This is a genomic window from Parafrankia sp. BMG5.11 (assembly GCF_004337455.1).
The window spans coordinates 1-57,671 of record NZ_SJXI01000077.1 but is presented as its reverse complement, the minus strand read 5'-3'; the positions used below and the strand labels follow the sequence as shown (position 1 = coordinate 57,671).

The 57,671-nt window shown below is 73.3% G+C and carries 37 protein-coding genes and 2 pseudogenes; 13 read left to right on the top strand and 26 right to left on the bottom strand.

Annotated features, from left to right (window positions below; genetic code table 11):
* Positions 1 to 590: 590 nt before the first annotated feature.
* Both E0504_RS38680 and E0504_RS38675 read right to left on the bottom strand, forming a co-directional pair.
* The gene (locus E0504_RS38680) at positions 591 to 2,999 is read right to left on the bottom strand and encodes an AAA family ATPase (RefSeq protein ID WP_131626851.1); all 2,409 of its coding nucleotides are present in this window, start codon (positions 2,997 to 2,999) and stop codon (positions 591 to 593) included.
* A gap of 2 nt (positions 3,000 to 3,001) precedes the next feature.
* Positions 3,002 to 3,667, bottom strand: coding sequence for a hypothetical protein (locus E0504_RS38675; protein ID WP_071061321.1), 666 nt, complete (start codon positions 3,665 to 3,667; stop codon positions 3,002 to 3,004).
* A gap of 403 nt (positions 3,668 to 4,070) precedes the next feature.
* On the opposite strand from E0504_RS38675, the gene E0504_RS38670 reads away from it, so the two are divergent.
* Complete coding sequence (locus tag E0504_RS38670; protein WP_112106386.1) at positions 4,071 to 4,505, top strand: hypothetical protein; 435 nt, start codon at positions 4,071 to 4,073, stop codon at positions 4,503 to 4,505.
* Between the two features lie 10 nt (positions 4,506 to 4,515).
* On the opposite strand, the gene E0504_RS38665 is transcribed toward E0504_RS38670, so the two are convergent.
* The 3 genes from E0504_RS38665 to moaA are packed head-to-tail and all read right to left on the bottom strand — an operon-like array spanning position 4,516 to position 6,511.
* A complete protein-coding gene (locus E0504_RS38665; protein ID WP_112106385.1) occupies positions 4,516 to 4,875 on the bottom strand; it encodes a DUF6457 domain-containing protein in 360 nt (119 codons plus the stop codon).
* Positions 4,875 to 5,528: a molybdenum cofactor guanylyltransferase gene (locus E0504_RS38660; protein ID WP_112106384.1), complete on the bottom strand. Its 654-nt coding sequence runs from the start codon at positions 5,526 to 5,528 to the stop codon at positions 4,875 to 4,877. Before E0504_RS38660 ends, E0504_RS38665 begins: the two co-directional genes overlap by 1 nt.
* Positions 5,525 to 6,511: a GTP 3',8-cyclase MoaA gene (gene moaA / locus E0504_RS38655; RefSeq protein WP_071061326.1), complete on the bottom strand. Its 987-nt coding sequence runs from the start codon at positions 6,509 to 6,511 to the stop codon at positions 5,525 to 5,527. The genes E0504_RS38660 and moaA overlap by 4 nt, the downstream gene beginning before the upstream one ends.
* A 362-nt stretch (positions 6,512 to 6,873) precedes the next feature.
* Here moaA and ppgK point away from each other — a divergent pair, with 362 nt between their 5' ends.
* From ppgK to E0504_RS38635, 4 genes are all read left to right on the top strand, one after another.
* On the top strand, positions 6,874 to 7,701 hold the full coding sequence (gene ppgK / locus E0504_RS38650; protein WP_131626850.1) for a polyphosphate--glucose phosphotransferase: 828 nt from the start codon (positions 6,874 to 6,876) through the stop codon (positions 7,699 to 7,701).
* 359 nt (positions 7,702 to 8,060) lie between these two features.
* Positions 8,061 to 10,331 carry a septation protein SepH gene (sepH, locus tag E0504_RS38645; RefSeq protein WP_112106383.1) on the top strand — a complete coding sequence of 757 codons (2,271 nt, stop codon included), beginning with the start codon at positions 8,061 to 8,063 and terminating at the stop codon, positions 10,329 to 10,331.
* Between the two features lie 156 nt (positions 10,332 to 10,487).
* Positions 10,488 to 10,688 carry a hypothetical protein gene (locus tag E0504_RS38640; protein WP_020458878.1) on the top strand — a complete coding sequence of 67 codons (201 nt, stop codon included), beginning with the start codon at positions 10,488 to 10,490 and terminating at the stop codon, positions 10,686 to 10,688.
* Positions 10,689 to 10,843: 155 nt separating this feature from the next.
* A complete protein-coding gene (locus E0504_RS38635) occupies positions 10,844 to 11,962 on the top strand; it encodes a YihY/virulence factor BrkB family protein (protein ID WP_373693983.1) in 1,119 nt (372 codons plus the stop codon).
* A gap of 76 nt (positions 11,963 to 12,038) precedes the next feature.
* Here E0504_RS38635 and E0504_RS38630 read toward each other — a convergent pair whose 3' ends face one another.
* The 3 genes and pseudogenes from E0504_RS38630 to E0504_RS54560 form a co-directional block, all read right to left on the bottom strand.
* The gene (locus E0504_RS38630) at positions 12,039 to 13,811 is read right to left on the bottom strand and encodes an LCP family protein (protein WP_243657813.1); all 1,773 of its coding nucleotides are present in this window, start codon (positions 13,809 to 13,811) and stop codon (positions 12,039 to 12,041) included.
* Between the two features lie 549 nt (positions 13,812 to 14,360).
* A pseudogene (locus tag E0504_RS38625) lies at positions 14,361 to 15,352 on the bottom strand (CaiB/BaiF CoA transferase family protein).
* Positions 15,319 to 15,492, bottom strand: a complete 174-nt coding sequence (locus E0504_RS54560) for a CoA transferase (RefSeq protein WP_368672072.1) — start codon at positions 15,490 to 15,492, stop codon at positions 15,319 to 15,321. Before E0504_RS54560 ends, E0504_RS38625 begins: the two are co-directional and overlap by 34 nt.
* A 460-nt stretch (positions 15,493 to 15,952) precedes the next feature.
* Between E0504_RS54560 and E0504_RS38620 the strand changes: the two genes are divergently transcribed.
* Positions 15,953 to 17,359 carry an aminopeptidase P family protein gene (locus tag E0504_RS38620; RefSeq protein ID WP_071061332.1) on the top strand — a complete coding sequence of 469 codons (1,407 nt, stop codon included), beginning with the start codon at positions 15,953 to 15,955 and terminating at the stop codon, positions 17,357 to 17,359.
* A 257-nt stretch (positions 17,360 to 17,616) separates the two neighbouring features.
* Here E0504_RS38620 and E0504_RS38615 read toward each other — a convergent pair whose 3' ends face one another.
* The 5 genes from E0504_RS38615 to E0504_RS38590 form a co-directional block, all read right to left on the bottom strand.
* Complete coding sequence (locus tag E0504_RS38615) at positions 17,617 to 17,958, bottom strand: Lsr2 family protein (RefSeq protein ID WP_006542630.1); 342 nt, start codon at positions 17,956 to 17,958, stop codon at positions 17,617 to 17,619.
* Positions 17,959 to 20,198: 2,240 nt separating this feature from the next.
* On the bottom strand, positions 20,199 to 21,038 hold the full coding sequence (locus tag E0504_RS38605; RefSeq protein WP_131626849.1) for an ABC transporter ATP-binding protein: 840 nt from the start codon (positions 21,036 to 21,038) through the stop codon (positions 20,199 to 20,201).
* A gap of 156 nt (positions 21,039 to 21,194) precedes the next feature.
* Positions 21,195 to 25,469 carry a SpoIIE family protein phosphatase gene (locus E0504_RS38600; protein WP_131626848.1) on the bottom strand — a complete coding sequence of 1,425 codons (4,275 nt, stop codon included), beginning with the start codon at positions 25,467 to 25,469 and terminating at the stop codon, positions 21,195 to 21,197.
* The gene (locus tag E0504_RS38595; RefSeq protein WP_131626847.1) at positions 25,466 to 28,219 is read right to left on the bottom strand and encodes a bifunctional GNAT family N-acetyltransferase/acetate--CoA ligase family protein; all 2,754 of its coding nucleotides are present in this window, start codon (positions 28,217 to 28,219) and stop codon (positions 25,466 to 25,468) included. The genes E0504_RS38600 and E0504_RS38595 overlap by 4 nt, the downstream gene beginning before the upstream one ends.
* Positions 28,216 to 29,490: an acetoin utilization protein AcuC gene (locus E0504_RS38590; protein WP_243657812.1), complete on the bottom strand. Its 1,275-nt coding sequence runs from the start codon at positions 29,488 to 29,490 to the stop codon at positions 28,216 to 28,218. The genes E0504_RS38595 and E0504_RS38590 overlap by 4 nt, the downstream gene beginning before the upstream one ends.
* 272 nt (positions 29,491 to 29,762) lie before the next feature.
* Between E0504_RS38590 and E0504_RS38585 the strand changes: the two genes are divergently transcribed.
* Entirely contained in the window at positions 29,763 to 31,361 is a 1,599-nt protein-coding gene (locus E0504_RS38585) for an acetoacetate--CoA ligase (RefSeq protein WP_071061375.1), read from the top strand.
* Positions 31,362 to 31,558: 197 nt separating this feature from the next.
* Here E0504_RS38585 and E0504_RS38580 read toward each other — a convergent pair whose 3' ends face one another.
* Positions 31,559 to 32,833 (bottom strand): sigma-70 family RNA polymerase sigma factor, encoded by a 1,275-nt coding sequence (locus E0504_RS38580; protein ID WP_083390840.1) that lies wholly within the window; start codon positions 32,831 to 32,833, stop codon positions 31,559 to 31,561.
* A 1,480-nt stretch (positions 32,834 to 34,313) separates the two neighbouring features.
* Here E0504_RS38580 and E0504_RS38575 point away from each other — a divergent pair.
* Positions 34,314 to 35,714 (top strand): amylo-alpha-1,6-glucosidase, encoded by a 1,401-nt coding sequence (locus tag E0504_RS38575; protein ID WP_373693986.1) that lies wholly within the window; start codon positions 34,314 to 34,316, stop codon positions 35,712 to 35,714.
* A gap of 99 nt (positions 35,715 to 35,813) precedes the next feature.
* Here the strand turns inward: E0504_RS38575 and E0504_RS38570 are convergent, their stop codons facing one another.
* The 3 genes from E0504_RS38570 to E0504_RS38560 form a co-directional block, all read right to left on the bottom strand.
* On the bottom strand, positions 35,814 to 38,858 hold the full coding sequence (locus E0504_RS38570; RefSeq protein WP_131626845.1) for a vitamin B12-dependent ribonucleotide reductase: 3,045 nt from the start codon (positions 38,856 to 38,858) through the stop codon (positions 35,814 to 35,816).
* Positions 38,859 to 39,539: 681 nt separating this feature from the next.
* The gene (nrdR, locus tag E0504_RS38565) at positions 39,540 to 40,100 is read right to left on the bottom strand and encodes a transcriptional regulator NrdR (RefSeq protein WP_071061344.1); all 561 of its coding nucleotides are present in this window, start codon (positions 40,098 to 40,100) and stop codon (positions 39,540 to 39,542) included.
* A gap of 390 nt (positions 40,101 to 40,490) precedes the next feature.
* Positions 40,491 to 40,736 carry a LysM peptidoglycan-binding domain-containing protein gene (locus E0504_RS38560; protein ID WP_241831371.1) on the bottom strand — a complete coding sequence of 82 codons (246 nt, stop codon included), beginning with the start codon at positions 40,734 to 40,736 and terminating at the stop codon, positions 40,491 to 40,493.
* Positions 40,737 to 41,663: 927 nt separating this feature from the next.
* On the opposite strand from E0504_RS38560, the gene lexA reads away from it, so the two are divergent.
* The gene (gene lexA / locus E0504_RS38555) at positions 41,664 to 42,416 is read left to right on the top strand and encodes a transcriptional repressor LexA (RefSeq protein WP_071061346.1); all 753 of its coding nucleotides are present in this window, start codon (positions 41,664 to 41,666) and stop codon (positions 42,414 to 42,416) included.
* A gap of 115 nt (positions 42,417 to 42,531) precedes the next feature.
* On the opposite strand, the gene hflX is transcribed toward lexA, so the two are convergent.
* The 6 genes from hflX to miaB form a co-directional block, all read right to left on the bottom strand.
* Positions 42,532 to 44,034, bottom strand: coding sequence for a GTPase HflX (gene hflX, locus E0504_RS38550; RefSeq protein ID WP_112105053.1), 1,503 nt, complete (start codon positions 44,032 to 44,034; stop codon positions 42,532 to 42,534).
* A gap of 285 nt (positions 44,035 to 44,319) precedes the next feature.
* Positions 44,320 to 45,213: a diaminopimelate epimerase gene (dapF, locus tag E0504_RS38545; protein ID WP_235013687.1), complete on the bottom strand. Its 894-nt coding sequence runs from the start codon at positions 45,211 to 45,213 to the stop codon at positions 44,320 to 44,322.
* Between the two features lie 26 nt (positions 45,214 to 45,239).
* Positions 45,240 to 46,295: an EAL domain-containing protein gene (locus tag E0504_RS38540; protein WP_071061354.1), complete on the bottom strand. Its 1,056-nt coding sequence runs from the start codon at positions 46,293 to 46,295 to the stop codon at positions 45,240 to 45,242.
* A gap of 101 nt (positions 46,296 to 46,396) precedes the next feature.
* The gene (gene miaA / locus E0504_RS38535; RefSeq protein ID WP_112105055.1) at positions 46,397 to 47,353 is read right to left on the bottom strand and encodes a tRNA (adenosine(37)-N6)-dimethylallyltransferase MiaA; all 957 of its coding nucleotides are present in this window, start codon (positions 47,351 to 47,353) and stop codon (positions 46,397 to 46,399) included.
* A complete protein-coding gene (locus tag E0504_RS38530) occupies positions 47,350 to 48,135 on the bottom strand; it encodes a hypothetical protein (protein ID WP_071061356.1) in 786 nt (261 codons plus the stop codon). The genes miaA and E0504_RS38530 overlap by 4 nt, the downstream gene beginning before the upstream one ends.
* Positions 48,132 to 49,619 (bottom strand): tRNA (N6-isopentenyl adenosine(37)-C2)-methylthiotransferase MiaB, encoded by a 1,488-nt coding sequence (gene miaB / locus E0504_RS38525; protein WP_131626844.1) that lies wholly within the window; start codon positions 49,617 to 49,619, stop codon positions 48,132 to 48,134. The genes E0504_RS38530 and miaB overlap by 4 nt, the downstream gene beginning before the upstream one ends.
* Positions 49,620 to 50,130: 511 nt before the next feature.
* Between miaB and E0504_RS38520 the strand changes: the two genes are divergently transcribed.
* From E0504_RS38520 to E0504_RS38505, 4 genes are all read left to right on the top strand, one after another.
* On the top strand, positions 50,131 to 50,865 hold the full coding sequence (locus E0504_RS38520; RefSeq protein ID WP_071061385.1) for an amino acid ABC transporter ATP-binding protein: 735 nt from the start codon (positions 50,131 to 50,133) through the stop codon (positions 50,863 to 50,865).
* Positions 50,866 to 51,128: 263 nt separating this feature from the next.
* Complete coding sequence (locus E0504_RS38515; RefSeq protein ID WP_112105058.1) at positions 51,129 to 52,109, top strand: glutamate ABC transporter substrate-binding protein; 981 nt, start codon at positions 51,129 to 51,131, stop codon at positions 52,107 to 52,109.
* 169 nt (positions 52,110 to 52,278) lie between these two features.
* Complete coding sequence (locus tag E0504_RS38510; RefSeq protein ID WP_112105059.1) at positions 52,279 to 52,986, top strand: amino acid ABC transporter permease; 708 nt, start codon at positions 52,279 to 52,281, stop codon at positions 52,984 to 52,986.
* Positions 52,983 to 53,855: an amino acid ABC transporter permease gene (locus tag E0504_RS38505; RefSeq protein WP_112105060.1), complete on the top strand. Its 873-nt coding sequence runs from the start codon at positions 52,983 to 52,985 to the stop codon at positions 53,853 to 53,855. Before E0504_RS38510 ends, E0504_RS38505 begins: the two co-directional genes overlap by 4 nt.
* Before the next feature lie 53 nt (positions 53,856 to 53,908).
* On the opposite strand, the gene rny is transcribed toward E0504_RS38505, so the two are convergent.
* From rny to E0504_RS52685, 3 genes and pseudogenes are all read right to left on the bottom strand, one after another.
* Positions 53,909 to 56,494, bottom strand: a complete 2,586-nt coding sequence (gene rny / locus E0504_RS38500) for a ribonuclease Y (RefSeq protein WP_306769300.1) — start codon at positions 56,492 to 56,494, stop codon at positions 53,909 to 53,911.
* Between the two features lie 378 nt (positions 56,495 to 56,872).
* Positions 56,873 to 57,415: a recombination regulator RecX gene (gene recX, locus E0504_RS38490; RefSeq protein ID WP_112105062.1), complete on the bottom strand. Its 543-nt coding sequence runs from the start codon at positions 57,413 to 57,415 to the stop codon at positions 56,873 to 56,875.
* Between the two features lie 104 nt (positions 57,416 to 57,519).
* Positions 57,520 to 57,671: pseudogene (locus E0504_RS52685) on the bottom strand (DNA recombination/repair protein RecA); the annotation flags it as partial.

The window sequence follows — 57,671 nt, the reverse complement described above, 5'->3', positions numbered from 1 at the left end:
CAGTGGGCGACGCTGGCACGGCGGGAGGCACCGCGATGTCGGATGACCCAACTGCGTCCGCGCCGACCGACACCGTGCTCGGTAACCCGGTCGCGGGTGTTCTGAGCGCGGCGGCCGCACCGCAGCGCGGGCCGGCTCTCCAGGACGTCTGACACCCCGCGCCGGGGCTCGGAGATCACGGCTCGGGGCTCGGAGATCACGGCTCGGGGGTCCGAGATCACGGGTCGGGGTCCGAGGTCGGGGGTCGTAGATTGAACGCGAGGAGACCAGCCGTCCACGCGGTCTCGCCCGCGCAGGAGGCGAAGGCGGCCTCATCACCGCGGGACTGCCCCGACCACGGGACTACCCAGACCGCCATCTATCGGGCAAAACACCCCGAATATCGAGGGAACCCGCTCGCCCTTTGGCGCCCTTCTCGCCGTTTCGGGCCGGATTCCGCCGAATCTGGCTACAAAACGGCGAGAAGAAAACCAAAAGGCGAGTAGGCGCGCGGCCAGGGCTCCGACCGGCACCGACACCGCCCGACACCACCGAACACCGACACCGATCGGCACCGCCCGGCCAGTGCCCGTGGCGGGGCGGCGGCGACGTCAGTTGGCGGTGGAGGGGCCCTCCGGGAGTGCCCGTGGCACGGGGGGCGCCCCGCGGGCGGCTGCCCGGCCGAGTTCGGGAAGCTCCCGGAGATCGTCGTGGTGCATCCCGCGGTGTGCCTGAACCGCCGAGCGGTGGTAGTCCTCCGCGACGGCCATGAACCCCGGTTCCATGTAGCGGCGGCCGTCGACCGTCGGGCCGACCGTCCCCTCCATGATGGCCTCGACGTCCTCGCCGGTGATCGTCTTGTGGGTCTCCAGCGCATGGGTGAGGGACAGCACCTCACGCCGGTTCGCGGACAGGACGGCCTCGGTGCGGGCGTAGATCTCCCGCAGCTTGGCCTCGACCTGCTCACCGAAGGGCCGGTCCGAGTCGATGGACGCCTGGCCCATCTGGTGCTCGATCATGCTCAGCCGGGACGCGAGCGTCTCGCCCATCGCGGCCGAGGAGATGTTGCTCGACACCAGCAGGGTGGCGCTGCGCAGGTCACCACCGACACCCACGGTGTTGTCGCCGTCGAAGAACATCCGCTCGCCGGCGAGCGAGGCGAGGGAGACCATCACCTGGACCTCGATCTCCGACTTCCACATGAACATGCGGTCCTCGACCGCGACGTGCGCGACGAACCCGCCGACTCCGCCACGCCGCTCGATGGTCGCCAGGTCGATGACCCGTCCGCGCTGGGTGCGGTAGGCGACGACGGCGTGGCAGGCCTCGTGCAGCGCGATGCTGTGCCGCTCGCGGGCGATGTGCTCGTGGTCGTCGGCGAGGCCGTACTCCTTGACCACCCGGGCCCGCAGCATGTCCTGCCAGGTGATGATCTCGCGGCCGTCCTTGACGGCCTGCACCAGCGCCTCGTTCACCGTGTCCTTGATCGTGGCGCCGGTGGCCTCCGGGCTCATGATGGCGAGGCGCTCGACCTGGTCCGGGGTCAGCTCGTGGCGCACCTTGGCCAGGTAGCCCTCGAAGGTCCGGATCCGGCCCTCCTTGCTGGGGTAGCCGACCTTGTAGATGCGGTCGATGCGCCCGGGCCGCAGCAGCGCCTCGTCCAGCGACTGGGGCATGTTCGTCGCCATCATCACCAGGATGCGGTACTTCGGCGGCGGCTTCGGACGCATGCCGAGGGTCCGCCGGACGATCCGGTTGAGGAATCCGCGGGGCTTCTTCAGGCCGGACATCTCGGTGAGCAGGGCCTGCAGGGTCCCGTCGGCACCGGACCCGCCCATCCCCCCGCCCATGACGAAGTTCTCGCGCTGGGCGTGGTCGCGGGCGATCTGGGCCCGGGCGAACGAGTCCAGGTAGGAGAAGCCGTTGCAGGCGTCCACGGACTCCGCGCCCACCGGCACGCCGAACGGGTTGTGCCCGGTGGAGAAGGCCGCCGCTCCCGCGCCGAGCTTGCCGCCGCCGCTGAAGCCACCGGCGAGCTGACCACGGTTGCCGAGCGTGTCGGCCTCGTCGAAGAAGACGATCACGCCGCCGTAGCGCAGTGACAGCTTGCGCAGCTTGCGGAACAGCGACTTCACCTTCATGATGCCGACGCCCATGAACATCGCCGAGAAGGCGCCCGGGTCGACGAAGACGTAGGGCTTGCCCGTCTCGCCGGCCACCGCCTCGGCGATCAGCGTCTTGCCCGTGCCGGGCGGGCCCCACAGCAGAATGCCGCCGGGGACGTAACCGCCCCTGTCCTCGATCTCCTCGGGGCGCTCCAGGTAGAAGACGTTCTCCTGGACCCGGCTGACGACGTGGTCCTGGCCCCAGACGTCGGCGAAGCGGGTCTTGATGTCCTCGGGGAAGTAGACCTCGACGCCGCCCTTGGAGAGGAACCAGAAGATGGCGACGAACTGCCCGACGACGACCACCAGCAGCAGCACCATCTGCAGGACGAGCGGGATGGCCTTCCACGCCGCGCCGGGCAGGCCGACCGTCGCCTCGAAGATGGACTGGTCGACGATGCGCGCGTAGACGAACAGGAACAGCGCGAACGCGGCCACGACCTTCAGTGCCCGGCTGGCCCGGTACCGGTTCCAGTCGTTGAAGCGCAGCAGCCGGCGCTCGGCGCGGCCGAACACCTTGTCCGTCCAGAACACGTAGTACCGCGACGACCGCTCGCCGAGGAAGATGTGGATCTGGTGGACCACCTCGAGCCCGAACAGGGCCAGGATCCACCAGCTCGACCGCGACTGGATGCGGAACGCGTCGCCCCAGGTCATCAGCGGGTTGCCGGAGACGTCCGCCGCGACCACGAAGGCGAAGAGCGCGCCGAGCAGGAGCAGGAACTTGGTTCTGTCCCACAGCGCCGCGGGACGTCGGCGCGGCGCGGTCGAGGAGTCGGAAGCGGCGTCGCCCGCGGTGGTCTCCCCCGCGGGCGCGGAGGAACCCGAACTGGTCGCCCGGTCGGTTGCGCTCATGCCTACTGCCCTCGGTCCGTCGGCTTGATGGTGAACGAGCCCGTGACCTCGCCGATCTGCCCCCCGTGCTGGGTGTAGCAGAGCGCTGAACAGGCCAGGACGAGCTGGTAGAGCACGGTCTGGTTCTGATCCAGCAGGCTGGTCTGGTCGATGGTGACCAGCCCGGCCGCGGTGGCGACCTGGTAGATCAGGTGCACGCCGTGGACGCCGCTGTCCTGCGCCACCTTCTCGTCGGCCAGGAGCAGGAAGCTGGGCGCGAGGCGCGCGCCGTACGGGTCCTGGCGGACGGCCTCCTCCTGCGCCGCGACCGCGTCGTCGACGGTGACCACGAAGTTGCGCAGGTCGTTCGTGGAGACCGCATTGGCCTCCTCCGGAAGAAGATGCCGAACCTGGACGAAGCCCTTCGGCAGCGGCGCGTCGGGAACGAACAGACTGGTCTCGTCGAACTTCTCGGCGGCATCCAGCCCGACGACCCACTCGCGTGACATCAGGCCGCGCAACATCTCGGGGCTCACATTGCGGGCGTCGATGCCGAACAGGGCCGGCCCGGGCATCTCCTGATACGTCCAGGCCGCCGGCACCTTCAGGAACGCGCCGTCATCTTTGTTCGTCACATAGTCGTAACTAGACGCCCCGCACCCGGAGATCAGGACGAGCAGCGCCACCACCGCGGCGACGGCCAGTACCGGGGCTGACCTCGGCCTCGACCCTGGCCGGGGTCGTGGCAGCGGTCGCGGCCAGCGGCCACGACTTGTAACCTCCACGGCGATCCTCCAGCCTCGCGAGGTCGATCCCATGGTGCGACACCGGGCCATGGATACACCGTTGACCGGCGGGTCGGGCCATGGATCTCTCATTTCCCACGGTAAGTGTGACTCATTCCGGCGCACCGCCGAAGAGCCTTCACCGGAAAGAGGCATTGCGGGTACCCTCCGCTGTCACGGCCGGCTCCCCCGGTTCGCTTCCGACGTCGGGTTCCACCCTGCGTCGCGTCTCTGTCTGCCGCCAGTCGGGCGGTTGACAACACCCCACCGTCTGGACAGTTCCGGCGACGGGGGCACACTGTGGTGCATGGCGCATTACCGGCGCGGCCGCAAGGTTCCAGCGCTACCCCCGGTGCGCAGGCACATCGTCGGCGGCCTGACCGTGGTGGCCGTGTTCGTGATGGTTGGCCTGACGGTGTGGCGCCCACTCGCGGCGCTGCCGGCCCTCGTCGTCATCGCCGCTCTCGGCGTGCTGGACTACGTGATCGTCACGACGTCACCGGCCGCGCGGAACCTGCCCTCCGGCCCGCTGAGCGGCCGCGAGCTCGACTGGGAGTCCGGGCTGATCGAGGCCGCGCCCGGGCTCGTCGACGCCCCCACCCAGATGCTGCCGCGCCTCACCTTCGGCTACCCCCGCGACGACGCCGAGGAGGTCCCCGAACCAGACGCCGAGGACGTCCACACGATGGCCATCGACATGCGCGGCTACCTGGACGAGACCGGCCCCGTCCGCATGCACTAGCCGTCGTGCACTAGCCGTCGTGCCTGGAGTCGTGCTCGGGTAGGAGGGCCAGCACCGTGTCCGCGGCGGCTCGGACGTCGGCGGCGCTGCCGCCACGGCGGCCGGCGGCCAGCCCGACCAGGAACCCCGTCAGCGGGGCGGCGGGGCGCGCGACGCCGTGGGCGACATCCCGGGCGAGGTCGAGGATGAGCGTGGCGTCCACGGAACCGGGTTCCAGGCCGAGCGCGGTGCTCGCCCGGCTCACCCACTCGTCCAGAACATCGCCGAGACGCTGAGCCTCGCCACCGGCCGCCCCGGGTGCGGCCGCCGCACCAGTGCCTGCGGGGCGCTCGGCCGCCGAGGGCCCGCCCGCCTCGTTGTCGTCTGTCATCAGGGCATCGTGCCCGAGCCGTGCGTTCCGGGGACCGCCCGGGCCCGGGCCGCCGCCAGCGACGCCGGGTCGTCGCAGTCAAGGCAGGCGTCGGCGGTGGCGGGGACGGTCCGCACATCCCGCCCGGCCAGCAGCGAGCGCACCGAGCGGCCCGCCGGGTCCGCCGGCAGGGCGGCGCGCAGCGCGGCGGTGCCCCAGGCCGCCGCAAGGTACTGCGGCCGGCCCGCCGGATCGGCCAGCACCGCCACGTCGGCGTCACGGTGACCCGGTGGCTCGCCGCGCAGCGATCCGAGAAGGTCGGCGAGCTCCGCGGCGCCGATGAAGGGCAGGTCGACCGCGAGTACCGCTACCAGCGGGGCCTCGACGAGCCGCAGCCCGGCGGCGATGGCGGCGACCGGCCCGCCGCCCGGCGGGTCCTCGCGGGTCCAGCGGACCGACCGGGAACCGGGCCGGGCCGGGCGCGGCGGCCCGACGATGACGATCCGCTCGGCCGCGCCGGCGGCGGCGAGCACCCTGTCCAGCAGCCGCAGGCCACCGACAACGGCGCTGGCCTTGTCCTGGCCGCCGAGCCGCCGGGAGTGGCCGCCGGCGAGGACCAGTGCGTCCCACGGTTCGCCCAGCTCCCCCGACGGCGACGGCGAGAGTGACGTCACCCGCCGATCGCCGACATCGGCCGGGCCGGCTGGTGGAAGCCCGGCGTGTCGATGCCGTGGCCGGCGTGTTTCCCCCACACCGCGCGGACCCAGCGATCGGCGAGGTCGTCGTCGGTGGCGCCGGACCGCATCGGGCCGCGCAGGTCGGATTCGTCCCGGGCGAACAGGCAGTTGCGGACCTGCCCGTCCGCGGTGAGCCGGACCCGGTCGCAGGCCGCGCAGAACGGCGCGGACACCGAGCCGATCACCCCGACGGTGCCCGGCCCCCCGTCGACGGCGAACAGCTCTGCGGGTGCGCTCCCCCGTCCCGGCAACGCGGTCAGGACGAACTCCGCCTCCAGCCGGGTCAGGATCTCGCCGGCCGTGATCATCTCGGTGCGGCGCCAGCCGTGCTGGGCGTCCAGCGGCATCTGTTCGATGAAGCGCAGCTCGTAGCCGCGCGCGAGGCACCAGCGCAGCAGCGGCGCGGCCTCGTCGTCGTTCAGGCCACGGAGGAGCACCGCGTTCACCTTCACCGGGATCAGCCCGGCGTCGGCCGCGGCGGCGAGGCCGGCCAGGACGTCGTCGAGCCGGTTCCGGCGGGTGATCCGGGCGAAGCGCTCCGGGCGAAGCGTGTCCAGGGAGACGTTGACGCGGTCCAGGCCGGCGGCGGCGAGCGGGCCGGCCAGGCCGGCCAGGCGCAGGCCGTTGGTGGTGAGCGAGAGCTCGGGCCGGGGCGAGAGCGCCGCCATCCGCTCGACCAGGCGCACCAGCCCCGGACGCAGCGTGGGCTCGCCGCCGGTCAGCCGGATCTCGGTGACGCCCAGCCGGGCCACCGCGATCGTGACCAGCCGCAGGATCTCGTCGTCGGTGAGGAGCAGCGGGTTCGGCAGCCAGTCGAGCCCCTCGGCGGGCATGCAGTAGCTGCAGCGGAGGTTGCACCGGTCGGTCAGCGACACCCGAAGGTCGGTGGCGACCCGCCCGTGGGAATCGGTCAACCGCATCTCATCAGAGTAGGTGCCCTCAGAACAGGACACACGCGTTGTCCGGCCCACCCCGGGCGATCTCCGGTCCCGCCTGGAGCGGCATGGACGTCCGCCGGAGACCGGGCTCACCACCGAAAGCGCCCGCCGCCGCCACGGCTTCGGGCGGGCCTGCGAAACTACGACAGGCACAACCAGGCCAGGCACGGCTCGGCACGACGCGGCACCCGGGGTCCGGGGCACGACCGCTCGGCGCCCGCCGCGCCGGGCCTCACCGATTCCCTCGCCTCCGCCGGAGGTACCGGAGGTCGCGGGCTCCCGCCGGGAGGCCGCGCCGCCGCCAGGAGAGCGACGTACAGCGACACATGCGGGAGGACGGCGCAATGCGGGTCTTCGGGGTCGACATCGGTGGGACGGGCATCAAGGGCGCCCCGGTCGACATCGAGGACGGCACGCTGGCCGCGCCGCGGTTCCGGCTCCCGACGCCGCAGCCCGCGGACCCGGAGTCGGTCGCGCGGACCGTCGCGGAGGTCGTCGCGCACTTCGAGTGGACGGGCCCGGTCGGCGCCACGTTCCCGGCGGTGATCAAGTCCGGGGTCGCCCGCACCGCCGCGAACGTCGACGAGGCCTGGATCGACACCGACGTCTCCGCGGTGCTCGGCGGGGCACTCGGGCCGGCGCTGGCCGGCTCGGAGGTCGCCGTCATCAACGACGCCGACGCCGCCGGGGTGGCCGAGATGGCGTTCGGCGCCGGCCGTGACACCTCCGGCCTCGTCGTCATGACGACGTTCGGCACCGGGATCGGGACGGCGCTGTTCCTGCACGGCCAGCTCGTACCGAACACCGAGCTGGGGCACCTGGAGATCCAGGGCCACGACGCGGAGACGCGGGCGTCCGAGGCCGTCCGGGAGCGTGAGGATCTCTCCTGGGAGAAGTGGGCCAAGCGGGTCAACCGCTACCTGAGCACCCTCGAGGCCCTGTTGTGGCCGGATCTGATCATCATCGGCGGCGGCGCCAGCCGGAAGGCGGAGAAGTTCTTCGACCACCTCGAACTGCGCACGAAGGTGGTGCCCGCCCAGCTCCAGAACGAGGCGGGCGTCGTCGGGGCGGCGCTGTACGCCGGTGGTGACCAGACCCGCGCCCGGCCCGCCCCGCGCCCGGCCCGACGGCGCGGGCCGGCGACCCGGCCGCCCGGCGGCCGTCGCCCCTGAGCGCCGGCCCCGGCGCCCGGCGGGTGGGCACGATCATGCCGCCCGGCCGGGTGGGCGCCGGGGCGGTGATGCGTCACACCCGGGCACGGGACGGGCCCCCGACGTGTTCAGAACCCTCAGCGAGGGTCAGACTGTGCGTGTCGCCCGCCGCAATGCGACCGTCCGGCGCCATCGATGGCAGGCTGTCATCTACCGGGACGCATGGCAGCGAGGCGGTTTCGCGCGCAACTCGTGCGCCGGTGCGCCCTCGGGGTGTCCGACAGGGCACCCCGCACGCTCGGCCGCCGTGCGGCCGGCCCGGCACGGACACCGCGCCGGGCCGGCCGCACGGCAGGAGATCGACGGGAGGAGAAGGCGCCATGCGCGAGCTGCGGGCGGTCGCACTCAGCGAGGACGGCGGTTATCTCGTGCTCGCCGACGCCGCCGGGCGCGCGGATGCGGAACAGTTCCGCGTCGCGGTGGACGATCGGCTGCGCGCGGCGCTGCGCGGAGCCCGACGTAGTGAAGTACGCGCGGAAAGCGCGCTGACCCCCCGTGAGATCCAGGCCCGACTTCGGGCCGGTGAGACCGCCGCCGACGTCGCGCGGGCCGCGGGCATCCCGGTGGAGCGGGTCGAGCGCTACGAGGGGCCGGTGCTGGCCGAACGCGCCCGGGTGGTCCAGGAGGCGCGCGCCGCGCTGCTGCCCAAGGATCCGGGCGGGGTGCCCGGCCGTCCCCTCGGCGAGGTGGTCGACGCACGGCTGCTCAGCGTGCAGGACGACCCGGACACCGCCCAGTGGGACGCCTGGCGCCGGGTGGACGGGATCTGGCTGGTCCAGCTCACCTCGGACAGCAGGTGCGCCCGGTGGACGTGGGACCCGGTGGTGCGCCGGGTGCGCCCGCACGACGACGCGGCCCGGGCGCTGGTCGCCCCCGAATCGGCGGAGCCGCCCGCCCCGCAGCCGGCGCAGCCGCCCGTGCGCGCCGCCGGCCCGGCGCTGACCCTGGTGCACGACCAGGGCGCGGCGGCCACCTACCCGACGCAGTCCGCGGCCGGTGGACCCGGCCAGCAGCTTCCGGGAACGCAGCCCTCGACGGCTCCCCCCTCGGCCTTCCCCGCTCCGGCGGCTGTCAACGGGACGGGCTACCTCCCCAGCGCGGCTGCGCCGGGGTACGGGCCGTCGCCGGCCCAGGGGCCCGCGGGTGAGTCTCCGGACCGCCGCCCGGCCGAGCGGGCCGGCGACGACTACGCCACGGACCACACCACTCCTGACCACGGGGCGCCCGACTACGCGACCCCCCGCTACGAGAACACCGGCTACGAGAACACCGGCTACGAAGCCTCCGGCTATGGAGGCTCCGCCCAGGAAGCCGCCGGCCAGGACGCCGCGACGCGGGCGAACACGGGGCAGGGAGCCGGCGGCCACGGCACCTCGCCGGACCAGGCTGGCCCGGACGAGTACCAGGGCCCGGTGGCCGCCCCCACCGCGAGCCGTACGGCCGGCGCGGCGCGGCGCAGCATGCCCGGTGCGTGGCCGGCGGCCCAGGGTGGGGCCCCGGGCCTGTCCGGGCGGCACAGCGGCGCGGGAGGCCGGCGCACCACGCCCCCGAGCCGGTTCGGCTCCCGGGAGCGGGCCGTTCCACCGCCGACACCGGCGGCCGAGCCGAGGTCGCTGCCAAACCCGGATACCGAGTACTCCGAGGTGACCGCCACCGCCGTCGACGCGGCGGCGGCCAACGAGGCGGAGTTCGGCCACGCCGGCGCGGCTGACATGGAGTCCACCAGGACAGACCTGGTCGCGGTGGCCGAGGCGGCCCTCGCCCCGGCGCCGGAAGCGACCGAGCCCGGCATCCCGAGCGAGGACGCCCAGAACACCCCGGGCGGCTCGGCCGACCCGGAGGAGACCGTTCAGGCCGCGCACGCCGCCGGTCTGGACGAGGACGACGAAGACGACGACGAGGACACCGAGGACGGCGGCGACCGGTCGGTGAGCGAGGCCGCGCCCGGCGGGGCCGGGCAGCCTGCGGCTCCCGCGCCGACAGGGCAGCCGGTGCTCCGACCGGCCGCGATCGTGCCGCCTGCGGCCGCGGAGCCGGCACGGGAACCCACGACGCCGGTGGAGCGGGTGCCGCGCCGTCCGGCGGCCACCGCCGCCCGCCGGCCAGCTGTCGCCCGCACCGCTGGCGGTGCCCGTTCACTCGGGGCGCTCGCGGCAGCCGCTGAGGACCTGGACGGCGGCACTGCGGCCTCGGCGGCTCCGGCTGGTGGCGGCCGAGGCGCCGCTGCCCCGGGGCGCGGCGGAGCACCGCGCCGGCCGGCAGCGGGCCGGGCCACACCGGCCCGGGCCGAGGGCGGCCCGGCGGGCCGCCCCGCGCGCCCCGACTCCACCGCGGCGGAGCACTCCGCCGAGCCGTCCACCGCGGCCGACAGCGAGTTCGAGACCGCGGCGGAGACCACCGCCGCCACGGTCGACGACACCGCCACAGAGGCCGCCCAGCAGGCCGCACGGGCCGCCCAGCAGGCCGCCGCGGGCAACCGCGGACGGCAGCCGGCGGCAGGTCGTAGCGGCGAACGTCCCGCAGGCGGTCGACGCGGACGCAAGTCGGTGCCAGCATGGGACGACATCGTGTTCGGCGCCCGCCGGCCCTAGGAGGGGGTCGAACCCGAGATTCGTCACCGGTCCGCCACGAGGAGGCACCGGGGGCGGAGGCCGCTCTGGATGCAACGACGCCGAGAGAGCCGGCTGTGAGTAAACCGTCACATGGCCAGGCGGAACGTCTGGCCGCTCAACACAGTTGGAGAAGGTGTGACAGGGACTACCACGATGCCGACGCTGACCAACCTCGACCGTTGCGACAGGTGTGGCGCCCAGGCCTACGTCCGGGTCGTTCTGCCTGGGGGCGGAGATCTGCTCTTCTGCCGCCATCACGCGAAGTCTCACGACTCCAAGCTCCGCTCGGTCGCAGTCGAGTACCACGACGAGACCGACAAGCTGAGCGTCTCCTGACACGACTGACTCCCGAGGGCATGCCATGATCACATGGCATGCCCTCGACTCGTCACCGGCCCGGTGTCGTGGCCACCGGGCCGGTACGACGACCATCATCCGGCGCAAGGACACCCTCACCGGAACCGCGGGCCGATAGTCATACGGTGGGGCGCGTGTCCACCACTGGGAACGATGCGGTGCCGGCCATGGCCCCCCCAGCGGGTGGACCTGGTCCGACGGCCCGCCCCGGCATGCGGGACCCGGCCCGGCGGGCGCTGTTGGCGCTGCGCTGGTTACGGGCATGCATGGGTGCCGGTGGGCCCGACCGCGGCGCGGCGGTGCGTGATCTTGCCCGCCGGCTGCTGCAACCAAGGTCATGGGTCCCCTGGGGGGCCCTGCGCCTGGCGCGGACGACCGTCGCGAACGCCTGGCGGCACCGTGTTCTCGGTCTCGCCGCCGAAGCCGGCTTCTGGCAGCTGCTGTCGATGCCCCCGCTGCTCCTGGCGCTGCTGGGCACGATCGGCTACATCGGGGACCTCCTCGGCGGCGACGCCCTCGACAACGTCCGCCTGAGCATCCTGGACGGCGCCGACAACCTGCTGACGGCGTCGGTGGTCGACGACACCGTCCGGCCGACGATCGACGAGATCCTCTCCCGCGGCCGCCCGGACGTCATCTCCATCGGTTTCGTGCTGTCGCTGTGGACGGGATCCACGGCGATGGCGACGTTCGTGAACACCATCACGATCGCCTACGGCCAGCGGGAGCTCCGCTCGGCGGTCCGCAGCCGCCTGCTCGCGCTCGGGCTGTTCCTGGCCCAGGTGGCGACGGGCGTCCTGCTGCTGCCCGCGCTCGTCCTCGGGCCCGGCCTGCTGTCGGACATGCTCAACTCCGGCCGTCACCCGGTGGTCGACGACCTACTGAAGATTCTTTTCTGGCCGGTGGTCGGGGTGGTGTCGCTGGCGATGCTGACGACGCTCTACCACCTGGCGCTGCCCGTGCGGCGGTCCTGGCGCCGGGCACTACCCGGAGCGGCGCTCGCGCTCTTCCTGTGGCTGGTGGGCAGCTACCTGCTGCGGATGTACCTGGAGCTGGTCTTCAGCAACGAGCTGGTGTACGGCTCGCTCGGCGCGCCCGTCGCCGCGCTGCTGTTCTTCTACATCACGGCGCTGGCCGTGCTGCTCGGCGCCGAGCTGAACGCGGCGATCGACGAGCGCCCCCCGCGCCAGCGCCGCGTCCCGCGGCACGCCAAGGCCCGGCCAGACCGGCCGGGTTCGACTCCCCCACGTTAGGACTCAGCCCCCGCGGCACGACCCGGTCCCCCACAGCAGGGCCCGGGTCGTCCGCGACAGGGTTCGGCTCCCCGCGTCAGTAGGTGCAGCCCACCCCGCCGGACGGCTCGGGGGTGGCCTGGGCCAGGGTCACCGCGCCGCCCGCGGGCCGCCCGCCGGTGGCGCGCAGGTCCGCGGTGACCACCGAACCGTGGCCGGTACCGGACGCCGGCACTGCACCGGACGCCGGCACGGCACCGGACGCGGCCGTAGCGCCCACGGAGGCCGCCGAGGCCATCGAGGCCGCCGTCGAGCCGGACGGCGAGCCGGACGGCGAGCCGGACGGCGAGCCGGCGGGGTCGAGCGCGGGGGGCCCGGCGGCCTGCGGCGGGGAGCCGCCGATCCCGGCGAGCAGCGTCGTCAGCTCGTCGGTCTTCGCCACGAGCACGGACTGCCCGCCGGCCTGTGACGGCGTGGCCGGGACGGTCGCGAAGGTGACCCCACCGGTGCTGATGCCCTGCATCCGGACGGCGAGCAGGCGCAGATCGGTGAGCGAGGTGTGGTCGTCCAGGGTCAGCGCGGAGGTGGCCGCGTCCACGACGTCGAGCAGCTTGCGCGGGTTGAGCAGGGTTCCGGTGGAGGCGACCTCGCGGAACACCGCGCCGAGGAACTGCTGCTGGCGGTGGATGCGGTCGAGGTCGCTGCCGGGCAGGCCGTAACGCTGCCGGACGAAGGCCAGCGCCTGCTCACCGGTGAGCGTGTTGTTGCCGACCTGGCCGTGCCAGCCGGAATACCGGTCGTTGAGGTTGTCGAAGCCCTGTGCCTTGAGCTCGGGCGTCAGCTCCTTCACGCAGACGGTGACGCCACCGAGCGCGTCCGTCATCGCCTGGAAGCCCAGGAAGTCGATCTCGAGGTAGTGGTCGATCCGGATGTTGGTGAGCGTCTCGATGGTCCGGACCAGCAGGGACGGCCCGCCGTAGGCGAACGCCGCGTTGAGCTTGGACTTCTGCGCGTCGTGCTGGGTGCCGTCGGAGCCGGTGTAGCCCGGGATCTGCACCCACAGGTCGCGGGGGAAGGACACCAGGGTCGTCGAGCCGTCGGCGTCGAGGTGGGCGAGGATCGTGGTGTCCGAGCGCTGCCCCTCGGTCTGGCCGAACTCGCCCCCGGTGCCCGCGCGGGTGTCCGAGCCCACCAGCAGGATGTTCTGGGTGCCTCCGCCGGCGGCGGAGGGCCGCGCGGCCGAGTCGGAGAACGTGAGCTCGATGTGGTTCACCTTGCCGTCGTAGTGGCGCAGCACGGCCCAGCCGCTCGTGGCGACGACCAGGACGGCCACCGAGACGATGGCGGCCACCAGGGTCACCGTCCGGCGCACACCGCTCACCGGGCGGCGTGGCTCCTCCGCGGGCAGGTCCTCGCCCGGGGTGTCGTACGGCCCGCGCGGGCCGCCGTACCCGGGCCCCGGGCCGACCGGCGCACGGTATCCGCCGGGCCCGTCGTTCGGGGCGGGCCAGGTCCGCCCGCCGTCGGTGGCGCCCGGCGGAGGCAGCCGGCGGGTGGGCGGGATCGGCGCGGGAGCCGAGCGGGGCTCGTGGCGCGGCCAGGCTCCCGCCGGCCAGTTCTCCTCGCCGGCGGCCGGTCGGTCCCGTGCCGGTCGGTCCCGTGCCGGACGTCCCTGCACCGGACGTCCCTGCACCGGGCGGTCGCGCCTGTCCCGCGCCGGGCGCTCCTGCGGCGGGCGGCCGGGAACCGGTGGACGGCCCTGGCCCTGACCTGGGTACCCGGGGCGGCCGGATCCGGCGCCGGGCGGTGGACGGCGGCGGTCGCGCGGGTCCCGGCCGTCCGGATCGCCACTGTTCGGAGGCCAGGTCATGGCCACGTTCCCCTCGCTCACCCGCCGGGCACGAGGATCATCGTTCCCGGCGGTCCCGACAGGTTCACGCCGCAGACCGCCTGCCCGCCGCGCCGCCGGCCGCATCGAGGCGACGGCGGGGCGGTGGTCGGGATCTCGTCCGACGCTCACACCGGGTTGGCCGGTGCTGTACCACTCGGTACCCATCGGACCGCCGCGGCCAGCCCCCGGGGCCGCCGCCTGGGCGACCCGCGGACCTCCACGTCGGCCCATCACTGTTCTACCGGTGTTCCGCCGGCTTGCTCCGTTGTACCGGTATCTCTGCCGACATCCGACGGTGTTGCCTGTAGTCCGGCAGTCCGGTCGGTGCTGTCACCGCTTGTTTCGGGCCATCTGCGATATCGGGAACCGGGCTGCCCGTTCTGTCCCAGCCTCGCACGCTCCGGCGGGAGGCGGTAGCGACGGCAGGCCGACCCGCCGGCCAGGCCGATCAGCCGGGCCGGCCAGGCCGCGCCGGCAAGGCCACGCCGCGCCCGGCAGTCGGGACGGCCGGTCGGGCCGCGGGACGGGTCAGCCGGTGGCGGGGCCCGTGAACTCCGCCCGCACGGCGCGCCGTCCGCGTCGAGCGCGGGCGCGGGCGGCGGGACGTTCGAGCGGGTCCGGATATCCGGCGGCCTTGATGGGATTACCGGGCGGCGGGAGGCCGCCGGCCTCGATCACCATCCGGCGGGCGCTCGTCCGCGCGGAGTCGACCGCGGCCGGAACATCATTGATCGGACCACAGGGAACGCCCGCGGCCTGCAGTGCCTTCAACCAGTGGTCCGGCTCCTGCCGGCGCAGGGTCGCCTCGATCTCCGTCTTGAACGCTTCGCGTTCCCGGAGCCGGTCGCCGTTGGTGCGGAACCTCGGGTTGGCGGCGAGGTCGGGCCGCTCGACCACCGCGCACAGCCGGCCGAAGAGGTTGTCGTTGGCCGCGCAGATCATGATGCTGCCGCCCGCGCACGCGAACGTGTCAAAGGGGGCGATGGAGTAGTGGGCGTTTCCGATCCGTGGCGGAGTGACGCCGGTCGCGAGATATGACAGCGCGGCGCCCTCCAGCAGGGTGACCGTCGCGTCGAACATGGCAATCTCGAGATGAGTTCCGCGGCCGGTGGTGCTCCGGCCCTGCAGCGCGGCCCCGATGGCGCCGAAAGCATAGAGACCGGCGGCCGGGTCCGCGATCGGAACACCCGGTTTGACGGGCTCCTCGCCCGGGCGTCCGATGATCGACACCATGCCCGAGGCCGCCTGCACGACGGAGTCGTATGCCGGCCGCTCCCGCCACGGGCCCGTTTGCCCGAAGCCGGAGATGCTGACGTATATGAGGCGGGGATTGCGTGCGGTGAGCACATCGACGCCGAGACCCAGCCGGTCCATCACCCGGGGCGGAAGTTCTCGACCAGAACATCAGCCCGGTCGACGATCCGCAACAGAAGGTCACGGTCCGTCGTGTCCTTGAGATCCAGGACGACGGATTGCTTGCCACGGTTCACCCGCGCGAAGTACAGCGACCGGCCGTCCATGAACGGACCGTAGGTACGGGAGTCGTCCCGCCGCCCGGCCGTTCGACCTTGATGACCCGGGCACCGAGATCGGCGCACATCATCGTCGCGAACGGACCCGCCAAAACCCGGGTGAGATCGACGATGAGAAGTCCCGCCATCGGGCCGGCCGTGGTCGCCACGGCGAAGGGCGCTACCCGAGCACGGCGGAAGCGGCCTACCGTTAGCGGCATGAGTGCCCAGTCCCACCAAACACCAGCTTCACGCCCGGTCGCGGGGCGATCCCCCGGCGGTACGGCCGACGACGTCGCACACCGGACCACTCCCGCTTCGGGCGGCGCGGAAGTGGAACGCGTCGCATCTTCGCCGGACACCGGCACACCGGGGCTCCCGGTGCCCCCCGCCGTACCACCGGGGAAATCGATCCAGCCGGATCCGGAATCTCCGGAACCGACCATCGGGACAACCCGGGCACAGGAGCCGGCGGGGGTAACCATCGCACCGGGGACTCCCCCCACCGTCGCAGACAGTCCGACGACGGAGGAACAAGCCGCGGACGAACCGGGCAGGACCGGACAGGCTAAGCACGACGAGGAACCCCACGCGGCCTTCAGGCGTTTCATGGCGAGCGGCTGGGCGCCGGTGGATGACACCGTCGCGGTGCGTGACGACTGCGCCCCTTACACCACGAAACGGCGCTCGCTTCTGGCCACCCGATTCCCCACCGAAGCGCTTGTCATACCAAGCGGCGGGCTACACGTCCGGGCGAACGACACCGATTACCCGTTCCGCCCCGGCAGTGACTTCTTCTGGCTCACCGGATGTCACGAACCGGACGCCGTCCTGATCCTGCATCCCACCGCTGCCGGCGACCATGACGCCGTGCTCTATCTCGCTGACCGATCCGACCGATCAAGTTCCGCGTTCTACACGGACCGCCGTTACGGCGAACTGTGGGTGGGCCCCCGGCCCGGTGTACGGGAGACCACAGCGGCTCTCGACATCGAATGCCGGCCGCTGCCGGAGCTTCCCGAAGCGCTGGCCCGTCTCGCGCCCGCCAGGACCCGCGTCGTGCGCGGGCTGGACGCCCGGGTGGACCGCGCGGTGAGCCGGTGGTCGCCGACCGGCTCGTCCGCCGACCGGGACGCCGCGCTGGCCGAGGTGCTGTCCGAGCTCCGGCTGGTCAAGGACGACTTCGAGATCGCCCGGCTGGACGAGGCGGTCGCGGCCACCGTGCTCGGTTTCACCGAGTGCGTGGGCGAACTCGGCCGCGCGGCGACGCTCCCCAACGGGGAGCGCTGGCTGGAGGGAACCTTCTGGCGACGGGCCCGCGTCGACGGCAACGACGTCGGATACGGCTCCATCGTGGCCTGCGGCCCGCACGCCACGACCCTGCACTGGGTCCGCGACGACGGCCCAGTGCGGCCCGGTGACCTGGCACTTCTCGACATGGGGGTCGAGGGCCGCTCGCTGTACACCGCCGATGTGACGCGGACGCTGCCGGTGAGCGGGCGCTTCAGCCCGCTGCAGCGCCAGGTTCACGAGGTCGTCTACCGGGCCCAGCAGGCCGGGATAGACGCGGTCCGTCCCGGCGCCGCCTTCCTGGATCCGCACCGGGCCGCGATGCGGGTGATCGCGCAGGCGCTGCACGACTGGGGATTGCTGCCGGCCACGGTCGAAGAGTCACTCAACGAGGATCCGAAAGCACCCGGGGCCGGCCTGCACCGGCGCTACACACTGCACTCCACGTCGCACATGCTCGGGCTGGACGTGCACGACTGCGCGCAGGCGCGCGACGAGACCTACCGCGACGCCGCGCTGGAGGCCGGGATGGTGCTGACGGTCGAACCAGGGCTGTACTTCCAGCCGGACGACCTCACTGTTCCACCGGAGCTGCGCGGGATCGGCGTCCGGATAGAGGACGACATCCTGGTCACGCCGGATGGAAGTCGGAACATGTCAGCCGCGCTCGCACGCTCGGCCGACGATGTCGAAAAGTGGATGGCCGGCGAGGCCGCCAGGCACTGAAACCACACAGGATCCAGCCGGCCGGCCGCCCATTTGACCGCCCCCGAGCGTAGTACGGTCGTCGGCCGGCAATCGGCGATCCGTGGTCCGGTTCCTGCCCATCGGTCGATCGATGGGCAGGAACCGGGACGCGATAAGATGATCACGTCTTCTTCGGCCGCCGGCCCGAGGAGACCCACCGGCTATCACGGTGGTACTCGGGTAGTACCAGGGTCAACCGCTCGGCGCGTCGACCCGGAAAGCAGTCGCGACCCGGCTCAGTGAGCCTTGTCGTACGCCTCTACGATGTTCGACGCGATACGGCCCCGGTCACTCACCGTGTAGCCGTTGCTGCGCGCCCACTCGCGAATGTCGGCGGTGCGGTCGGTTCCACCGGTACGCCGCGAAGCGGCCCGCGCCCCGCGACGGCCACTGGCCGCCCGGCCACCGGAACGGCGGGCAGCGGTGACGAACGGCGCCAACGACTCCCGCAACTTGGTGGCGTTCTTCTCCGACAGGTCGATCTCATACTGTGCGCCGTCCAGTCCGAACCGGACCGTCTCGTCGGCCTCTTCTCCGCTGAGATCGTCAATCAACGAGACGATGGTCTTCTGAGCCATGCCACTCTCCTTCAGGTCAGCGGACCGCAGAAACTTACGGGTCTAGTATTACCACGAGAAGACGGTGAACTGTCACGCCTGGTTCGTCGGACGCGCGAGGCAACCGCGACGATGGCGCAAGTCCCCTCCGTCTTGGTGGGCTCGTGGTGGGGTGTCGACCGCACCCAAAGGAGCGGATCGACATCGACATGATAGAGGGATGATCATGTTCTTCGAATCACACCTTCCGGTTCGAAACGTCGACCCACGAACGACTCCACCGCGCCGCCCGCCAACCCGACGGCGGCCCACCTCGGGGCGCAGACGCCGGTACGCGGACGAGCGGCCACCTTCGTACGCCTGGCGGATCGTTCGATTGGCAGCCAAACGAGGAGCCGTGCCTGCGGCGACTTTGGCCGCGCTCCGGCGCCGGGAACCCACCGCCGTGTTTGGCAAAGCCGACCCCGGCGCCCGGTGAGTACGCCGGATTCCGCCCCTGACGCTATGCACCCGACCGGAGCGGACTACCGGCTCACCTGGGTGGTGGACGCGGCGAACGTGATTGGCGCACGACCGGACGGGTGGTGGCGGGACCGCTCGGCTGCGGCCGACCGACTACACAGGGACATTCTCGTCTTGCTCGCCCGGACCGTTGGCCACCGCGATCGGGCCGATGGGCCGTCACGCGTCCTTCTTGTTCTGGAGGGTGCCGCCCGAGCGGGTGTACCGGCCGGCCCGAGCACACCGAAGTTCGTACCCCCCACGGTCGGTACGGGCGATATATCCACCGGACAGTCGGAAGGCCAGCCTCCGCTTGTGCCGCCGGAACTGAAGGGCCCGTTACCCGGAATGGCCGGCGAACCCCCACGACTCCTGGTGATCCACGCTCCCGCGGGCGGGGACGACGCCATCGTGGATGCCGTACGCACCACGGCGGGACCGACTCTGGTCGTCACATCGGATCGGGCACTGGGGGATCGTGTTCGCGCCTTGGGCGCGCGGGTTGCCGGCTCCCGGTGGCTTCGGGATCGCCTCGACGAGGTCACCGCACCGAATCGCGAAAAATAACTATGTCAGGAATCACACCTATCTGAGAGGGAACTCCGCCCCGCCGAGCGCGGCACTCCGGACGGATGGTGTCCGCCCGGCGCCGGGCGGCACAACTCCCGACAGACACAGAGCTCCCGACAGACACAGAGCTCCCGCCAGACGCGGAACTCCCGCCAGACACGGCTCCCGGGCGGTGGAGTCCTGCTGGAGATACGCCGCCGAACAGGGGAACCCCTCGGAGATACGTCTCCGAACGACGCGGCCCTCGGGAGATGGGCCCAACGGGCCGCCGGGCCCCGGCGGGCGGGGCCGGCCGGTCGTCGGCGGAACCTGCCGGGCCGCCCGCGCGAAGTGGACTCAGCCGGGACGGAAGCAACCCCGATCGGGGGGTGCCGGCGGACAACCTCGGAAAGCCGCCGCAAAGGCCACAGGGACGCTCTGAGGGCCGCTACTGGCCCGCAGACACGGCCGCGCCGGGGACCCTGGACGGCGCGGGCGCGGCTGAGTCTCGGGCAGCCGAGATCCCGCCGGTGGCGGATCCCGGCAGATCCGCCACCGATCACCGAGCCCTCCGGCGGTGGCGCGCGCCGGCACGGCATCCGGTGGCGGTCCTGACACCTCCGGCACGTTCCAGGTAAAGCGCGCGGGTTATATGCGGGCCGCGGCAGGTGCTGGTCGGCCCGTCGGGCGCCGAGCTGCCCCGACCCGCCCGACGCCGTTGGGCGCCGGCCACCCGCCCCGTCCGTGCCTCCAGCCCCTGCCAGCCAAGCCGTCCGCGACGTCCGGTATGCGCAGCTTCTATCTGATTTGACTGGTGCCTAACTGCTCCTCTGGAGAAGCGTGGCCGTTGAGTGAGTCCATGGACTCACTCAACGGCCACGCTTCGGCACGGCGGAGTCGAGGTCGGGGAGGGAGTGGTGGTTGGCCTGGCGTGAGCGCCCGTGTCGCACAGGGTCGACCTGTGTCGTGGTGCGCCGGGCCAGACACCGCCTTTGCGGATGACCGCGGCGCTGCCGATGGCGCCTACCGGCCCAGGCATCTCGCGGCCGTTCTTTCTCCGCGCCCGCCCGCCTGCCCGCCCGCGCCGGCACGGCGCCGGCGCCGAAACGCGCTCAGGCCCGTCTCGCGGACCGTTCCGGTCGGTCCTGCGGACCGTTCAGATCAGCTCTGAAGCGCTCGGGGTCAGCGCCGGGTCGGTCATCGTGGAGCGCTCAGGCCGGCGCCGGCGCCGGCGCCGGAGCCGGCGGGCGCGGCCGGGGGGCCGGAGCCGCCAGGCGGGCCGCGTACCGGCCCGCCGAGGACGTTATCTCCAGCGGAATCCCGAAACAGGCCGAGAGCCGTTCGGAGAGCATGACCTCCGCCACCGGCCCGGCGGCGAGTACCTGGCCACGGCGCAGCAGAAGCGCGTGCGTCACGCCGACCGGGATCTCCTCGACGTGATGGCTGACCAACACGGTGACCGGGGCGACCGGATCGGCTGCGAACCGGGTCAGCAGCCGCAGCAGGGCCTCCCGCGCGCCGAGGTCCAACCCGCCGGCCGGCTCGTCCAGCAGCAGGAGCTCGGGGTCGGTCATCAGCGCCCGGGCGATCTGGACCCGCTTGCGCTCCCCCTCCGACAGCGTGCCGAAGGTGCGCTCGACCAGGCCCCGGCAGCCGAACTGGCCGAGCAGGTCCGCGGCACGGCGCAGGTCGACGTCGTCATACGCCTCGTCGGCGCGGCCCAGCACGGACCAGCCGGCGGTGACGACGGCGTCGAGGACCCGCTCGTCGGGCGGCGGCGCGTCGGTGAGCACCGGACTGACGACGCCGACGCGGTAACGCAGGTCATGCAGGTTCACCCGGCCCAGGCGCGCGCCGAGAAGATCGGCCGTGCCGGCGGTGGGGAACAGGCGGGAGGAGGCGATCTGCAGCAGGGTGGTCTTGCCCGCGCCGTTCGGCCCGAGCACCACCCAGCGCTCGCCCTGGTTCACCACCCAGCTCACGTCCCGCAACAGGTCAACCCCGTCGCGCCTGACCGTGACCTTGTCGAGGCGCAGCACCGCGTCCGGCATGGCGCTCACGTTACGCGAGGCGCGGCCCCGGCCGGAGGCGGGTGGACCTGCCGGCGCGAACACACCACCGTGCCCCCACCGGAGCACACCCGCCGGGCACAGCTCCGCCGCCCGTTGGGCGACGATCCCTCTCAGGTCGTCCAGCCGGGCTGGACGTCAGACCCGGCTCGGGTCGATCTCCGCCCACACCAGCTTGCCGTCGCCGACGGGCCGCACGCCCCAGCGCAGCGCGAGCCGGCCGACCAGATCGAGCCCGCGGCCGGTCTCGTCGTCGGGACCGGCCCGGCGGCGACGGGGCATCCGGCCGCCCGCGTCGCCCACCTCGACCAGGATGCGCCGGGCACCATTACCTGCCGAACCGCTACCTGCCGAACCGCTACCTGCCGAACCGCCACCCACCGAGCCGCCGCCCGCCGCACCGGCACCCGCCGGGCTCGACGCCGCCATCCGCCGTACCCGGACCGACAGCGGGGTCCGCCCGTGCACCAGCGCGTTGCCGACGAGCTCGGAGAGCACGAGCACCACGGTGTCGATCACCGGCGGCTCTGTCAGGGCGTTCTCCAGCGCCACCCGCACCTGCGCGCGGACCTGGCTGAGCCCCACCGAGGGATCGGCGGAGACGTCCAGCGGCTCGGCCAGCGGGTCCGGCACGGGCAGCCGGGCCAGCAGCAGCGCGACGTCGTCGCCGGGCGGCGGGCCGCCCGCGCCGACCCGCGCCGCGCAGGCGGCCCGGGCCAGGTCGCCGAGCCGGCCGTCCCACTCCTCGGCCGGGCGGGCCAGGACGGCGGCCAGGTTCGAGACCCCGGCGTCGATGTCCAGCCCGCGCCCGCGCACGAGTCCGTCGGTGAACAGGGCCAGCAGCGAGCCGGGCCCGAGCGAGACGGTGTACTCGGTCATCGCGTCGCAGGCGAGGCCGAGCGGGGTCGCGGCCGCCATGTAGAGCCGGGAGACCAGGCCGTCCGGGGCGACCACCAGGGGCGGCGGGTGCCCGGCGCTGGCGAGGGTCAGCAGTCCGGTGTCGGTCTCCACGACGGCGTAGATGCAGGTGGCGATCAGGTCCTCGCCGAGGTCGGCGACGAGCCCGTCGAGTTGGATGAGGACCTCGGCCGGTGGCAGGTCCAGTCGGGCGCAGGTGCGCACGGCGCTGCGGAGCTGCCCCATGAGAGCGGCAGCGCGCACACCGCGTCCCATCACATCGCCGATGACCAGCGCCACCCGCCCGGCGCCGAGGTCGATGACGTCGAACCAGTCGCCGCCGACCTGGTCGTCCTCGCCCGCGGGCAGGTACCGGGTGGCCAGGTCGAGGCCCGCCGGGGCCAGGGTGCGCGGCAGCAGCGCCTTCTGGAGCGCCAGCGCGTCGCCACCGTCGCGGCCACCGGCCTCGGCGCGTTCCAGGGCGGACGCTGTGCGGGCCGCGACCTCGGTCAGGAAGGGCAGGTCGTCCGTGGTGAAGGCGGGGCGCTCACCGGCGGCGATCGCCGTCAGCACGCCGGCCGGGCGGCCCCGGAACGTGATCGGCACCGCCGCGGCGCTGTGCCCCCCGGCCTCCCGTACCCAGCGGGCCAGCTCGGGGGTCAGGGCGCCGTCCAGGAACGGGGCGTCGGGGCTGGCGGGCAGGAGCACGGGCGCGGCGCCGACGGCGACCGCGGCGAGCGGGCCCGCCCCCGGCAAAACAAGCGCGGGAGCACCGGGCGGCGCCGCGGCGGTGAGTCCGTCACGGGCCGCGAACACCGCCGGACGCGACCCCGGCAATCCGGGCCCGGGCGCTACGGACGTCTCGGTCTCGTCCGCGGGCGGCAGCAGGTGGATGACGCAGACGTCGGCGATCTCCCCGGCAACCGCCGCGGCCAGCGCCGACAGAGCACGCTCCGGGCTGGTGGCCGAGGCCACCGCCTCGCCCGCACGGGCGAGCTGCTCCAGCCTGCGCCGCGCGGCGCCCGCCGCCGACTGCTGGACGTCCGCCGCCGCCAGCGCCGCCGTCAGCTCGGCCTCGGCCTCGTCGCGGTCCCGCCGGCTGCGCGCGGTGTCGGCGGCCAGCCGCTCGAACAGGGTCGCGCGCTCGAGGGCCTGCGCGCACTGCTCGGCCATCGCCATCAGGAACGCCTGGTCGTCGGTGTCGAACTCGCGCGGCGAGGGGAACCCGAGGTGGAGGACGCCGAAGGGCACGTCGGTCGTCGCGAGCGGCAGCAGCGCCCAGGCGTGCTCCGGCCCCGACTCGACCGCGCCGAGCAGGTCGGCAACGGGCCAGCGCCCACCGAGCTCGTCGCGGCTGCGCAGGAACAGCGGCCGCCGGCCGCGGATGACCTCGGCGAGCGGGTGGATGGCGCCGAGCCCGACCTCCGACCAGCGCTCGGCGTACTGCGCCGAGGTGCCGACCAGGGAGCGGAACCGGAGCCGGTCGTCGCTCTCGTCGATCAGCGCCACGCCGCGGCCCACGGCGCGCGCGGCCCGCCCGCCGCTGTCGAGCACCGCCGCGACGACGTCGTCGACGGTCACCGCCCGGCCGAGGGCGGAGGTCAGCCTCCACGACTGCTCACGGCGCCAGGTTGCCTCGTCCGGCACGCCGTCCTGCGCGGGTCGCGGGTCGCGGGCGGAACGGGCCTCGGTGACGTCGGTCAGCACACCGATCCACTCGGCCTGCGGCCCGTCCACCACGGGCACCAGCCGGGCGGTGATCGTCCGATGTGTCCCGGTGACGTCCGGGACACCGAACTCGGCGTCGAACGGCTCGCGGCGCTCGATCGCGCCGTGCCAGGCCCGGGCGACCCGCTCGCGGTCATCGGGATGGATCGCGTCCAGCCAGCCGAAACCGGCGGCCTGCGCGCCGTTCTGGCCGGTGGCAGCGCGCCAGCGGGGCAGGTCGGTGTCGAGCGCGCCGTCCTCGCCGGCGTGGAAGACGTCCGCCGCGGTGGCCTCGCCCAGCGCCCGCTCCCGGCCGACGGCGCGGGCGTGGTCCCGCTCGGCGGTCTTCGCGCGGGTCGCGTCGAGGGCGACGAGGACCGCGCCGGCGCGGGCACCGAGCCGGTCGGTGGCCGGATACCAGCTCGCCGACCAGGTCTGGTTCGGCCCGGCGCCGCCGGTGGCGACTCCGATCTCGAGGTCGGTCACCGCCTCGCCCGTGCGCAGGACACGGGACAGCAGGCCGTCCATCTCCTGGCCGATCTCCCCGAGGAGCTCGGACATAGTGCGGCCCAGGTGCTCGGCGGCCGGGCGGCCGTTGAGCCGCGCGAGGACGTCGTTCACCCGGATGTAGCGGCCGCCGGCGTCGTACAGGGCGAGGCCGACGGGGGCCTGGTCGAACAGGGCCTCCCGCAGCGCCAGCCCGGCGAGATCCGCGCCCTCGGACGCCCCGCCACCGCCCGGGTGGGACGGCCCGGCCGGGACCGGCCCGTCGTGACCCGCCCCGGTGGCGCCGACTCCGCCCGGGCCGGCCCCGGGGCCGGGTTCGAGGGCCGGCGGCCCCCAGGGCGTACCAAAGTCAGACGACGCCGGCCCGTGCGGCGGTTGCCCGGGTGGGAAGCCGGGTGTGACCGCGAAACCGGGCCCGAAGTCGCCGGGGAAACCGCGCTCGCCACCGGGCGACGCGGACGCCACAGGCCCGGCCTGCCCGTGCGCGGACGGAACCTGCCCAGACGGCGCAGGCCCGCCCACCGGGGGCCCGGACAGCTCCTGTCCGGGCGGTTCCTGCCCGGCAGCGGCCTGCCCTGCAGGTGTGGACCCCGACGGCGGGAACTCGGACGACGGCGCGGCCACGGTCGGCGGCGGTGCCGGCGGAGCGGACTCCCCCGGCGGGGGCACCGGCGGCGCCGGCGTGTTCTCGCCCGCGGGCGGTGACACCGACGGCGGCGGCCCCGGGATCAGCCCGGCCAGCGGCACGATGTCCGGCGATGAACCGGCGGGAACGCCTGCGGCGGGTAGCTGTCCCACTCCCCCGGACCCGGCGGACGGCGGCTCGCCCGGCGGCGGCGAGCCGGGCGGGGGCGGCGGCAGGCCGATCGAGGACGCCAGCGCCGGCGCGTCGCCGTCCCCCACGAGGGGCTCCCATTCGGAGGGCGTCCCCCGCGGGCCGGCGGGCATCGCCCCGCCGGTGACGTCAGCGTAGGAAGGCCAGCCGACCGGCCCGCCGGCCCAGCTGTTCCCACCCGCCCACTCGGAACCGGGAGCGCCGAGCCCGCCCAGGCCACCAAGCGCACCCGGCCCGCCGACGTCCCCCGGCCCACCAAGACCACCCGGGCCGCCAAGACCACCCGGGCCACTCAGACCGCCGAGACCGTTGAGACCGCCGGAACCGTTGAGACCGTCGCGGCCGCCGGGACCCGTCGGGTCCGGACCACCCGTCCCGGACTGCCCGTCGCCAGTGGCGTCATGGGCCTGCACGTCAGGGCCGGCGGACGGCCGGCCGGCGGGCTGCGCGGAGTACGGCGTGGTCATGGCAGACGATTGTGGACGGTGGGGACACGTTGTGCCGAACCGGCCCGGGGCTCCGGCCTGGCCGGCAGGTCCGCGACGGGGCGCCAGAACCGGCGCGGACCGGCGTCCGCGCGAGGGGTTGGCGGTGCTAGGACGATGTCCGCGGACAGCACGCTCACCCGGTCCACCGAGACGATCACGGGCTCGAGTGTGAGGTGCTTCACCCCGCCGATGTCATCCACGAGGCGGGCCAGCCGCAGGAGCAGATCCTCGAGCGCGGCGACGTCCACCGGCTCGGCGCCGCGGTAGCCGAACAGCAGCGGCGCCGCGCGCACCGAGCGGACAAGGCGCGCGGCGTCGGCGTCGGTCAGCGGGAGGATGTGGTGCACCCGGTCACCCAGCAGCTCGGTGGCCGGGCCGGCCAGCCCGAACGACACCAGCGGGCCGAACCGGGGATGCTGCTCGGCTCCGGCGACCACCGCGACCCCGCCGGGGACCATTCGCTGCGCGACGATCGGCGCGCCCGGCCCGAGCCGCTCGGCCAGCGAGCGCCACGCGGCGTGCACGGCCGCCGGGTCGGGCAGGTCCAGGCGCTGCCCCCCGAGGTCCGGCCGGTGCCGGTACCCGTCGGACAGCGCCTTGAGCACCACGGGCCAGCCGAGCAGGGCGGCGGCCTCGACCGCCTCATCAGCGCTGCCGACGACCCGGCGGGGCACCACCTCGATGCCGTAGCAGGCCAGGAGCTCGCCGGCCGCGCCATCGGTGAGGCGGCCGGTCGTCCCCGCCACGAGCCGGCGGGCCTCCTCGGCCCGCACCTGGGTGGCCGGCACCGCCCCGGAGGGCAGGGCCCGCCAGTGGGCGTAGCCGACAGCCCGGCGCAGCGCCGCGACCGCACCCTCGGGCGAGGGATAGGCCGGTATCGCGCCGAGCTCCGGCGACGCCTCCGTGGCCCGCACGGTCGCCAGCAGGGGCACCCGCACCAGCGGCGCGGCGGCGGCGGCGCCGATTCCCGCGGCCACGCCGACTCCCGCGGCCGCGAGGCCGGGCAGCGACGACGGCAGCCGCACCGCGATCACGAGCAGGGCGTCCACCTCGGCCGAGGCCGAGACGAGAGCGTCGCGGAACGCCTCGGCGGTGCTGCCGACCGGCAGCAGCACCTCCCGCACCGCGAGCCCGGCCGCGTCGGCCGCCCGGGCGGTGAACCGCACCAGGGCCCGCGAGTCGCCGACCACGGCGACCCGGTTGCCCCCCGGCAGCGGCTGGTTGGCGAGCAGCAGCGCCACGTCCAGGCCCTGCGAGACCCGGTCGACGCCGATCACCCCGGCCTGGCGCAGCAGGGCCTCGTCCAGCGGGGTGCGCTCGGAGAGCACGACCACGATCGGGGTGTCGCGGCCGAGCCGGCGCGCCAGCCGGGCGAACTTGCGCGGGTTCCCGAAGGTCTCCAGGTGCATCAGCGCCACACCCGTGGACGGGTCCGCCTCCCAGTACTGCAGGAGATCATTGCCGCTGACGTCCGCGCGGTCGCCCGCGGAGACGAAGACCGAGAACCCCAGCCGACGGCCCGCGGCGGCCTCCAGCAGCGCCCCGCCGAGCGGCCCGGACTGCGAGTAGCAGCCGATGCGGCCGGCCGGCGGCATCCGCTCGACCAGCGAGGCGTTCAGCCCCACCGCCGGGTTCTGGATGCCGAGGCTGGCCGGGCCGACCACCCGCATACCGTTCGCGCGGGCGTCGGAGGCGAGCCGCGCGTCGGCGGCGTCGTCCCGCTGGTCGGTCACCACGACCAGACCGCGCACGCCGTGCCGGCCGCAGGCGGCGACGACCGCCGGGATCACCTCCGCGGACACGCAGAGCACCGCGAGGTCGACGGGCCGCGGCGTGTCCTCCACCGAGGCGTACGCCCGGACCGAGGCGACGGCGCCCTCCCCCGCCGCGGCGGCCGGGTTGACCGGGTACACCGGGCCGTCGAAGCCGCCGGCGAGCAGGTTGCGCAGGACGATGTTGCCCAGCGAGGAGCGGTCCCGGCCGGCGCCGACGACCGCGATGGCCCTGGGGTGCAGCAGTCGGTTCATCGACGCGGCCTCGGCCCGGTGCTCCCGGGCGCGCATGACGTCCACCGAGCGGGCCGTCGGCGCGATGTCGAACGACAGCCGGACCCCGCCGGACTCCCAGGTGCGCGCCACGGTGTAGCCGGCGTCGAGGAACACCCGGATCATCTGCTGGTTCTCGCTGAGGACGTCGGCGTCGAAGCGGCGCACCCCGCGCTCGGCCGCGGCCGCGGCCAGGTGCTCCAGCAGCACCGAGCCGAGCCCGCGGCCCTGCTGGGCGTCCTCGACGAGGAAGGCGACCTCCGCGTCGGGCGCCGGACGGCCATCGGCGCCCCCGCGGCTTCCGGCAGCGTCAGGGGTGCCGGGGGTGCCGGGGGTGCCGGGGGCGTTCGGTGGACCGGCCGCGTCGGCGGCAGAGCGGGGGCGGCCCTCCCAGTGCGCGAGGGCGACGATCTCGCCACTGATCAGCGCCACCAGGGCGCCGCGGACCCACTGATCGACGTTGGTCGTCCGGGCGATGTCCTCGTCGCTGAGCCCGCGCCGGACGTTGAAGTACCGGAAGTAGATCGTCCGCTGGGACAGCCGGGACCAGAACGGCCGCAGCAGCGCCCCGTCCGACGGCCGGATCGGACGGATGTGCGCCGTCCCGCCGTCCGACAGGATGACGTCGGCCTCCCAGTGGGCGGGGTAGTCGCGCGGCAGGCCAGGATCGGGGCCGGCGTTCACCGGTCCACGAGCGGGTCGAGCCCGTGCGGCGGGAGCACCGCGCTGCGGGTCTGCGCGACCGAGCGGTCCAGCGGGTCGTCGGGGTCGCCCTCGCCGGCGTCCCACGGGTGGTAGGCGGCCGGGGCGCCGTCGCCGAAGGTCGACGGCATCCCGGCGGCGCAGACCGAGTCGTGGCCCGTCGCCGCGCGGACCCGGGCCGGGGCCGCGGCGACCCACTCCTCGGGCAGCGCCCGGGCCGCGTCCAGCGGGGTGTGCGCGGCGATCGCGACGAGCTGCGTCCAGGCCCGCGGCACGACGGCGTCCAGGGCGTAGCCGCCGCCGCCGCAGGCCAGCCAGCGCCCGCCGCACACCTCGTGGGCCAGCTGGTGCAGCGCCTCGTAGGAGGCGCGCTGGCCGTCGAGGGAGAGCCGCAGGTCGGCCAGCGGGTCGAGCGCGTGCGTGTCGCACCCGTGCTGGGTGACCAGGACCTGCGGGCGGAACGCGCGCAGCATCACCGGGACCACCCCGGAGAACGCGCGCAGCCAGCCGGCGTCGCCCGTCCCGGGCGGCAGCGCAACGTTCACCGCCGTGCCCTCGGCGTCACCCGTGCCGACCTCCCGGGCGAAACCGGTGCCGGGGAACAGCGACCGCCCGCTCTGGTGCAGCGAGATCGTGAGCACCCGCGGATCGTCGTAGAAGGCCGCCTGGACGCCGTCGCCGTGGTGCACGTCGATGTCGACGTAGGCGACCCGGCTCGCGCCGGCGGACAGCAGCCAGGCGATCGCGACGGCCGGATCGTTGTAGACGCAGAACCCGCTGGCCGAGCCGCGCATCGCGTGGTGCAGGCCCCCGGCCAGCGACACCGCGTGCTGGTGGGTGCCCTTCCACACCGCCTCGGCGGCGGCGAGCGTCCCGCCGGTCACCAGCGCGGCGGCGGCGTGCATCCGGTCGAAGACCGGGTTGTCGGCGGTGCCCAGCCCGAAGCGGCCCGCCAGCAGCGACCCGGCCCGCGACCCCGACGACGCCACGCGCACCGCACTGAGATAGGCGGGGTCGTGGACGAGCTCGATCAGGTCGTCGCCGGCCATCCCCGCAGAGGCGACGGTGATCCCCGGGGCGTCGAGCAGGCCGACGGCGCCGGCGAGATCCATCGTCAGCGCGAGCCGCACCGGGTGCAGCGGATGGGTCGGGCCGAAGTCGTAGTCGAGCATCGCCCTGTCCCAGACGAGGAGGGCCTGCTCACCCGCTCCCGGCGCGGCCGGCGAGGTCTCGGTGTTCGCGGACGTGCTCACACGACGACGGTAGCTCCGCGCGACGCCCCGCACGACTGTCCTGACGACACCCGCTGTGGCCGGAACAACCGTCCCGGCCGCGTGAGCGGGGGCCGACGCCGGGCCGGCGCGCCGGCGACACTGTGGACGGACGTCCAACCCGGGACACATTAGGGTCAGATCACGTGGCCGCAGACGAAGGACCGAAACACGACGAACCACGCGATGGGCGGGACGGCGGTGCGGGCCCGAGCGGACCGGGTGGCCCCCCGCGTCGGGTCGGCGAGGGCACCGTGCTGTGGGAGCCCCCGCCGCGACGGGTTGCCGAGGCCTCGGTGACGAGGTACCGGGAGTGGCTGGCGGACGAACACCAGCTGCGCATCGCCGACTCCACCCGGCTACGACTGTGGGCCGAGGCCGAACCCGGCCGGTTCTGGGACTCGATCTGGGAGTTCTGCGCCGTCGAGGGTGACCGCGGCGACGGGCCGGCGCTGACCGGCGCGGCCGTGCCCGACGCCCGCTGGTTCCCGACGGCCCGGGTCAACTACGCGGAGAACGCGCTCACCCGGCACGGCCCGGCCCCGGCGATCATCGCTGTCCGGGAGGACGGCGCGACCGCGGTGGTGAGCTGGGACGAGCTGCGCCGGCAGGTGGCACGGGCCGCCGCCGGGCTGCGCCGGCTCGGGGTCAGGCCCGGCGACCGGGTCGGAGCGGTGCTGCCGAACACGGTGCACGCGGTGGTGGCGATGCTGGCGACGGCGAGCGTCGGGGCGGTGTGGGCGTCGTGCTCACCGGATCTCGAACCGGCCGCGCTCGCCGAGCGGTTCATCCAGATCACCCCGCGGGTGCTCATCGGCGTCGACGGGTACACCCGCGGCGGCCAGGGCTACGACGCGATCCCGCCGCTGGCCGACCTGGCCCGGCGCCTGCCCAACCTGGCGGCCACGGTGCTGGTGCCCTACCTGTCCGCCGACGCCTACCCGCGGGCGGCGAGCGCAGACCTGCCGGGCCTGCTCACCTGGGACGACCTGCTCGCCGCCGAGGCGGAGCCGGCCTTCACCCGGCTGCCGTTCGACGCGCCGCTGTGGATCCTGTTCGCCGACGAGATCGCCGGCCCGCCCAGGCCGGTCGTCCACGGGCACGGCGGGATCCTGCTGGAACACCTGAAGTCGCTGGTGCTGCACCTCGATCTCGGCCCGGACGACCGCTTCTGCTGGTACGGCACGACCAGCGGCATGATGTGGAACTACCAGGTCTCCGGGTTGCTCACCGGCGCGACGATCGTGCTCTACGACGGCAGCCCGAGCCACCCGGACGTGTCCATCCTGTGGCGGCTCGCCGAGGCGGTGGACGTCACCTGCCTGGGCGTCTCCGTGGCCCTCGTCGAGGCCTGCCGGCGGGTGGGGCTGGTGCCGGGCCGCGTCGCGGATCTCTCGCTGTTGCGCACGGTCGGTGCGTTCGGGGCCCCGTTCACCCCCGAGGCCGGTGCCTGGGTCTACGACACGGTGAGCCCGTCGGTGGCCTTCGTCGCCATGAGCGGCGGCACGGAGGTCTGCACCGCGCTGGTCACAGGGCTGCCGACCGACCCGGTGCGGGCCGGCGAGGCGGGCCGTGCGCTGGGGTGCGCGGTGGCCGTCGTGGACCCGTCCGGCCGGGAGGTGCCCGGTGGCGGTGCCGGGGAGCTGGTCGTCACCGCGCCGATGCCGTCGGCGCCCCTGTTCGTGTGGGGCGACCCGACCGGCTCGTGGCTGCTCCAGAAGCACCTGGCGAGGTTCCCGGGCTGGTGGTGGCAGGGCGAGCGCGCGCGGATGACGCAGGCCGGCGGGATCGCCGTCGACGGTCCGCTGGACGCCCTCGCCGCGCCCACCGGCGCACGCACCGCCGGCGCATAGGCAGGGCAGCGCAGGGACGCGCAGGCGGACGGCACAGGCAGGCAAAGGGAAAAGCCGGATCCTCGCCCTCAGGCGAAGATCCGGCCTCCGACCACCCCTGCCGGAGCGGGACCGTATGGCCCACACCCCGGGCGGTCATGGGTGCCGGCCCGCGATGCCGGCGCCCACACGACGACCTCGTCCCAGACGCCGGCTCCTCAGTCGAGGAACTCGCGCAGCCTTCCGGCCACGGCCGGCTTGCGCAGCTCCCGCAGCGTGTCCCGTTCGATCTGGCGGATGCGCTCACGGGTGAGCCCGAGCCGGTTGCCGACCTCGGCGAGGGTGTGCTGCTTCCCGTCGGCGAGCCCGAAACGCAGCCGCATGACCTCGCGCTCACGAGGGTTCAGCGCACCGAGGACGTTGTCGATCTCGTCCTGCATGGCGCCGTAGGAGGCGGCGTCGGCGGGCGACGTCGCGTCCGAGTCCTCGATGAAGTCGCCGAGCACGGAGTCGCCGTCGTCACCGACGGACGTCTCCAGGCTGACCGTGTCCTGCGCGTAGCGGCGCAGTTCGACGACCTGCTCGATCGGCATGTCCAGCTCGAGCGCGAGCTCCTCGTCCGTCGGCTCGCGGCCGAGGGTCGAGACAAGCTGGCGCTGCAGCCGGGTGATCTTGTTGATCTGCTCGACCACGTGCACCGGGATACGGATCGTGCGGGCCTGGTCGGCCAGCGCGCGGCCGATCGCCTGCCGGATCCACCAGGTGGCGTAGGTGGAGAACTTGTAGCCCTTCGCGTAGTCGAACTTCTCGACCGCGCGGATCAGACCCAGGTTCCCCTCCTGGACGAGGTCCAGCAGCGTCATACCCCGGCCGCTGTACTTCTTGGCGACCGACACCACCAGGCGCAGGTTGGCCGAGACCAGCTGCTGCTTGGCAGCCTGGCCGTCGGTGACCAGCACGCCGAGATCCCGGCGCAGGTCGTCGGCCAGGTCCTGGTCGGTGTCGAGCTTGTGCTCGGCGAACAGGCCCGCCTCGACGCGCTTGGAGAGCTCGACCTCCTGAGCGGCGTTGAGCAGCGGGACCTTGCCGATCTCCCGCAGGTACATGCGGACGAGGTCGGCGGTGCCGGCGTGGTCGGCGACCGTGCGGCCGGCGGCCGGAGCGCCGGGGGTGACGCGCTCCTCTTCCTCTTCTTCGACGAGGTCGATCCCGGCGGCACCCAGGCGGGAGATCAGCGCGGGCAGCAGCTCGACGCCGATGTCGGCGGCCTCGAGAGCCTCACGGAGCTCGGAACGGCTGAGCTCGCCGGTCTCGCGGCCACGCGCGATGAGTTCCGCGACGGCGGAGACATCGAGCTCGTCGAGCTCGTCGGGGACCGCGGCCAGCGTGCGGCTTGGAGTGTTACGGACAGGAGAAGCGGAGCGACGGGTACGCCGCGGGCGCGGGCGTGACTCGTCGGTGCGCTCGGCTAGTTCCAGGGCAGGCAGCGTCATCAGTGGCAGATCCGATGGTCGGTGCGGGTGGGTCGTCTAGTTGCTTGCACGAGAGGTAACGACTGAACAGACGCAACCATTCCCCGTGAAGGCACAGCCGGACGTCAGCGATCGCCGGGCCTACTGGGAAGTGTAGACCCCTGCCATCGGGCCGCTGAACCCGCTGTCGCGAAGACTACCTGGCAGATCGTGTGCTGTGGCGGGAACGAGCAACTATCTCGACGACGCGCGACGTTCACCCTCGACTATCGGTGACCTTTCACAACGGAGAGTGGTTGCCGTGACACCTTAGGGAGCGCAATCCAGAGATCGGCGTCACCTTCACCGTGTTCGCGCGAGGGTACGGCGCCTCGCACGGTCACGCGACGGACTCCTTCCTCGACCCGGCCGGACGGCGCGGGGACGAATCGGATTACCGGCAGACCACGGCACTACCCGGTGGGCGCCCCTTCACGCACCCCCATGTGGTCCGGTTCGCCGATGTGGCGCGGGCCACGAGAAGCGATGGCCCGTTGACGGGCGAGCCCGACTCGCCCACGGACCGGCGCGGCGGCGGCACACCCCGCGGCGAACGCGCGACGCACACCGACCGCACCACCCCTCGCACCATCTGCGCACACCGCGCGGCCCACGCCGAGCACCGCGCCCGTAACACCGGTCACGCCAGCCCCGACGCACACCCCGCTCGCCACCGAACGGGATTTCCTCCCGTGGCCGGCAAGCCCTCCCGGAGCCGCCCGCCACGCGGCCGACCGGCAGCGAAGATCTTTTCGCCAGCCGACCAATAATTACCCTACGTAGCGAACCGCGGATCGCCCCGGAACGACGCGAAGAAGTTCGGGACGTGCGTGGCGGGCCGGGCCCGACAGCCGCCGGCGGCCCGGACATGCCCTCCGAACCGGACTTTTTCCTGCGCCGCCGGCCCGGAAACCGCGCGGAGCACCAGCTCGGTAACCCCACGGCAACGGCATCCCGTTAGCCGGGCCACACCGGGCACCCCCACCAGGCGAGTACGCCGCGTGACCGCTACTCTCTCACGATGTCGGTCTCCCCGATGCCCGCGCCAGCCACATCCAGCTCCAACCCACCCGCCGCCACGCCCAGCACCGCGACCGGCGCCGCGCCCGCGACCGTGCCCGACAGCACGACCACCGCGGCGCCGCGGAGGACACAAGCGGACCATCCGGGCGTACCACCGTCAGTGGTGGGCACGGGCACCAACCGGCCACCCTCGGACCACGCGGCGGTCGCCTCGCCGGTCGCCCCCGCCGCACGCACCGGGAGCGCCGACCCGGCCGGCACCACCGATGTGAGCCCCATCACTGCCGGCGCCGGCGGTCCCGGTACCCACACCAACGGGCACGGCGGACCCGGCGCGGCCGTCGCACCGGTCGCACCCGACACAGTCGTCGCATCCGGCACAGTCGTCGCACCCGACACAGCGGTGGACGCCCGCGCGGGCGCCGCGTCGGGCGGGGCGATCTCGCCGCCGGCCGCGGAAATCCCCCTGTCGGCGGACATCGCCGCGGTGCGCGAGACGGCAGTGGCGGTGCTGCGCGCCAACGACCTTGGTGACATCACCCGGCCGTCGCCGACGCTCTACCCGCACCAGTGGCTGTGGGACAGCTGCTTCATCGCCATCGGCCTGCGCCACCTCGACCCGGCGCGTGCCGCCGCCGAGCTGCTCTCGCTGCTGCGCGGCCAGTGGCCCGGCGGCATGATCCCGCACGTGATCTTCGCCGAGACGACCGACTACTACCACGCGGGTCCGCAGCGCTGGCGCTGCGACCGGGTCTGCACGACCGCCGGCGGGGTCCAGTCGACCGGCGTCACCCAGCCGCCGATGATCGCCGAGGCGGCCGTGCGGGTGGGCCAGGCGATGAGCAGGGAGGACCGGGCCGACTTCTACCGGCGGCTCGCACCGGGCCTGGTGCGCTTCCACGAGTGGCTCTACCGCGAGCGCGACCCCGACGACACCGGCCTGGTGACGCTGGTCCACTCCTGGGAATCCGGGATGGACAACACCCCCACCTGGATGGAGATGACCAAGCCGGTCGCTCCCCGGGCGGTGCGCGCGCTGCGCCGGATCAACGGCGACGACGCGCTCGACGCCCTGCGCCGCGACTCCAAGGAGGTGCCACCGGACGAGCGGCTGACCTCGGCGGACCTGTTCACGCTCTACCGGATCGTCCGCGAGCTGCGCCGCAGCCGGTACGACTTCCGGACGATCCGCTCCACCTTCGTCCCGCTCGTGCAGGACGTGGCCTTCAACGCGATCCTGGCCCGGGCCAACGAGCATCTCGAGACGATCGCGGCCGAGGCCGGGGTGCGCATCCCGCGCTGGCTGTCCCGTTCGATGCGCCGGACCCGCTCGGCCCTTAACGAGCTGTGCTCGGACGGTGTCTACTACAGCCGGAACTTCCGCACCGGCGAGCTGCTGCGCCACCACACCATCGCCGGCTTCCTGCCGCTGTACGCGGGCGTGGTGCCGGAGTCCCAGGTGGACGACATGGTGGACACGCTCATGTCACCGCGGTACTGGGCCCAGTACGGCATCGCCAGCGTGCCGACCGACGACCCCGCCTTCCTGCCTCGCTGCTACTGGCAGGGCCCGGTGTGGGTCAACATGAACTGGCTGATCGCGGACGGCCTGGACCGCTACGGCCGGACCGAGGCCGCCGCCGCGATCCGCCGCAACACCCTCGACGTGATCGTGTCGTCGGGATCGATGTACGAGTACTACTCACCGCTCGACGGTTCCGGCGCCGGCAGCAACCGCTTCTCCTGGACGGCCGCCCTGCTGGTGGACATGCTCGACAACGGCGCCCGCCCGACCTCCCGGGCCCAGGCGGCCATCCCCACCACCCGCACCCCCGCCTGACGGACGGAACCCGGAGGCCGCTGACGGCCGCCGGCGAGGTGAGGTGTCCCAGCGACTCGATGTGCCGCTGGGACACCTCACTTCTGGCTACGGAAGAGGTCAGCTGCAACCGCTGGTGGAGCCGCACTGCTCGCAGACGTAGCAGCTGCCGGCCGGGCGCATGTGCACACCGCAGGTGAAGCAGAGCGGCGCGTCGACCACCGTCTGGGCGGTCAGCGAACCGCCCGGCATGGCCAGCCGCAGCTCCTGCACGACCAGCTCCGGCCCGCCGCCCACGCCCGGTCCGGCCGCCGCCGGTCCGGCCGCCGCCGGCGCTGACCCGGCCGGCGCCACACCGGCGCTGGCTGCCGGGGCCGAGCCGCCCTCGACCGGGGCGGACGCCCGCAGCGACTCGATGTCGATCTCCGGCTCCGCCGCCACGGCCGGGCCGCCGCCGGCCTGGTCGGACAGCCGCCGCGTCCGCTCCGAGGCGGACAGGATGCCCAGCTCCGCGCGCTGCTCCTCGGTCAGGTAGTCCAGGGCCAGCCGGCGGAACAGGTAGTCCATGATCGACTGGGCGATCCGCACGTCCGGGTCGTCGGTCATACCGGCCGGCTCGAACCGCATGTTGATGAACTTGCTGACGTAGGCCTCCAGCGGCACGCCGTACTGCAGCGCGATGGACACCGCGATCGAGAACGCGTCCATCACACCGGCGAGGGTGGAGCCCTGCTTGGACATCTTGATGAAGACCTCGCCGAGGCCGTCGTCCGGGTAGGAGCCGGCGGTCATGTACCCCTCGGCGCCACCGACGCTGAACGAGACGGTCTGCGACGGGCGTGTCTTCGGCAGCCTGCGGCGGACGGGCCGGTGCTCACCGGGCCCGGCCGGCCAGTGCGGGCCGGGAGCGCCGGGGCCGACCGCGGGCTGCGCCGCCGCGGCGGACGGCGCCGCTGCCCCTGCCCCTGCCGCTACCGCGGCCGCGGCCGCTCCGGCGGCGGCCCGGGCGGCCACGTCGGAGGCCACCTCGGCCGCCGCGTCGGCGTCCCGCTTCGCGCCCTTCACATCCGTCAGTGGCTGGCCGACCTTGCAGTTGTCCCGGTAGATCGCGAGGGCCTTGAGGCCGAGCCGCCATCCCTCGAGGTAGATCTCCTCGACCTCGGCGACGGTGGCCGTCGCCGGCATGTTCACCGTCTTGGAGATGGCGCCGGAGAGGAACGGCTGGACGGCGGCCATCATCCGGACGTGGCCCATCGGGCTGATCGCGCGGTCCCCGATGGCGCAGTCGAACACCTCGTAGTGCTCGGTGCGCAGGCCGGGGGCGTCGACGACGTGGCCGTGCTCGGCGATGTACTCGACGATCGCCTCGATCGTCTCCTCGGCGTATCCCAGCGCGCGCAGCGCCGCGGGCACCGTCTGGTTCACGATCTTCATGCTGGCCCCGCCGACCAGCTTCTTCATCTTCACCAGGGCCAGGTCCGGCTCGATCCCGGTGGTGTCGCAGTCCATCGCCAGGCCGATCGTCCCGGTCGGGGCCAGCAGGCTGACCTGGGCGTTGCGCCAGCCGTGCTTCTCCCCCACCGACAGCGCGCGCTCCCACTCCTTCGAGGCCGCGGTGATCAGGCGGGCCTCCTCCGCGTGCACGGTGCGCACGGCGTCGTTCGCCGCCGAGTGCTTGCGCACGACCCGCCGGTGGGCGTCGGCGTTGCGGGCGAAGCCGTCGTAGGCCCCGACGGTGCCGGCGAGCTCCGCCGAGCGGCGGTAGGCGGTGGCGGTCATCAGCGAGGTGATCGCGGCGGCGAGCGCCCGGCCCCCGTCGGAGTCGTACGCGCGGGCGCTGGCCATGAGCAGCGCGCCCAGGTTGGCGTACCCGATACCGAGCTGCCGGTACGCCCGGGTCACCTTGGTGATCTCCGGGGTCGGGAAGTCCGCGAAGCAGATCGAGATGTCCATCGCCGTGATGATCAGCTCGACGGACGCGACGAACGTCTCGGTGTCGAAGGTGCGGTCCGGCCGCAGGAACTTCATCAGGTTCAGCGAGGCCAGGTTGCAGCTCGAGTTGTCCAGGTGGACGTACTCCGAGCACGGGTTCGACGCGGAGATCCGGCCGGACTCCGGGCAGGTGTGCCAGTCGTTGATCGTGCCGTCGTACTGGATGCCCGGGTCGGCGCACTCCCAGGCGGCCTGGGAGATCGTGCGGAACAGCCCGCGGGCGTCCACCGACTCGATCACCCGGTTGTCGAGACGCGCCCGCAGGTCGAAGGACGTCCCGTCGACCACGGCGCGCATGAACTCGTCGTTGACCCGCACCGAGTTGTTGGCGTTCTGGTACTGCACCGAGGCGATGTCGCGCCCGCCGAGGTCCATGTCGAACCCGGCGTCGCGCAGCGCGCGGATCTTGTCCTCCTCACGCGCCTTGGTTTCGACGAACTCGACGACGTCGGGATGGTCGACGTCGAGGACGACCATCTTCGCCGCGCGCCGCGTCGCCCCGCCCGACTTGATGGTGCCCGCCGAGGCGTCGGCGCCGCGCATGAAACTGACCGGGCCGGACGCGGTGCCGCCGGAGGAGAGGAGCTCCTTCGAGGAGCGGATTCGGGAGAGGTTGAGACCGGCACCGGAGCCGCCCTTGAAGATCAGGCCCTCCTCCCGGTACCAGTTGAGGATCGACTCCATGGTGTCGTCCACTGCGAGGATGAAGCACGCCGACACCTGCTGCGGCGCGGCCGTCCCGACGTTGAACCAGACCGGGGAGTTGAAGCTGAAGACCTGGTGCAGCAGCATCCAGGTCAGCTCGTGCTCGAAGATCTCGGCGTCGCTCTCCGACGCGAAGTAGCCGTGCTCGCGGCCGGCCGCGCCGTAGCGGAGCACGACCCGGTCGATGAGCTGGCGCAGCGACGACTCCCGATCGGGCGAGCCGAGCGCGCCGCGGAAGTACTTGCTGGCGACGATGTTGGAGGCGTTGACCGACCAGGCGGTCGGGAACTCCACCCCACGTTGCTCGAAGTTGACCGATCCGTCCCGCCAGTTCGTCATGACGACGTCGCGGGACTCCCACTCCACCTCGTCGTAGGGGTGGACTCCAGGCGTGGTGCGAACCCGCCGGATCTTCAGCCCGGCCACCTTCGCGGCCGATCTGTTCCCCTTGCCGCGGGTCTCGGTCATAGCGCTCCTCGTGTTCGCGTTCGATGGGTTCAAACAGCGGCCACCGGACTTACGTGCCCGGATCAGGCCTGGTCAGGCATGGTCCGGGCAGGTCCGGCCCGGCGCCGGCAGTGCAGGGCGGGATGGCCGGATCAGCTGTTCCGCTGATCGGCCGGGGCGTGCGTGGGGTCTGGGACGGTATGTGGGGCCTGAGGCCGTGCCGGATCTGGCGGGCACGGCGGCGTATCCGAGGTGGCCGGTCCGGCTGGTGGCGCTCGATGCCCGTGGCCGCGCCGGACGGGATCGGGTCGGGGGCGGGGCAGGGGCGGGGCAGGGGCACTGGTGGTCGGGTCCGAACATCAGGTGCAAAGGTGCTGGCCGCGGCGCATGCGCCGATGCCTGTATTACGTGCGCCGCGGGCGGCTCCCGTGGCCTCGCGCAGTACACGGACCACCGCGGCTCCGAGACCGTGTGGCTCCGGCTCCGCACCGACACGGCTCCAGGCTGGTTCCATTCCAGGTCGTTACACGGACCTGGACGCTCGCCGGACCGCGCCTCGACGCCTCCCCCGCTCCCGGCCCGCGATGCCGGAGCCGGCAGGCGGCAGGCGGCCCACCTGCCCGGGTTCGTGAGGCCGGCGCGGATCAGGCTGGGTCACTCATGGACGCCCGGATCCCGGTTCCGGGACCTCGGGCCGGTACGTCAGGGGCCGGCCGCCGCCCGTGGGCCCGTGGTCACCGGAACGACGACAGCCGAGGCCCCGGTGGCCGCCGGCATCGCGGTCGGCTTCCCGGCGACGGGCGACTCACCGCCGCCAGCCGACTCGGCACGCAGGGCCGCGATCGCCGCCTCGAAGTCGCCGAGCGACTCGAACGCCAGGTAGACGGAGGCGAAGCGGAGGTAGGCCACCTCGTCCAACTCCCGGAGGGGGCCGAGGATCGCTCGGCCGACATCCTCGGCGGCCACCTCCGCGGAGCCCGAGGAACGCACCGTCTCCTCGACCCGCTCCGCCAGCAGCGCCAGATCGTCCGACCGGACGGGGCGACCCTGGCACGCCTTGCGCACTCCCACGATCACCTTCGCGCGGCTGAAGGGCTCGGTGGCCCCGCTGCGCTTACGGACCCGCAAGGAGGCCTCCTCCATGGTCGTGAACCGACGGCCACAGGCCGGACACGACCGCCGGCGCCGGATCGCGGCGCCTTCCTCGGCCTCCCTGCTGTCGACGACACGGCTGTCGGGATGCCGGCAGAAAGGGCACCGCATGGTCCGCTCCCCTCCACCCCGGGCAGGCTGACACTGCCGCCCGCGGGGTGCGTCCGACTGGGTTCCGTCACCTCGACCGGCGGCCCTGCGGACAGACGGTCAAGGCCCTGTGGATTACCTGTGTAACAACCTGTGGATGACTTGCGGTGCTGCAACTACAAGATGTTGTGTCCACCGTAGCGCACACCCCCGACAGATCCGACACCGGCCCCTCCGGCGCATGTGGTCCTCAGGTGTGTTCTCGCCAGCCCGCGCCGGGGCCACGACAGGCGGTGACACCAGCCGGACGTGCCCTCGGTGGGGCAGCCGCAACACCTGACGCACCGAAAGCCCCGGGCATGCCGGGCCGCCGAGCTATCGGGGCATCGGGGCCGCAGCAGGAAAGCCGGGTCAGGGGAGCCGGAGCTCCTGACCGGGCATGAGCGTCACCGTGTCGAGGCCGTTCAGGGTCATGAGCCCGCGGACGGTGTCGCGGGTGTCGGCCTCGGGGGCGGCCTCGTGGGCGATCTCCCAGAGTGTCTCCCCGGACCGCACGACGTGCGTCCGGTAGCTCACCGGGACGCCGGTGAACGCCTGTGACGCCGTCACCAGCACCAACGAGAAGACAAGGCCGAGGAGCGTGCTCGCCAGCGCCACCACGACGATGCGGCCGCGCCTGGTCAGCCGCAGCGGCGGCCGCGCACCCGGCCTCCCCCGCCCACCGGCCCGCGACCGGGACCGGGACCCGGCCCGAGGTCGAGGTCGAGCTTCAGGCCGGGCGTGGGGCTGAGGCCGGGGACGCTGGGGCTGGGACTGCCCACTCGGCCCAGGACGCGGCCCGGGCGCCGCGGCGGCCGACCCGGCCGCGACCAGCCCGACGGCTGCCTCACGCCACCACATGCCGGGCATCTCGATGACGGACGCCCCGGATCGCCGCTCACCGCCCCGCCTGGACTCACCGGGCGGCACCGTGGCGGCCGGAGCAGCCCCCGAGAGACCACATCGGGCGCCACGAGAGCGAACCGGGCGCCCTACCGGCACGCGGCCCATGCCGCGCACCGCCACCCCCCGCACCCCGCGGCCACGGACGGCGACTCCGCCCACCGCGGCTCCACGCACGCCGCGCGCCCCCCGCGCACCCGTCGCGACCTGCGCACCCTGCCGCAGCGCGCAGCTGCGAGACACCGGGTGACCCCGCCGAACTGACGCATTCCCACCGGCCGCACCGCCACCGTCGGTCATGCCAACCTCCCAGGCGCGAACACTCGTTCGATCGAACGCCTGAGCGATTCTTACACGGCCGCCACGCACACTTCCCCCGACACGCTCGAACAGACGTTTGAGATTCGGCGACCGGCCGACTACCGTCAAGGACGATCAGTTGTGGACGATCGTGCGAGATGAACCGAGCACGAAGGACCCTGCCAAACCGATCAGCCGAACCGATCAAAAGTTACTAATCGGACAAAGCATTGGAACGACCGGGTGGGTGTTGGCGGAGCCGGGCCGTCGACCACCCGGTCCTTGGCAGCCGCCGGTGGCACCATCCGCCGCGCGGAAGCATCGACAGGAGAGCGGTAAGCGATGACCAGCCAGGAACGGGGTACCCGCCGAGGTGACACCCGTGGCAACGTCCGGGATTTTCCCGACAGCCCCGCGGACGCCTCGGGCCTGACGCAGCGGCAGAAGAAGGTGCTCGAGGTCATCCGGTCCGCGGTGGAGCGGCGTGGATACCCGCCGAGCGTCCGGGAGATCGGCGAGGCTGTCGGCCTGACCAGCACCAGCAGCGTGGCACACCAGCTCAAGGTGCTGCAGGAGAAGGGGTTCCTCCGGCGCGACCCGAACCGGCCGCGGGCGATGGAGGTGCTTCCGATCGGCGGCGCGAAGGCCGGCGGGCGTTCCCGCGCGGGTGCCGCGGCGGCGGCCGGCGCACCCGCCGAGACCACGGCGCTGGAGGCCGGCACGCCCACCTACGTCCCCCTGGTGGGGCGGATCGCCGCCGGTGGGCCGATCCTCGCCGAGCAGGCGATCGAGGACGTCTACCCGCTGCCGAAGGAGATCGTCGGCGAGGGAACTCTGTTCCTGCTCAAGGTGGTCGGCCAGTCGATGATCAATGCCGCCATCTGTGACGGCGACTTCGTCGTCGTCCGGCAGCAGCCGGTGGCGGACAACGGCGAGATCGTCGCGGCGATGATCGATGGGGAGGCCACGGTCAAGCGGTTCCGGCAGCGCGACGGCCGGGTGTGGCTGGCGCCGGAGAACCCGGCATTCTCCGACATCCCGGCCGAGGACGCGACCATCCTCGGCCGCATCGTGGCGGTGATGCGCCGGGTCTGATCCCCGGCACGCGGCCGGCACCGGGCAGGCCGGGCACCGGTCAGACGTCAGGCGTCTGACCGGTGCGGTGTTCAGCTCGCGGTGTTCCGTCGGGGCTGGTGTTCAGGCAGGGCCGTCAGGCGCGGAACGGCTCCAGCTCGGCGGCCAGGCCCACGGGCACGCGCGCGGCGACCTCGGTGCCCTTGCCGGTGTGCTCAACTCGAAGCACCTCGCCGATCTGGTGGATGCGGGAGACGAGATCGCCCCGGGTGTAGGGCACCAGCAGGGACATCTCGACCTCCGGGTGCGGTATCCGCGCCGAGAGCGCCTCCACCAGCTCCTGCAGCCCCGCCCCGGACCGCGCCGAGACGAAGATGGCGTCCGGCACCGCCTGACGCAGGACGGCGAGCGTGGTCGGGTCGACCGCGTCCACCTTGTTGACCACGATGAGCTCGGGCACCCCGGCCGCGTCGATCTCGGCGAGCACCTCGCGCACGGCCGAGATCTGCCCCATCGGGTCCGGGGCCGAACCGTCGACGACGTGCAGGACGAGGTCGGCGTCCACCACCTCCTCGAGCGTCGAGCGGAACGCCTCGACGATCTGGTGCGGCAGGTGGCGCACGAAGCCGACCGTGTCGGCCAGGGTGAAGATCCGGCCGTCGGGCAGCGTGGCCCGGCGCACCGTCGGGTCGAGGGTCGCGAACAGCGCGTCCTCGACCAGTACGCCCGCCCCGGTCAGTCGGTTGAGCAGCGACGACTTGCCGGCGTTGGTGTAGCCGGCGATCGCGACGGCGGGAACGGCACCGCGGCGGCGTGACGACCTCTTGGTCGCCCGGACGGTGGCCATCCCGGTGAGCTCTCGGCGCAGCTTGGTGATGCGCGCGCGCAGCCGGCGACGGTCCGTCTCGATCTTCGTCTCACCGGGGCCACGGGTACCGATCGGCGCCCGGCCGCCGCTGGCGGCCTGCCGGGACATCGACTCACCCCAGCCGCGCAGCCTCGGCAGCATGTACTGCAGCTGGGCGAGCTCGACCTGCGCCTTGCCCTCGCGCGACGTCGCGTGCTGGGCGAAGATGTCGAGGATCAGCGCCGTCCGGTCGATCACCTTGACCTTGACGACCTCCTCGAGCTGGCGCAGCTGGCCGGGGGTCAGCTCGCCGTCGCAGATCACCGTGTCCGCGCCGGTCGCCAGTACGATCTCGGCGAGCTCCTTGGCCTTGCCGGAGCCCACGAAGGTCGCTGCGTCGGGCCTGTCCCGGCGCTGCACGAGCGCGTCGAGCACGACCGAGCCGGCGGTGGTGGCGAGCGCGGCCAGCTCCGCCATGGACGCCTCGGCCTCGACCTGCGAGCCCGACGTCCACACCCCGATCAGAACGACCTGTTCCAGCCGGAGCTGGCGGTACTCGACCTCGGTGACGTCCTCGAGCTCGGTGGTGAGGCCCGGGACACGGCGCAGCGCGCCACGGTCCTCCAGGTCGAGCCCGTCGCCCTCCTCGTCGAAGAACGAGAACCCGTCGGCCTCGGCCAGGGCGAGCGCGGTGCCGGCGCGACCGTCACGACCCTCGTGGCCGTCGTTTTCGCCCGAGTGCAGTTTCAGATGCCGGGTGGACGCCACAGCGGCGTCAGCGCGAAGACTCATACCATCCGTTCTCAACGCGGCACGGTGACCGCGTCATTCCAGTCCGCCCCGGCCGGGACGGCACTCTTTCGCCCCATCAGCCGGGTTCGCCCGGCCGATGAAACACCGTCATCCCCAGGGTGACACGGCGTACCCGCGATCGCGAACCCTTTACCGGACGGCGCCCGCCACCGGACGACATCGGCGGACCTGAGTCGGGCACCCGGCCCGACGCCCGGGCGCACCCACGCGCTACGGGTCCCCGAGGGAGATCGAGGGACTTCGCCCTGCCTGCCCCGGCCGCGCTCAGCCGGCCCCGACAACGCTCGGACGCCGCTCGCCCGCGGGAGCCGCCGGGCCGAAGCCACCCGCCGCGCGCAGCCAGTCGGGACGAAGGACACCGTCCGACACCAGCACGGCCGGGCCACTGAGCAGGACGGTCGACTCCCGCCAGCCGACGGTCAGCCGCCCGCCGGGGAGGTCGACCTCGACCTCTGCGGGCGGCCCATCGCCATTGCGGGCCGCCCAGGCCACAGCGACGGCACACGCGCCGGTGCCGCAGGACGCGGTCTCACCGACGCCCCGCTCGAAGACCCGCATGGCGACCCCGTCCGGAGCCGGGACGACGACCTCGACATTCACGCCCTCGGGGAAGGCGGCGGCCGGATAGGCCGGCGCGCGCAGATCCAGGCGCGCCAGGCCGGCCGGGTCGAGGTCGTCGGCGAAGCAGACCGCGTGCGGGTTCCCCATCGAGACCGGCACGGCGGCGAACTCCCGCCCGGCGACCGTGACCGGCACCGGGCCGGCGGCCAGCTCGGGCGGTCCCATCTCGACGGTGACGTCGCCGCCCGTCGGCACCTCGACCGCCCGCAGGCCGGCCCGGGTGGCGATGACGAGACGGCCGGGCGCGGCGTAACCCGCGTCGACGAGATAGCGGGCGAACACCCGGATCCCGTTGCCGCACATCTCGGCGATCGACCCGTCGGCGTTGCGATAGTCCATGAACCAGCGGGCGGCCGCACTGTCGCCGGCGGCGGGCTCGGCCGCGGTCAACACGACCCGCAGCACCCCGTCGGCGCCGATGCCGGTGCCCCGGTGGCACAGCGCCCGCACCAGCTCGGGGCTGAGATCGAGCTCGCCGTCGGCATCCGGCAGGATGACGAAGTCGTTACCCGTTCCGTGTCCCTTGACGAAGCGCACGCCGCGATCGTACGGCCGCGGCGGGCTCACCCCGCGGCAGCCGCCCGCGAACGGTCCCCTCGCCCCGAACCACCCGGATACGCGGTACCTCCTGACTGCGCGGTACCTCCCGAACGCGTCGGCTGGGCGGGACGTCCCTGCGGGTCGCCAGGACGCCCGTACTGGTCGCCGGGACGTCCAGGCCGAGGGCCAGGGCGGCCGGGGGTGGCGCCGGACCACCCGGGCTGGCTCGCCGGCCGGAAGCCGGGCTCGGCCCGGGTCTCAGCGGACGGCTTGTACCACCTGTCCGGCCGGCCGCGGCCGAGCGCGATCATGCGGGCGTCCTCCACCGGTACCGGCGGGCAGAAGAGCGGCCCGGACACCCGGTCGCAGTCCAGCCTGCCGACCCGGTCCGCCAGCACCGCGGTGTCGACGTCCTCGGCGACGACGACCATGCGCCGCCGATGCGCCACGCCCACCAGGGAGGCGAAGGCCGCCTCGCCCTCCATGTCGCGGATCGTCGCCCGCAGGAACTGCCCGTCGATCCGCACCAGGTCCAGCGGGAGCACGTCGAGGGTGGACAACGAGCCGTACCACGTGCCGAACGCGTCGACGCCCACCGCGACGCCGAGGTCCCGCAGCCGCGCCAGCAGGCGGGGCAGCGCGGGAGGCGCGAACGCCAGCGTGTCCTCGGTGAACTGCAGGCCGACGGCGCCCGCCGGCAGCGACCGCCCCAGCACCAGCCGCTCCACCTCGGCGAGGAACTCCGGGCGGGCGAGATGACGGCCGTCGATGCGCACCCACAGCCGCGGCGGGCGGACGGAGGTCCCCGCGGCCATCCGGTGCCAGGTCCGCGCCTCCGTGACCGCCATCCGCAGCACCCACTGGTGTACCTGGCCGACCAGTCCGGCGGCCTCGGCGACGCGCATGAAGGCCGCCGGGCCGAGCAGCCCGAACTCGGCGTGCGCCCAGCGGGGCCGCGCCTGCATCCCCGGGACGGAGCCGTTACGAAGGTCGACGTCCGGCTGGTAGTGCAGGCGTAGCGAACCGTCGTCGAACGAGGCGTACAGCGCGGGAACCAGGGCAAGGTCGAGCGCGGTCACGTCGAACTCTCCAGACGCCGGGATGGGCCGGGACCCGGGCCGACGGGTCAGGCGAAGGTCCCGCGGCGCTGGGCCGGCCACACGTCAGAGCGAACCCGATATCAGAGCGAACCCACCAGACGTCGTACCTCGGCGAGCGCCGCGGCGACATCCGGAAATTCCAGCCAGGATATCCGCGGATCACGCCGGAACCAGGATCTTTGCCGACGAGCGAAGCGCCTGGTGGCCGTTGTTGTGGCCTGTTTGGCCGCGTCCATGGAGTCCATTGCTCCGTCGAGGACGGCCAGGACCTGCGCGTATCCGAGGGCACGCGAGGCGGTCCGCCCGTCGCGCAGCCCCGCCTCCGCGAGCGCCGCGACCTCGTCGACGAAGCCCGCGCGCCACATCAGCTCCACCCGGTCGGCGATCCGCGTGTCCAGGTCCGGGCGGTCCACGCCGACCTGAACGACGTCATAAATCGATCGATATCCGGGCAAAGTTGCCTCGAATGTGCCGGTGAGCTCGACGACCTCGAGCGCCCGCACGATCCGCCGCCCGTTGCCGGGCAGGATCGCCGCGGCGGCGGTCGGCGCCAGCCCCGTCAGCCGCTCGTGCAGCGGCCCCGGCCCGACCTCGGCGAGCTCGCGCTCGAGCCGGGCGCGGACGGCCGGGTCGGTGCCGGGAAATGACAAATCGTCCAGAACCGCCCGCACGTACAGGCCAGATCCGCCGACCAGGATCGGCACCCGGCCGGCGGCGAGCAGGCCGCTGACGACCCGCCGGGCGTCGGCCTGGTAGCTGGCGACGTCCGCGGCGCGGGTGATCTCCCAGACGTCCAGCAGATGGTGGGGCACGCCGCGGCGCTCGACCATCGGGATCTTCGCCGTGCCGATGTCCATGCCCCGGTAGAGCTGCATCGAGTCGGCGTTGACGATCTCCCCACCGAGCTCGAGGGCGATCTCGACCGCCAGGTCGCTCTTACCGGCGCCGGTCGGGCCGACGACCGCGATGACCGGCCCGGCCTGATCGGCTCGGGTGGCACCGTTGGTCAGGCCGGCGCCGTCACGGGACGCGGTCACCGGCCGCTCTGCGCGGTGGCCCGCTTCTCCTGCCGGTCGCCCCGGGTGCCGTCCGCGCGCTCCCATCCGACGACCAGGTAGCCGACCCCGAACGGGGCGTCGTCGTAGCGGACCAGGCTCGTCCAGGAGCGGGCCGGGTCGCCCGGCGTCGCGCGGCGCAGCGCGCCGGCGAGGACCTGCCAGGACGCCCGGCCCGGCGCGAGCAGGTCGGCCGCGAGCGCGGGATCGAGGGCGAGCAGCGCCGTGACGTCCAGCGTGGCGAGCGCGGCGGAGACCGAGGCGTCGTGCGCGGCGGCCCGCGGGTCCAGGCTGCCGGGGGCCTTCACCGTCCGCCGGGCACTCCCGTCGCCCATGATCAGCAGGGCGAGCCGGGACCCGTCCGCCTCCGCGGTGGCCACGAGGTCGGCGCCGATCGCGGCGGCCGCCGCCGGCCCGGTCGCCGCCGGCACCCCGCGGGCCGAGCACCGCCCGGCCCAGCCCGCCTCACGCAGCAGCCAGGCTCCGATGGTGAGCGACAGCGGGAGCACGGCCGGACCCGTGCCCGACGCACCGAGCGAGAAGCTCAGGTCGACCCCGAACCCGGCCAGCGAGCCGACGGCCGACCCGGCGTAGTGGGCGTCCGCGGCATCGTCGCCGACGACCACGATGTGGTCCGGGGCGAGGGCGCACAGCCGGGCGACGGCCGCGCTGGCATGGTCGCGGACCTCGACCGGGTCCACCCCGGCGACCTGCGGGACCAGCAGCGGCGGATGCGGGCAGACAGCCGCGGCGACCAGGGTCACCGCGCGGCGGGGGCGCTCGGGCGCAGCTGCGGCATCCCCAGAGAGACCGCGGGGCGGTCCTCCGGGCTCGGGGTGTCGCCGGCGATGGCGCGGCCGGCGGCCCAGGCATCACCGGCGCGGGTCCGGCGGTGGGTGAGCAGCGGGCCGTCCGCCGTCAGGTGGTGCGGCGCGCCCCTGGTCACCACGGTCTCCACGACGTCGCCCGGCCGGACGAGCCCCTCCTGCGCATGCGGCCCGGTCACCAGCAGGTGGACGAGGCGGCCGTCGCGGGCGCGTCCGGAGAGGCGGCCGGTGGCGGAGTCCTTGCGCCCCTCCCCCTCTGCCACGACGATCTCGACCCGGCGCCCGACCTGCGCCCGGTTCTCCGCCCACGACATCTCGTCCTGCAGGCTCGCGAGCCGCCCGTAGCGCTCGGAGACCACCGCGGGATCGACGGCGCCGTCCATCTCGGCCGCGGGCGTGCCGGGACGCGGGGAGTACTTGAAGGTGAACGCCCCGGCGAAACGCGCGGTACGGACGACGTCCAGGGTGTCGGCGAAGTCGGCCTCGGTCTCACCCGGGAATCCGACGATGATGTCGGTGGTGATCGCGGCGTCCGGCATGGCCGCGCGGACCCGCTCGACGATGCCGAGGAAACGCTCCCGGCGGTAGCTGCGCCGCATCCGGCGCAGCACCACGTCCGACCCCGACTGCAGCGGCATGTGCAGCTGTGGGCACACGTTCGGCGTCTGCGCCATCGCCTCGATGACGTCGTCGGTGAAATCGCGCGGATGCGGTGAGGTGAAACGGACCCGCTCCAGCCCCTCGACCCGGCCGCACGCGCGCAGCAGCTTCGCGAACGCGCCCGGGTCGCCCAGTGAGCGCCCGTAGGAGTTCACGTTCTGGCCGAGCAGCGTTATCTCCAGCGCGCCCTCGGCGACCAGCGCCTCCACCTCGGCGAGCACGTCGCCGGGACGCCGGTCGCGCTCACCGCCGCGCAGGCTCGGCACGATGCAGAAGGTGCAGGTGTTGTCGCAGCCCACACTGATGCTGACCCACGCCGAGTGATGGCTGGCCCGGCGGGCCGGCAGGCTGCTCGGGAAGACCTCGAGCGCCTCGGCGATCTCCACCTGGGCGGCGGAGTTGTGCCGGGCCCGCTCGAGCAGCACCGGCAGCCGATGGATGTTGTGGGTGCCGAACACGACGTCGACCCAGGGCGCGCGATCCAGGATCACCGACCGGTCCTTCTGCGCGAGGCAGCCACCCACCGCGATCTGCATCGCCGGGTTGCTCTTCTTCGCCGGGTACAGATGACCGAGGTTTCCGTACAACCGGTTGTCGGCGTTCTCACGGACAGCGCAGGTGTTGAACACGACGACGTCGGCGTCGGACCCCTCCGGGGCCGGAACGTAGCCGGCGGACTCGAGAAGGCCGGCGAGCCGTTCGGAGTCGTGCACGTTCATCTGACAGCCGAACGTCCGGACCTGGTAGCTACGGCCGCTCACCCACCCAGCCTACGGCCCGCACCCGGACACCGTTCGACACGCCGGGATCGACTCCTTCGAACCTCGTCCTTCGCGTCAAGCGCAGGGACCGGCGCGGCACGTGCGCTCGCGGCAGGCTCGGCAGGCAGGGCCCGGGGGCACGAGTCGAGCCGGCGGGCCGACCAGGCCAGGCGGGCCGACCGGGCCGACGCACGGCTGGACCGATGAGGCCGACCAGCACCTGCCGCGCCCACACACGCCCGTGTGCTTCACCCCGGAACGTGCCGGACGTGTCGGGACCGCCACCGGGTGCGCCGCGTCCGTGGTACATCCTGTTCCTGACAGGTAAAACCACCGAGCGAACACCGCCATTGCGGATGATCGGGGCGTAGCATTCGAAAATGTTCACGACCATGATGCGATGGCCGGAACCCGTTCAGGCCCGTCCGTCCCGCAGTTCCGGTCGATCGCGTGTCTCCGTTGGCGCCGCGCCCATCCGCCTCCCGTCGATCACAAGAGCCGGGAGGGCGACATGCCGCTGGTGACCTTGGAAGGCGTCAGCAAGTCCTTCGGGAAGAACCGTGTCCTGAATGACATCAACCTGACGGTCGAGGCCGGCGAGGTCGTGTGCGTCATCGGCCCCTCCGGTTCGGGAAAGTCGACGCTGTGCCGGTGCGTCAACCGCCTGGAGACCATCGACGAGGGCCGCATCACCTTCGACGGCCGGCCGCTGCCCGCCGAGGGCCGGGAGCTGGCCCGCATGCGCGCCCAGGTCGGCATGGTGTTCCAGTCGTTCAACCTGTTCGCGCACCGCACGATCCTGGACAACATCACGCTCGGCCCGCGCAGGGTGAACGGCGTCAGGCGCGCCGAGGCCGAGGAGAAAGCCCGGGCGCTGCTGGAACGTGTCGGCATCGCGGACAAGGCCGACCGGCTCCCGCGCCAGCTCTCCGGCGGCCAGCAGCAGCGGGCGGCCATCGCCCGGGCGCTGGCGATGGAGCCGAAGCTGATGCTCTTCGACGAGCCGACGTCGGCGCTCGACCCGGAGATGATCCAGGAGGTCCTGGACGTCATGCGGTCGCTGGCCGCGTCCGGCATGACGATGATCGTGGTGACGCACGAGATGGGCTTCGCCCGCTCGGCGGCCGACCGCGTGGTGTTCATGGCCGACGGCCGGCTGCTCGAGGTGGCCCCGCCGAAGAACTTTTTCGCCGCCCCGGCAAGTGAACGCGCCGCCGACTTCCTGGCGAAGGTCCTCACTCATTGATCCAGCGGAAACGAGCCCGCCGCCGAGACCTGTCGTGCCCCGGAGCCGACCCAGCCGGTTCGCGATCGGATTACGCCGGGCCGACCAGCTGCACCGGGCGCCGACCGGCTACACCGGGATGATCGGTGGCCCTGTCGCGGAGCCGACCCTCATCGACCGCATCCACTGGAATTGTGGGACCGAACACCCCTACGGCGGTGCGGTCAGCAGCCGCAGAAAGCGCTATCTGAATCCCGACGTCGAACTTCTGGAAAGGATCGCCCATGCGCATGTCGCTCACCCGTAGCAAACGGCGAACGGCCCCCACGGACGCCATCGACGCAACCGACTCCACCACCCGCGCGGCCTCGGGCTCCCGCCCGCGGCGGCCGCTGCGCGGCGCGGCCCTGCTGCTCGCCGCGGCACTGGCCGGCTCGCTCACGCTGTCCGCCTGCGGCGACGACGACAGCTCCGACGAGCCGGCCGCCGCCACCGCCACCACGTTCCCGGCGGGGAGCACGATGGCCAAGCTCCAGTCGGCGGGCACGATCACCGTCGGCACGAAGTTCGACCAGCCGCTGTTCGGCCTGAAGAACCTGCGCGGCGAGCCCGAGGGCTTCGACGTCGAGATCGCCGGGATCATCACCGACGCGCTGGGGATCCCCGCGGACAAGGTCAAGTTCGTCGAGACGGTCTCGGCCAACCGCGAGCCGTTCATCGAGCAGCACCGCGTGGACCTGGTGGTGGCCACCTACACCATCAACGACAAGCGCAAGCAGGTCGTCGACTTCGCCGGCCCGTACTACGTGGCCGGTCAGACGCTGATGGTGCGGGCCGGCGAGACCGCCATCACCGGGAAGGACACGCTCGCGGGCAAGAAGGTCTGCTCGGTGAGCGGCTCCACCCCGGCCGAGCGCATCCGCACACAGGCACCGGACGCCGAGCTGACCCTGTTCGACGTCTACAGCAAGTGCGCCGAGGCGCTCAAGGCCGGCCAGGTGGACGCGGTCACGACCGACAACGCGATTCTGCTCGGCCTGATGGACTCCGACCCGGGCGCCTTCAAGCTGGTCGGCGAGCCGTTCAGCACGGAGCCCTACGGCATCGGCATCGCCAAGGGCGATGACGAGTTCCGCACGTTCATCAACGACACGCTGGAAGCGGCCTACACCGACGGTCGGTACGAGACGGCCTACAAGGACACGATCGGCAAGGTCGAGCCGGACATGCCCACGCCTCCCGCGGTGGACCGCTACACCTCCTGATCCTCCGCACCTCCCGCACCTCCGTACTTCCGTACTTCCTGACCCTCCGTACTTCCTGACCCTCGGCGCCCGGCGCGCCCCGGGCCCGCACCGGGCCCCGGGGCCGCCGGGCGCTGACGCCGGGTGTCCCGGCCGCCCACCGCGACCGCGGGGTACCGCGACCGCACGGATGGCCGGGCGCCCGGAGCAACGTTCCGAACACCGAGCTGACTACGGGTGGTCTCACATCGACGCCGTCCTCGACAACCTCGACATCTTCCGCGAGGGATTCGTCCAGACGCTTCGGCTGAGCCTGTTCGCGGCCGTGTCCGCGCTGATCCTCGGCACCGGCCTCGCGGCCATGCGGGTCAGCCCGGTTCCGCCGCTGCGCTGGGCGGGGACGGCCTACGTGGAAACCGTTCGTAACACGCCGCTGACCATCGTGTTCTTCTTCGTGGTCTTCGTACTCCCGCAGGTCGACATCGTCTTCAGCTACTTCACGTTCGCCGTCATGGCGTTGACGATCTACCACACCGCGCTCGTCTGCGAGGCCGTGCGATCCGGGGTGAACGGCGTCGACGCGGGCCAGGCGGAGGCCGCGCGGGCGCTGGGCCTGACCTTCTCGCAGACGCTGCGGCTCGTCGTGTTGCCGCAGGCGTTCCGCAACGTGGTCCAGCCGCTTGGCAGCGTCGGCAGCGCGCTGATCCGCAACACCTCCATCGCCGCCGCGTTCGGCGTCCAGGAGCTGACCGGGATCAGTCAGCGGCTGACCACCGCGAACCCCGGCGACGTCATCGCCGTCCTGCTCGCCGGCATCGGCTGCTACCTGGTGCTGACGCTGTCCCTGGCCTGGGCGGTCGGCCTCACCGAACGACGGCTGACGAGGACCCCGCGATGAGCATCGTGCTGTCGGATCCCCCCGGCCCGCGTGGCCGGCGTCGCATCCTGATCGCGAGCGTGGTCGCGGTGGCCGCGCTGGCGGCGCTCGTCGTCCTCGCCGTGTTGCGCCTGTCGGACAAGGGCCAGCTCGACGGCGAGGTGTGGAGCGTCTTCTTCGACGAACCCGACCTGCGGACGCTGCTGTGGGAGGGCCTGCTCGACACGCTGCGCGCCGCCGCGACCGGCATGGTGCTCGCCGTCGCCGTCGGAACGGCGCTCGCGTTCGCGCGCCAGTCGAACCGCAGGCTGGTCAGCATCCCGGCCACGGCGGTCGTGGAGATGCTGCGCGGCCTGCCGCTGCTGATGCTGATCTTCTTCGCCTACCTTGGCCTGCCGCAGCTCGGCATCAACCTCTCGGCGTTCTGGGCGCTCGTGATCGGCCTGACCGCCTACAACGGGGCGGTGCTCAGCGAGATCTTCCGCGCGGGCATCCAGTCCATCGACAAGGGCCAGACGGAGGCCGCGGCGGCGCTCGGGCTGCGCGGCACCCAGATCTTCACCCTGATCCAGTTCCCGCAGGCCGTGCGCCGGATGAGCCCGACACTGGTCAGCCAGCTCGTCACGCTGCTGAAGGACACCTCGCTGGGCTTCGTCATCGGGTACACCGAGCTGCTGCGGCAGGGCCGGTCGGCAGTCGAGTTCCTGGGCGGCCGCTACGCCCTGCCCGTGTACACCGTGCTGGCCGTCATGTACATCATCGTGAACCTCTCGCTGTCGCTGACCGCGCGTTGGCTCGAGCGGCGCCAGGCCCACCGCCTCGGCACCTCCGCGCCCATCCTGCTGGACGCCGCCGACACCGCCGGCCCCGTCGCGGCCGGCAGAAGCTGACTGACCCGGGACGGCCGTCCGTCAGCCGGGGCTGGCTGCCTGGCTGATGGCGGCTAGCGGGCCATGCCGACGGCGCGGGTCTCGCGGACCACGGTGACCCGGATCTGGCCCGGGTAGGTGAGCTCGTCCTCGATCTGCTTGGCGACGTCCCGGGCGAGCAGGTGAGCGGCCACGTCGTCGACCAGCTCGGGCACGACCATCACCCGCACCTCGCGGCCGGCCTGCATGGCGAAGACCTTCTCGACCCCGGGGCGTTCGGCGGCGATCTGCTCGATGCGCTCGAGGCGCTTGACGTAGGACTCGAGGCTGTCCCGGCGCGCCCCGGGGCGCCCGCCGGAGATCTGGTCCGCGGCCTGGGTCAGCACGGCCCCGATGGAGCGCGGCTCGACCTCGTTGTGATGCGCCTCGATGGCGTGGACGACGTCCTCGTGCTCGCCGTAGCGGCGGGCGATCTCCGCACCCACGATCGCGTGGGAGCCCTCCACCTCGTGCGTCAACGCCTTGCCGAGGTCGTGCAGGAGCGTGCCGCGCTTCGCGATCGCCGGGGGCAGCCGCAGCTCGGCCGCCATGATCCCGGCCAGGTGGGCGCTCTCGACGAGGTGCGCGAGCACGTTCTGCCCGTAGCTGGTGCGGTAGCGCAGCCGGCCCAGCAGGTTGATCAGCTCGGGATGCATCTCGGCGATGCCGACGTCGATCAGGGCGTCCTCACCGGCGCGGACGCACTTCGCCGCGACCTCGCGTTCGGCCCGGGCGTACTCCTCCTCGATCCGGTGCGGGTGGATGCGGCCGTCGGACACCAGCGCCGCCAACGTGATCCGCCCCATCTCCCGGCGCACGGGATCGAAGCAGCTCAGCAGCACCGCCTCCGGGGTGTCATCGATGAGCACGTTGACGCCGGTCACGGACTCGAACGCGCGGATGTTGCGACCCTCGCGCCCGATGATGCGGCCCTTCATCTCGTCACTGGGCAGGTGCAGCACCGACACCACGGACTCGGCGGTCTGGTCCGAGGCGACCCGCTGGATGGCCAGGGTGACGATCCGGCGCGCCCGGTCCTCGGCCTCTTCCTCGGCTCGGGCCTCGATGTCCCGCACCCGGACGGCGGCGTCCAGCCTGGCCTGGTCCTCGACCACCTTGACCAGCTCGGTGCGGGCCTCCGCGGACGTCAGGCCCGCCACCCGCTCCAGCTCCCGCCGCCGGGCCTCCTCCAGCTCGCCGAGATCGGACTCACGGCTGTCCAGCCCGGCCTCGCGGACGGCCAGCTCGGCCTCGCGGGTCTCCAGCCGGCGCAGCCGCTCCTCCACGCCGGCAGCCTGGTCTGTGACCCGCTGCTCGCGCTGGGTGAGCCGGCTGTCCCAGCCGCGCAGCTCGGTCCGCTGGGTGCGCAGATCCTCGTCGAGCTCGGCGCGGATCTGCTCGCGCTCCGCGTGGATCGCGTCGCGGGCGGCCGCCTCCGCCCTCGACGCCCGCAGCTCCGCGTCCGCGACCGCCCGTTCCCGGATCGCCTCGGCGGCCTCCTCGGCGTGCCGGCGGATCTGCTCGGCCTCCCGCCGTACCCGCTCCGTCTGCTCCGCGGCGTCCTGCTCGGCCCGGCGCCGGATCCGCTCGGCCTCCTCCTCAACATCACGCGCCTCCCGGCGAAGGTCCGCGACCATGGACGAGATCTGCGCGAGCTCGACCCTGGCGGCCCCGACCGCGGCGGCGCCGACCGACCCGGGATCAGCACCGGCGCTCGCAGGCTCCCGCCTCGCGCCGTCGCCCCCGGCACCCACAGACCCGGCTCCGCCGATCCCGGCAGCGGAAGCGCTTGTCTCGGGCTCGGGCATGTCGGCCGCAGTGGCCGCGTGGCCGTCGGTGCCCGAGGCCGTGCCCTCCGGAGCCGGCGAGGCCGAGCCCAGGTCAGCGGATCGGCCGGACGCCGTCGGCGCGGACGGCAGGGTCGGTACCTTCGGCGCGGTCGCGGTGCCGGCCGGCGTTGGGTCCGCACCGGCCTGTTCGCCGGACCCGGCCTGGCCCGAACCCGCGGATGCGGCCTTCCCCGACTCGGGAGTTCCGGGACCGCCGTGCTCAGCGCCAGTCTGTTCGGAACTGGCCTGTTTCGAACCGAGCTGTGCTGAGCCGGGCTGCTCCGGGCCGCCCTGCTCTGGACCAGCCGGTTCGGAACTGGTCGCCTCGGACTCGGCTCCTCTGGCGCCAGCCAGCCCAGCTCCACCCGAACCGGAACCGGCCGGCTCAGAACCGCCCAGCTCGGGACCGGTCACGGTGGAGCTCTCCGGCCCGGACACGCCCGGCCCGGCCGTGCCCGAGGCCGGGCTGATCGATCCGGGACCCACGGAACCCGTCGTGGCCGGAGCCTCGACGGCCGGATCCGGAACGCCCTCCGACGCGGGCACGGCGGGATCCGTGTCTCTGCGCGAGACCGGGGAATCCGGCGGGCTCGGCGAGGCCGGCCTCGTGTCTCCCCCGGGGCGGCCGACCGGCGACGCGTCGCCGTCATGGGGAGACCGAACCTCGGTGACGGTGTCGGCACGCGCTCTCACGCCCAGCCCACCGGCCCGTACCAGGCGCAGCAGAACCAGTGTCAGCCCGATGACCGCGAGGAGAAGCAGCACGAGAAGCGTGATGAGGGCGGCACCCACGGTTGCTCCTCCCGCCTCCGTCTGCACCTGTCAGGACAGGCGTGAGCGGCGCGGGACCGGACCAGGCACTGGACGAGCACATGCATCGACGGATCCCTGAAAAACAGGCCGCGAGCAGCACGCACGGGCAGAAAGCCGTGGCAGTGGTGGCACGCGACGCCCGAGTTCCGCAGGAACGCTCGCCCTGATGTGAAGTTGTGCCAGCTATCTGGACCGCATACGCGCGGTAGTCCTCGCACCTTTGTGAAAGGGTAGATCTGCCGCTTTCATGCGGTCAAGGAAAACATCGGCGAGCCCCGGGCCCCGAGCCCCGCCGACCAGAGCCGCCGCCCTTTCGGCGACGCCCCTGCCCTGGGCCCGGATCCGGCGCGTCTGGTGCTAGTCCAGGCTGTGTGCGTCGCCGTCCTCGTCCGGCACCGCGGCCGTGACCACCCGGCGCGCGAGATCAAGATCGTAACCCTTTCGCGTGAGCAACGCGACGAGGCGACGGATCCGCACCGGAGCGGGCAGGCCGTCCATCGCGCGCAGGCGGCGGGTGACCAGGGCGCGAGCGGTCTCCTCCTCGTCCTCGGCGCCCACTGCCGCCAGGGCGGTCTCCGAGGCCTCAGGCGCCACGCCCCGGCGCCGCAGCTCGGTCGCCAGTGCCCGGCGGCCCAGGCCCCGACCCGCCCGAGCCGAGGAGACGAACGCGGTCGCGAACGCCTCGTCGTCGATCAGGCCGACCTCCACCAGACGGTCGAGGACCTGCTCCGCCACATCGTCCGCGACGCCGCGCCGCCGCAGCACGGTGGCGAGCTCGGCCCGGCTGCGCGACCGCGCCGCGAGCTGGCGCAGGCAGATCTCCCGCGCGGCGGCGACGGCATCACCCGCGGCGCCCGCGGATCGGGCCGCCCGCGCCTGCCGGGCCGCCGATGTGTCCATGCCGCCCGGCCCGTCGGACTCCTCACCGGCCGCGGGCCAGCCCGTCGTGGTCCCCCATGGCTCAGCCGCCGGGAACGGCTCCTGCCGGGACGCCGCTCGCCCGGTCAGAGGTCCACCGGAACCGGGGCGGGAGCGTCAGCGTCAGCGTCCAGCGTCGGGGAGAGGCCGAGCTTCTCCTTGATCCGCTTTTCGATCTCGTTGGCCAGATCCGGGTTGTCGCGGAGGAATGACCGTGCGTTTTCCTTGCCCTGGCCGA

What these genes read in the sequence shown, in the direction of transcription:
- E0504_RS38515 (WP_112105058.1), top strand. Translation starts at nt 51,129, where the DNA reads ATGCGCATGTCGCTCACCCGTAGCAAACGGCGAACGGCCCCCACGGAC.
- E0504_RS38600 (WP_131626848.1), bottom strand. Translation starts at nt 25,469, where the DNA reads ATGACCACGCCGTACTCCGCGCAGCCCGCCGGCCGGCCGTCCGCCGGC.
- E0504_RS38615 (WP_006542630.1), bottom strand. Translation starts at nt 17,958, where the DNA reads ATGGCTCAGAAGACCATCGTCTCGTTGATTGACGATCTCAGCGGAGAA.
- E0504_RS38520 (WP_071061385.1), top strand. Translation starts at nt 50,131, where the DNA reads ATGCCGCTGGTGACCTTGGAAGGCGTCAGCAAGTCCTTCGGGAAGAAC.
- E0504_RS38630 (WP_243657813.1), bottom strand. Translation starts at nt 13,811, where the DNA reads ATGACCTGGCCTCCGAACAGTGGCGATCCGGACGGCCGGGACCCGCGC.
- lexA (WP_071061346.1), top strand. Translation starts at nt 41,664, where the DNA reads ATGACCAGCCAGGAACGGGGTACCCGCCGAGGTGACACCCGTGGCAAC.
- sepH (WP_112106383.1), top strand. Translation starts at nt 8,061, where the DNA reads ATGCGCGAGCTGCGGGCGGTCGCACTCAGCGAGGACGGCGGTTATCTC.
- hflX (WP_112105053.1), bottom strand. Translation starts at nt 44,034, where the DNA reads ATGAGTCTTCGCGCTGACGCCGCTGTGGCGTCCACCCGGCATCTGAAA.
- E0504_RS38670 (WP_112106386.1), top strand. Translation starts at nt 4,071, where the DNA reads ATGGCGCATTACCGGCGCGGCCGCAAGGTTCCAGCGCTACCCCCGGTG.
- E0504_RS38680 (WP_131626851.1), bottom strand. Translation starts at nt 2,999, where the DNA reads ATGAGCGCAACCGACCGGGCGACCAGTTCGGGTTCCTCCGCGCCCGCG.
- E0504_RS38605 (WP_131626849.1), bottom strand. Translation starts at nt 21,038, where the DNA reads ATGCCGGACGCGGTGCTGCGCCTCGACAAGGTCACGGTCAGGCGCGAC.
- recX (WP_112105062.1), bottom strand. Translation starts at nt 57,415, where the DNA reads ATGGACACATCGGCGGCCCGGCAGGCGCGGGCGGCCCGATCCGCGGGC.
- E0504_RS38665 (WP_112106385.1), bottom strand. Translation starts at nt 4,875, where the DNA reads ATGACAGACGACAACGAGGCGGGCGGGCCCTCGGCGGCCGAGCGCCCC.
- ppgK (WP_131626850.1), top strand. Translation starts at nt 6,874, where the DNA reads ATGCGGGTCTTCGGGGTCGACATCGGTGGGACGGGCATCAAGGGCGCC.
- E0504_RS38620 (WP_071061332.1), top strand. Translation starts at nt 15,953, where the DNA reads ATGGCGAGCGGCTGGGCGCCGGTGGATGACACCGTCGCGGTGCGTGAC.
- E0504_RS54560 (WP_368672072.1), bottom strand. Translation starts at nt 15,492, where the DNA reads ATGGCGGGACTTCTCATCGTCGATCTCACCCGGGTTTTGGCGGGTCCG.
- E0504_RS38505 (WP_112105060.1), top strand. Translation starts at nt 52,983, where the DNA reads ATGAGCATCGTGCTGTCGGATCCCCCCGGCCCGCGTGGCCGGCGTCGC.
- nrdR (WP_071061344.1), bottom strand. Translation starts at nt 40,100, where the DNA reads ATGCGGTGCCCTTTCTGCCGGCATCCCGACAGCCGTGTCGTCGACAGC.
- moaA (WP_071061326.1), bottom strand. Translation starts at nt 6,511, where the DNA reads ATGCGGTTGACCGATTCCCACGGGCGGGTCGCCACCGACCTTCGGGTG.
- E0504_RS38510 (WP_112105059.1), top strand. Translation starts at nt 52,279, where the DNA reads ATGGCCGGGCGCCCGGAGCAACGTTCCGAACACCGAGCTGACTACGGG.
- E0504_RS38570 (WP_131626845.1), bottom strand. Translation starts at nt 38,858, where the DNA reads ATGACCGAGACCCGCGGCAAGGGGAACAGATCGGCCGCGAAGGTGGCC.
- E0504_RS38580 (WP_083390840.1), bottom strand. Translation starts at nt 32,833, where the DNA reads ATGACGCTGCCTGCCCTGGAACTAGCCGAGCGCACCGACGAGTCACGC.